The following is a 55,926-nucleotide window of genomic DNA, read 5'->3' as shown; positions in this document are numbered from 1 at the left end:
TGTACGACGAGTACAGGTCCTTGACCAGGAGCGTGAACATTTCCTCATGCGTGGGAGCCAGGAGGTAGTCCCCGCCCTTGCGGTCCTTCAGCCGGAAGATGCCCTCGCCGTACTCCGTCCAGCGGTTGGTGGCCTCGTAAGGCTCCTTGGGCAGGAGGGCCGGGAAGTGGACTTCCTGGGCGCCGATGGCGGCCATTTCCTCGCGAATGACCTGCTCCACCTTGCGCAGGACGCTCAGGCCCAGCGGCAGCCAGGTGTAGATGCCCGGCGCGGCCCTGCGGATGTATCCGGCACGCACCAGGAGCCGGTGGCTCGCCACCTCGGCGTCGGCGGGATCTTCGCGCAGGGTGCGCAGGAACAGCTTGGAAAGTCGAAGGACCACGGGTAGGAATCCGTTTCTTGGGAGGTGCCTGTTCAGATGACGGGCTGGGGCAGATCTGTCTGGTTACTAATCTACCGTGACGCGGCGAGTGCCCGGTCACCCGTTGCCTGCCGCCCCGCTTAACGGGGAAGAGCCACGCCAGAACTAAGAGGAAGCCCCTGGCCGTTGCCGGCTGGTCATCCTGTTTTGGCGTGGCTCTTACGGTCCGTCAGACCGTCAAGTCCGGAGGAAGCGCTGGGCGTGCCTGGCTGGGAAGGTCAACGCTCAGTGCCAATTACTGATTCCCCTCTGAGACCGCACGCACCCCATCGGCGCGGCTAGCTAGAACCTATGTGATCCAGGGCACCATTACAAGAGTCGTCACGCAGTTTTCTGCAGTTGACTTGGGGTTACGCCAGGTGTCCGCGGAAGACGGCCCGCTAGTCAATGAGGGCGGCAGCCTGGTCCAGCAGTTGCTCGGCCTGGACCAGGTCGGCCGAGGTCACGCCGGTGCCTGACGCCTGTGCCGCAATCAGGACTCCGCCCTTGACCGCGAAGGTCATCACCGTGCTTTGCGTGGTACCAGCGGGCAACGTGACGTCCGTTCGCATGGCGATGGCGCCGGGGGTGTCAGCCCCGCTGTCAAGCCCGGTGGTGGTTGCTGTCACGGACATTTCGCCGATTTTCATGCTGAGGTTTCCGCAGTCTGCAATCTCCTTGCTGCGAGCGGAAAGCGTCTCGTCCAGCTTTTCCTTGTCCACGCCGGAGAGAAGAGAGAGCGTCTGGGTCAGCTCGGCGTTGGAGGACGTGGACGCGCCGATGGCCATGGTGGTGCTGCTGTCCGGCTTCAGGGCCGTGCCTGTGGCGATGGAATTGCATTTGGCAGGTTCCACCTGGACCTCGGTCATGAGGGACATCATCTGATCCAGTGCCTGGGAGACCTTGTCCGCGGGCATCACGGCCAACGCGACGCTGTCCCCGTCCTTCACTCCTCCGGCGATCTCCGCGAGCTCATCGGAAGTCAGCATTTTGAAGGCGACTTCCGTCGGCGTGGGGCTTGGAGTTGTTGTGGCGGAGGTTTCCGGGGCCGCACCGCCCCCTGTGTCCGGCGATTTGGCGGGTCCGCCACAGGCTGTCAGTGCCAGCACCAGGAGGGCAGATCCCCCGAAATAGCGCACAACAGACGTATTCATTTATCCCCCAATAAGTTCGAATGCTGGCCGGTACCGGCCAGCTAGAACAGAACTGTAGCGAACGTGCCCACCTGGCGGAAGCCCACGCGCTCGTACGTTGCCCTTGCACGGGCGTTGTAATCGTTGACGTACAGGCTGGTGACGGGGGCGAGCCGCTGCGCCAGTTCCACGACGGCGGCCATGTAGCCGGCGCTCAGTCCGAGTCCGCGGAAGGAAGGGTTCATCCAGACACCCTGGACCTGTGTCACGTCGGGGGTGACGGCTCCCAGTTCGGCCTTGAACATGACCTGGCCGTCCGCATTGAGGTGGACCAGGGAATGGCCCTGCCTGATGAGTCCTTCGACGCGCCTGCTGTAGAACTCGCGGCCGCCGAGGAACGGTGAATAGCCGACTTCCTCTTCGAACATTGCCGCGCAGGCAGGCAGGATCCGGTCAAAGTCGGCGAGCTGGCCGAAACCCAGGTCCGTATTTGCCAGTACGGCGGGTGGCCCGGTGATGGTCATCAGCGGCTGGTCCGCCCGGACCTCGTGGGCAGCCTGTCCCAGCTGCTCCAGCTGTTCATACATGGCCAGGACGGTATCCGCAGGGCCGAAGATGGAGGCGAAGCGGCGGCCGGAGCGGTGCGCGTGCCCGGCCACGAGTCCGGCAAGTTCCGGGTCCAGCTGCACGGGAACAAGGTTGGCCCCCGCCCAGCACGCGCCCACGAGGTCGTCGCCGTCGAACACGCCAAAGATACTGGCCCCGCCCGCAGTGGGTGCGGCACTTCCCGTCGCAGCCAGGTGCGACAGAATGAAGACGTTGGCCACAACGTCGGTCCGGGCCAGTTCCCGCAGCATGGCGGTGTCCGGCCCGGACAGGACCCGGATTGATACGCCGGATCCTGCATTCTCCTTACGAGACGCTAACCACGGGGCTACCCTTGACAGCATCTTCGCCATCGGCCTCCCCCATCTCTTCAGCGATACGCATGGCCTCTTCGATCAGTGTCTCAACAATTTCGCTCTCGGGGACAGTCTTGATGACCTCGCCCTTCACAAAGATTTGTCCCTTGCCGTTGCCGGACGCCACGCCCAGGTCGGCTTCACGGGCCTCACCGGGGCCGTTGACGACGCAGCCCATGACGGCAACGCGCAGCGGGATCTCCATGCCTTCGAGGCCCGCCGTGACCTGCTCGGCCAGGGTGTAGACGTCCACCTGGGCGCGGCCACACGACGGGCAGGAGACAATTTCAAGCTTGCGGGGACGCAGGTTCAGCGACTGCAGGATCTGGTTGCCAACCTTGATTTCCTCGACGGGAGGGGCCGAGAGGGAAACGCGGATGGTGTCGCCGATCCCCCTGGACAGGAGCGCACCGAAGGCCGTGGCGGACTTGATGGTGCCCTGGAAGGCCGGTCCGGCCTCGGTGACGCCAAGGTGCAGGGGCCAGTCGCCCTGTTCGGCAAGCATTTCGTAGGCGGCGACCATGATCACAGGGTCGTTGTGCTTGACGGAGATTTTGAAGTCGTGGAAGCCGTGCTCCTCGAACAGCGATGCTTCCCAGACCGCTGACTCAACCAACGCTTCCGGGGTGGCCTTGCCGTACTTCTTCATGATGCCCGGTTCCAGGGATCCTGCATTGACGCCGATCCGGATGGACGTGCCGTGATCCTTGGCGGCGCGGGCGATTTCCTTGACCTGGTCATCGAACTTGCGGATGTTGCCAGGGTTGACGCGCACCGCAGCGCAGCCCGCTTCAATGGCGGCGAAGACATATTTGGGCTGGAAGTGGATGTCAGCGATGACCGGGATCTGCGATTTGCGCGCGATGATCGGGAGGGCCTCGGCGTCGTCCGCGGAAGGGCAGGCAACCCGCACGATGTCGCAGCCTGACGCCGTCAGCTCAGCAATTTGCTGCAGGGTGGCGTTGATATCCGTGGTGGGGGTGGTGGTCATCGACTGCACGCTGATGGGCGAATCCGAGCCGACACCCACCGAGCCCACCTTGATTTGACGGGTTTTCCTGCGCGGGGCGAGGACGGGGGGCGGTGCTGACGGCATTCCCAGGCTGACCGAGGTCACGTGGACTCCTATTTAGATCGAAGTGTCGATGGTGTGGTTCCGGCTGGCTAGGCGGCGTGCTCGGCCAGGAGGCCGGTCACGGGGGCCCACTCCGTGGTGCGCGTGCCGGCAATCACGCTGGCCGCGGCGAAGGGGTCCTGCTTGAGGATCCCGTTCAGTGCGTTTTCATCGTCAGCCTTGAAGATGAGCAGGGCACCCGCTCCGTCCCCGTAGGGTCCGCTGGCGAGGAGTGCGCCTTCACTGGCCAGCCGAGCGGTCCATTCCCGGTGCGCCGGACGGGCGGCGTTCCGTGCTTCGGTGGACTCGGGGGCGTATACGTACTCAACAGCAAAAACAGTCATACGGATACCCTATCGCCCTGTCCGCCTGAGTTTGTATCCGGTTCAGCTGAGGAAGAGGACCCTGACAACGGCGGCAACCCCGGCGGCCCACAGCATGGAGGCCAGCGTGCCGATGATGAACCTCTCCGCGGCAACGGGGGTCTCCTTCAGTTCGGCGAAGCGCCCCAGGCCCTTGATGGCCACCACGTAGGCGATGGCCACGGGCTGGCCGGTGAGGATGGCCAGGCACACTGCCAGCCTTTCCAGGACGCCGATGATGGCGCCGCCGCGCAGGATCCGCGTGGTGTGCGCCTGCGGACCGGCTGCCGCTTTGGCTGACTTTCCCGTTTCGTCACGGGTTTCGTCCGCAGCAACGGTGATCTCCCCGTCGACGGTCCCCCGGTCCGCCGTTACTTTGTCCGCCGCGTCTTTGCCGGATGTGACGTTGTCCACTGTCTTTTGGTCCACGGTGACGTCGGCGGAGGGGTCGTCAGCCGACTCTTCGGCGGCCCGGTCGGCGGCGGCCTTGTCTTCGGCGGCCTTGGCCGCGTCCGCCTTGTCGTCGATGGTCCGTGCCAGCCGGAATACCAGGGCGGTGACCGGCCAGCCGACGAAGCCTGCCGTCAGGAGGGCGAGCGTAATCCAGAGAGCGTTCACGTTTGTCCTTCCAGGACTGCATCGTGGGCCAGGGCCAGAAGCATCCCGGCGGCCGGCCTCGCCGCCCATTCTTCCTGCCAGCCGGACCTCAGCACGGCGCGGCTCACCGACTGCTCCGTGATTCCCAGTTTTGCGGCCGCAAGCTTCTGGGTGCCGTGCCTGGCGGCCGTGTCCTGTTGCAGCATCCGAAGGGTGTCCACGACTTTCCACTGGGCGTCCGTACGGTCCTGCACCAGGCGCCCGATGAGACGGAGGACCGCTTCGGCGTTCGCGCAGGCCCGGATGCCGGGCTCGGCCGCGGGCAGCGGTGCGCCACCGCGGCGGAGACCGCCGGAAACCACGGACAACGGCACATGGGATGCAGCAGACTTGGCTTTCTCCACGGCCAGCCTGGCAGCCACGAACGCCGGTCCGGATCCTTCCCTCGGGCTCGCAGGCAGGGGCATGTCAACGGCGCCCACTCCGATTCCGACGTACCACTGGCCGCTGCGCAGGGAGTGAAGTGCAATTTCGACCACTTCCGCCGGCTGTTCCACCACACCCTGGACTTCGTCGCCCACGGAGCGTTCGAAGCGTCCGCCGGTTGAGATGCGGTGCAGCTCAGCCAGCAGGCCGGGCACCCGGTCCCTATCTCCCGTGCTGCCCCGCTGGTCGATCGTGAGTACGTACATACTGCAAACATAATCGACTGATTAGCTGATACCAATCAGATTCGGCTGATTTATATAAATCAGTCAGAAAAGGCTGATTATTGATTCCAAGACGCTGGAAGCTGATTATCCAAAGAGATTGACCGGCTTGACGATGTCCGCATAGATCAGCAGCGCACTCATGCCCATCAGCAGCGCGGCCACCACATAGGTCACCGGCAGGAGCTTGGCAATGTCGAACGCACCCGGATCGGGCCGGCCGAACAACTTGGCCACCCGCCGTCGGGCGCCTTCATAGAGCGCCCCGGCCACATGGCCGCCGTCCAGCGGCAGAAGCGGGACCAGGTTGAACACGGCCAGCGCGAAGTTCAGGCCGGCCAGCAGCCCCACCAGCGCAGCGAGCCTGGACTGCAGCGGGACCTCTTCCATGGCGGCCACTTCACCCGCCACGCGGCCCACACCCACCACGCTGATGGGTCCGTTGGGATCGCGGGGCTCTTCGCTGAAGGCCGCCTTGGCCACGCCCACCACCCGCGCGGGGAGGTTCAGGACGACGCCGGCCACCTGCTGGATGTTTTCCCCCGCCATGGGGAGAACGGACGACGCCGGCTGGGAGACAAGGGCGGTCTGGGCGCCGATCCCCAGGAAGCCGACTTCCTGGTACTGCAGGGTTCCGTTGGAATCGGTGGCCTGCCGGCCGTCCGCGCCGATGACCGGCCGGGCCGAGAGGACGGGGGTCACGGTAGTGGTGACGGGCGAGCCGTCCCGTTCCACCGTGATGCTGACTTCCCGGCCGGCGGAGGACCGGATCCAACCGGTGAGTTCGTCCCACTTAGTCACGGGCTTGCCGTCGAAGGACGTGATGGTGTCATTGGGCTTGAGCTGTGCCGCAGCCGCGGGAGTGAGCTTGCAGTCGGCGGAATCCGGATCCACGGTCTCCCCGGCCTTGACCTGGCATTTGGAGACGTCCGCAATGGTGGTGGTGGGTGTGCTGATCCCGAATCCCATCAACAGCACGGCCGTCAGTGCCACGCCGATCAGCAGGTTCATGGCGGGACCGCCGAGCATCACGATGACCTTCTTCCAGACCGGAAGCCGGTAGAAGACCCGCTTCCCGTCACCGGGTCCCACTTCCTCGTGGGCCATGGAACGTGCCTCGGTGGCGAGGGTCTGGAACATCCCGGTGCTGGACGGACGCACGGTGCCGTCGTCCTTGTTTGGCGGGTACATGCCGATCATGGACACGTAACCGCCCAGCGGGATGGCCTTGACTCCGTACTCGGTCTCCCCCTTGCGCTTGGACCACAGCGTGGGGCCGAAACCGATCATGTACTTGGTGACCCGCACCTTGAACAGCTTGGCCGGAACCAGGTGGCCCACCTCATGCAGCGCGATGGAAATTGCGATGCCGATCGCCACAAAGACGACACCGAGGATGAAGAGAATGACGGGACTCATGCTTAGATCTGCTGCTTCCTAGAGACTGCTCACTGCTAAACGTTCGTGGGTGCGCGCTCGTGCCCACGTCTCAGCATCCAGCACGGACTCAACTGTCAGCCCGGAAGATCCTGGGTGTTCGCTGAGCACCGCTTCGATAGTATCCACAATGTCCGTGAACCGGATCCGGCCGGAGTGGAAGGCCATCACGGCCTCTTCGTTGGCGGCATTGAAAACGGCGGGATAGGTGCTTCCCTGCTTGGCAGCGTCCTTGGCAAGAGCGACGGCGGGGAACGCCTCGGCGTCGAGCGGTTCGAAGGTCCAGCTGGTTGCCTGGGTCCAATCGCACGGCGTGGCCGCCTTCGGGACACGGTCCGGCCATCCCAGCCCGAGGGCGATGGGCAGGCGCATGTCCGGCGGCGAGGCCTGGGCAATGATGGAGCCGTCCACGAACTGAACCATGGAATGGACCACGGACTGCGGATGGACAACGACGTCGATGCGGTCCAGCGGGATGTCGAACAGCAGGTGTGCCTCGATCACTTCAAGGCCTTTGTTCACCAGGCTGGCGGAGTTGGTGGTGACCATCAGGCCCATGTCCCAGGTGGGGTGCGCCAGGGCATCCTGCGGTGAGACATTGTGCAGTTCCTCGCGTGTCCTGCCGCGGAACGGTCCGCCGGATGCCGTCAGGATGAGCCGGTCCACCTCGGCGGCCGTTCCGGAGCGCAGGCATTGCGCGATGGCGGAGTGCTCGGAATCCACCGGGACGATCTGGCCTTCCCGCGCGGCAGCCTTTACCAGGGCACCGCCGACGATCAGGGATTCCTTGTTGGCCAGTGCCAGGGTGGCGCCTGACTTCAGGGCCGCCAGCGTGGGTGCCAGCCCGATGGAGCCGGTGATGCCGTTGAGCACCACGTCCGCGTCGATCTCCGCAATCCTGGTGGAAGCATCCGGGCCGGTGATGATCTCGGGGCGGTAGCCTGAGACGCCGGCCGCGCGGGCGGCGTCGTCGATCAGTTCCTGCAGGGCGGACGCATCGCCGCTGGCGGTGCCCACGGCCTTCGCCTTCGTGTGCACGGCCTGCCGGGCAAGGAGGTCAAGGTTGCCGCCGCCGGCGCTCAGCGCCACCACCTCGAAAAGGTGCGGGGCGCCGTCGACGACGTCTATCGCCTGGGTGCCGATGGAACCGGTGGATCCGAGAAGAACGATTCTGCGTGGCTGCATCCGTTAAGTATCCCGCACGTGACTGGCCTGCCGGCGCCTGCGCTGCCTACCCGAAGGCCAGCTCCACCACGCCCTTGGCAATCGTGGATACGGCTCCCGTGTAGGCGATCACCACCACAATCCGGCGGACGGCTGCCGGCCGCACCCGGCCCGACAGCAGGTCCCCTGCGACGATTCCGAGCACCATGGCGGCCAGGACCCCCAGCCATTGCCAGCCTTCGAGGGCGGGAACATGCCCGCCGGAAAAGAAGTACTTGGTCATCAGCGAGGACAGGCCCGTGGTGACGAAGTAAGGCTGCAGGGTGGCGCCGAAGCTCTTCTGGTCCCAGCGTGTGGCGATGGCATAGGCAGTGATCGCCGGTCCGCCCACGCCTGCCGCGGCGTTCATCAGGCCGCTGGAAAACCCCAGGGACATCATGGGCACCGGCCCGCTGGCGCGCCAGGAACTCCGGGTCAGCCGCTGGGAAGCGAGCAGGGCGATGATGAGCAGCACACCGATGCAGATTTCCAGCGGCGCCTCGGGGACATTGCTGGCGAGCCAGGCACCCGGTGCCACGCCCACCACCGCGGAGGCGGCCAGGCCGGCGTAGCGCCGCCAGTTGACGTGCCGCCACACCCGGGACAGGATCAGCAGCGACGACGCCGCGCCGCAGAGGTTGATGATCATCACCCCGTCAAAGGGGCCAAGCAGCACCACCAGGACCGGCGATACGAGGAGGCCGAAGCCGAGGCCTGCAATACGCTGGGCCATCGCCCCGGCGACAACAGCGATGAGCACCAGCGCAAACATGGTTCGATCCTAGTGCCGCAGTGCGTTGACGCCGTGGACGGCAGGCGTAACGTGAACAACGTGGAGTGGACCGCATGGTTCGACGCGCCGGAGTATGAGTTCGCCCGGCAGGTGCTGCAGCGCGGCATTGCCACGATCTTCTTCGTGGCGTTCCTCTCCTGCCTCAACCAGTTCCCCGCGCTGCTCGGCGAGCGCGGCCTGCTCCCGGTCCCCGACTACGTGGACAGCTTCAGGCGGCGCCGGCGGCCCAGCCTGTTCCTCTGGCGCTACTCGGACCGCCTGCTGCGGTGGGTCTGCTGGAGCGGCATGGCCATCGCGGCCACGATCGTAGCGGGGCTCCCCCAGCTCGGGCCGCCATGGCTGCCCATGCTCGCGTTCCTGTCCCTGTGGCTGCTGTACATGTCGATCGTGAACGTGGGCCAGACGTTCTACGGGTTCGGCTGGGAAATGCTGTTGCTTGAAGCGGGCTTCATCGTGGCGTTCCTGGGTTCGGACCAGACTCCCCCGCCCCGGACCATCCTGATCCTGCTGGCGTGGCTGCTGTTCAGGCTGGAGTTCGGTGCCGGGATGATCAAGATCCGCGGAGGCAGCGAGTGGCGCGACCTGACCGCCCTGTACTACCACCACGAGACCCAGCCGATGCCCGGACCGTTGAGCCGCCAGGCGCACCTGCTCCCCAAGCCCCTGCACCGGATGGAGGTCCTGGGCAACCATTTCGCGCAGCTGGTGGTCCCGTTCTTCCTCTTCGCCCCGCAGCCGCTGGCCAGCATCGCCGCGGGCATCGTCATCTTTACCCAGCTGTGGCTCGTGGCGAGCGGGAACTTTGCCTGGCTTAACTGGATGGCCATCCTGCTGGCCTTCGCGGCCGTCAGTGATCCGGTGGCCCACGCTGTGCTTCCCGTTATCCCGTTGGGCTGGCACGCATCCGCGTCAGGCGCGGGCGCCGGCGCGGGCGGAACGCAGACCCCGGTGTGGTGGCTCGCCGTCGTGCTCGCCGTGACGGTGCTCCTGCTGGTCCTCAGCTACTGGCCTGTCCGGAACCTCCTCCAGCACCGGCAGCTCATGAACGCCAGCTTCAACCGCTGGCAGCTGGGCAACACCTACGGGGCCTTCGGCACCGTGACCAAAATGCGGATCGAGATCGTGGTGGAAGGGACCCTCGACGCCGAGCCCGACGACGATTCCGACTGGCGGGAGTACGGTTTCCGGGGAAAGCCCGGCGACGTCCGCCGGCTGCCGCGCCAGTGGGCCCCGTATCACCTCCGGCTGGACTGGCTCATGTGGTTCCTGCCCCTTCGCACCGTGCACGAGGAGTGGTTCTACGCCTTCCTGGCCAAGCTGCTGGAAGCTGACGAGCCGGTGCTCCGGCTCCTGCGCCAGGACCCGTTCGACGGCGCCCGCCCCCGGTGGGTGCGCGTGCACAGCTACCTTTACCGCTTCGCGAGCCGTGCGGAGTACCGCGAAACAGGCCAGCGCTGGATCCGGACCCTGCTGTACGAAGCCATCCCGCCGCTGTCCCTCCCGCCGGGACGCTGACGTCACGGCATTGACGCGGCGCTGACGTTACACAGGCTTCAGGGCGTAGCGGCGCTCGGGACGGCCCGCACCGTACTTGAGCCGTACGTCCACCCTGGACTCATCGTGGAGGTATTCGAGGTACCTGCGGGCACTGACCCGGGACGTGCCCAGCAGGTCGGCCACTTCGGCGGCCGACAGGTCCGCCTCGGCGGAGTTGAGCACGTCCACCACGCGTTTGAGGGTTTCCGGGCTGCAGCCTTTGGGAAGGTGGTGCTCGGTGCGTTCGGGCCGGTCGGTGCTTTCCAGCCCGAAAACCCGGTTGACGTCCGACTGCTCAGCAACGTCCTTGGCCAGGTCCAGGCCCTGGTAGGCGCTGCGGTAGTGCTCAAGGCGTTCCTGCAGGTCCGTCTGCGAGAACGGCTTGATCAGGTAGTGCACAATCCCGCCCCGCAGCGCACGGCGGACTGTCTCCACCTCGCGCGCGGCACTGATCACCAGCACGTCCAGTTCCGGTGCCGCCTCCCGCAGCCTGGTCATGAGGTCCAGCCCGTTGATATCGGGCAGGTGGATGTCCAGCAGGACCAGGTCGGGCTGCAGGCGGGCGGTTTCCGCCATGGCCTGGGCTCCGGTGTGCGCAACCCCCACGACGGCGAATCCCGGCGTGCGCTGGATAAAGCCGGCGTGCACTTTGGCCACCATGAAGTCGTCGTCGACGATCAGGACATTGATCATGGCTTGGCCACCCTTCCTTTGGCCGGCACCCGCTTCAGCGGGGCCCTTTTCAATCGCGCGGTGAAGACCGCACCGCCGTCGTTGACCACGGCAAGCTCTCCGCCGCTGCGCCGGCACACAACACGCGAAAGCGCCAGGCCAAAGCCCCTGCCGCCCGCGGGTCCCGGCTTTTTGGTGGTGAAGCCCTGCCGGAAGATTTCTTCGGTGGCCGCAGCATCGATGCCCGGGCCGGTGTCCCGGACGGTAACCACCACTTCCTCGGGACTGTCCTCGACGAGGACCCGGACAGAAGCCTCCGCGGCCCCCGTGACAGCGTCGAGGGCGTTGTCCACGAGGTTGCCCACCACGGTGGTCAGGTCCCGGGCGAGCTCGTCGTCCACCCGCTCCAGCGCAGACTCCGGGTCAAGCTGGAGGGTGACTCCCCGCTCCGTGGCGAGGCTGGACTTGGCGATCAGCAGGGCAGCCAGCGCCGGGTCCTGGATGCGGCTGGTCACCTCGTCGTTGAGCCTGGTCCGGTCCAGGGTGGCGCCATTAACGAACTGCACCACGGAATCGTACTCGCCGATCTGGATCAGGCCGGAAATGACGTGCAGCTGGTTTGCGAATTCATGGGCCTGCGCGCGCAGGGTATCGGTGGCGGTCCGGGTGGCGCCCAGTTCTCGCTCCAAGGACGAGAGTTCGGTCCGGTCGCGCAGGGTGGTGACGGAGCCGATGTCGCGGCCGCGTGAACGGATGGGCACGCGGTTCAGCACCACCAGGCGCTCGCCCACCAGCACCAGCTGGTCCGCACCTGGCTGCTCCCGGGTCAGGACGTCCTTCAGCGCAGGGTCCACCGGCAGGACCGCCAGGACCTTGCCCACGCAGTCGGCCGGCAGGCCCAGCAGTTCGCGGGCACTGTCATTGGCCACGGTGATGCGTTCGTGCGGGTCGAGGGCCACCACCCCCTCCTTCAGCCCATGCAGCATCGCCTCGCGGTTCTCCACCAGCCCGGTGATTTCGCTGGGTTCCATGCCCAGGGTCTGCCGCTTGACGCGGCGGGACAGCAGCAGCGAGCCTGCCACGCCCAGCACGCTGGCCACTCCCAGATACGTGAGCAGGTTGGGCACGGCGTCGCCCAGCCGCTCCCAGGTGGACGGGTAGCTCCGGCTGATGGAGGCGATGCCGATCATTTTTCCGGCGTCATCCAGCACCGGGACGTGGGCGGACAGTACCGGGGCGGCGTTGCCGTCCACCACGCCGGTCCAGGCCCGTCCGTCCATCACGCGGCTCTCGCCCAGCTCCAGTGGACGGCCCAGCAGGCCGGGGTCTGAGGAGGCCACTACGGTGCGGTCCAATCTGGCAAGGGCCACTTGCGCGGATCCGGAGACGGTGCGCACGGACTCCGCGACCGCGGGGAGTGCGGAGCCGCCGCGCGGCTCGGCCGTAGGCAGCAGTGCACGGACTGTGGGGTTGTTGCCCAGCGCTTCCGCGGCCGACAGGGCGCGGCGGCCTTCGATCCGTTCAAAGGCCGCCGCGGACTGTGCCAGGGAGATGGCGACAACGGCCACAAGGACGGCCAGGACAATCAGCAGCTGCAGGACCAGGTATTGCCCGGCGAGGGACATTCCTCTTCGTCGAGTCACGTGCCGTCTTTCCTATTTTCTCAGTGATACTTCAGCCGGCTTCGTGAAACCAGAGGCCGGAATGCGTCCGCGGGGCTCCCGATCCGCCGCGATGCGCTGAACTATACCCCACCCCGGAATGCCCGTACCCGGCCGGTTTCCACAGCAGGCTCCGCGACGGTTGAGAACCGGAAACGTGAACGAAATGAACTTAACTTTCTCTGCGTACACAAGAGTGATGCCCGTCACTTTCGGGCCTAGCATCAAATCACGAGTCAGTTTTGCTGACCTGCTTTACCGAGAACTTTACTGAGAAGAGGAACACCATGCGCCAGATCCGCGCATTGCGAATTGCCGCCGTCGCCGCCGGTATCGCCCTGATGGCCACCGGCTGCGGTGCCACGGGAAAGAGCTCCACCGGCGGTGCCACCTCCGGCGCCCCTGCCGGCCCGCTGACCGGCCTCCAGATCATGGTCCCCAACACCCCCGGCGGCGGCTACGACACAACTGCCCGCGTCGCGGCCAAGGTTCTCGACGACGAGAAGGTCGCCACCAACACCGAAGTGTTCAACCTCGCCGGCGCAGGCGGAACCGTGGGCCTGGCGCGCATCGTCAACGAAAAGGGCAACGGCGACCTCGCCATGCTCATGGGGCTGGGCGTGGTGGGCGCGAGCTACACCAACAAGTCCGAATCCAAGCTGACGGACACCACTCCGCTGGCCAAGCTCATTGAAGAGCCCGGCGCCATCATGGTCAACAAGGATTCGCCCTATAAGACCATCAATGACCTGGTCACCGCCTGGAAGGCCAACCCCGGCGCCATCAGCGTGGGCGGCGGCTCCTCCCCGGGCGGCCCCGACCACCTGCTGCCCATGCAGCTCGCCGGAGCCGTGGGAATCGACGCCACCAAGGTGAACTTCGTCTCCTACGACGGCGGCGGAGACCTCCTCCCGGCCATCCTGGGCAACAAGGTGGGCTTCGCAGCCTCCGGCGCCGGCGAATACCTGCAGCAGATTCAATCCGGCGAGGTCCGCGTGCTGGCGACCAGCGGCGAGGAACGGCTGGACGGCGTGGATGCCCCCACGCTGAAGGAGTCCGGCATCGACCTGGTGTTCACCAACTGGCGCGGCATGGTGGCCCCTCCGGGAATCAGCGACGCCGACAAGGCCAAGCTCATTGCCGCCCTCGAAAAGATGCACGGCACCGAGGCCTGGAAGGAAGCCCTCAAAACGCACAGCTGGTCCGATGCGTTCCTCACGGGCGATGAGTTCAAGGCGTTCCTGACCGAGCAGGACAAGCGGGTGGCGGACGTCCTGACCAAGCTCGGGTTGGCATGAGCTCCATACTCTCAGGCTTGAAAGGCCGCGCCGAGCTGGGGGTAGCCCTCCTGCTCGGCGTGGCCGGCGTCGTCGTCTTCCTGGACACCAACCGCCTGGCCATCACGTACTCCCAAACTGACCCGGTAGGGCCCAAGACGCTGCCGTACCTGGTGTCCGGCCTGCTGGTTGTCTGCGCAGTTCTGTTGGCAATCAACGTGCTGCGGGGCGGACAAGGGGAAGCCGAAGGCGGGGAGGACGTGGACCTCACGCACCCCGCCGACTGGAAGACCGTCCTGCCCCTCGCGGGGGCCTTCATTGCCAACATCCTGCTGATCGACTGGGCCGGATGGGTGATCTCGGGAACCATCCTCTTCTGGGGAAGCGCCTGGGCCCTGGGGAGCCGGCATTACGTCCGTGACGGGATCATCTCCGTGGCCCTTTCGGTTCTCACCTTTTACGGCTTCTACCTGGGCCTTGGCATTCACTTGCCGGCCGGTGTCCTGAAAGGAATTCTGTAATGGACGTCTGGTCCTCCCTCATGGACGGTTTCGCCACCGCCCTGACTCCCATGAACCTCCTCTATGCCGTGATCGGCGTCATCCTGGGTACGGCCGTCGGCGTCCTCCCGGGACTGGGCCCGGCTATGACAGTGGCTCTGTTGCTGCCCGTCACCCAGGTCCTGGAACCCACCAGCGCATTTATTATGTTCGCCGGCATCTATTACGGCGGCATGTACGGCGGGTCCACTACGTCCATCCTCCTTAACACCCCCGGCGAATCCTCCTCCGTGATCACCGCCATCGAAGGAAATAAGATGGCCAAGGCCGGCAGGGCCGCCCAGGCTCTGGCGACGGCGGCGATCGGCTCCTTCGTGGCCGGCACCATTGGTACTGCCCTGCTGGCAATGTTCGCGCCGATCGTTGTGCAGTTCGCCGTCAGCCTGGGTTCCCCCAGCTACTTCGCGATAATGGTCCTTGCCCTGCTGGCGGTCACCGCCGTGCTGGGCTCCTCCCGGCTGCGCGGCTTCGCTGCTTTGGGCCTTGGCCTGGCCATTGGCCTGGTAGGCATGGGCTCCGGCCAGGCCCGCCTCACGTTCGGTATCCCACTGCTGGCTGACGGCATAGACATTGTGGTGGTTGCCGTGGCCATCTTTGCCGTGGGCGAGGCCCTCTGGGTTGCGGCGCACCTGCGCCGCACCCCGCTCCATGCCATTCCGGTGGGCCAGCCCTGGATGGGCAAGTCCGACTGGAAGCGCTCCTGGAAACCGTGGCTGCGCGGTACCGCCTTCGGCTTCCCCTTTGGCGCCCTGCCGGCCGGCGGTGCCGAAATCCCTACCTTCCTGTCCTATGTGACGGAGAAGCGGCTCAGCAAACACCCCGAGGAGTTCGGGCACGGTGCTATTGAAGGCGTGGCCGGGCCGGAAGCCGCTAACAACGCCTCCGCTGCCGGCACACTAACACCCATGCTGGCCTTGGGCCTGCCAACCAACGCCACTGCCGCCGTGATGCTGGCCGCGTTCACCGGATACGGCATCCAGCCTGGCCCTCAGCTGTTCGCCAGCCAGGGTCCCCTGGTGTGGGCGTTGATCGCCAGCCTCTTCATTGGCAACTTCCTGCTGCTGCTCATCAACCTGCCCTTGGCTCCACTGTGGGCGAAGCTCCTGCAGCTTCCCCGCCCCTACCTGTATGCCGGCATTCTGTTCTTCGCCACGCTGGGCGCCTATTCGGTCAACCTGCAGGCCTTCGACCTGGTGCTGCTATTGGTTTTCGGCGTCTTGGGTTTCATGATGCGGCGCTTCGGCCTCCCTGTCCTGCCGCTGATCCTCGGCGTGATCCTCGGCCCGCGGCTGGAGGACCAGCTCCGCAAGGCACTGAAGCTGTCCGGTGGCGACCCGTTGGGCCCCAACGGCCTGCTCGGTGAACCGATCGCCGTCGTGGTCTACATCATTGTGGCCATCATCCTGGTCTGGCCGTTGCTGTTCAAGCTGTACCGGCGCAACCGTCCGGCAGCGGTACGGGCTCCGGCACCGGCTGCGGCTCCCACCAGGAGTGAGGACGATGCCGGCGACGCATCCAGCTCCAGCGTGACGGCTCCAGCACCGCTCAACACCAACACCGAAGCACATCGCACAGACCACCAGGAGACACCATGACCATCGTTGTGGGCTACGTTCCAACACCAGAGGGCGAAGCCGCCTTCGACCAGGCCATCAAGGAGGCGCGGAAGGCGCAGTCCAAGCTTGTGGTCATCAATTCCTCCCGCGGCGATGCCCTGGTGGACAAGCGCTATGCCGGGGAAACCGAAATCGAGGGGATCGACGAGCGTCTCGGCAAGGAAGGCATCGAGCACATCATCCTCCAGCCCGTGCGCGGCCACGACGCCGCCATTGAGGTCCTGGAGGCGGCGGAGGCACACCAGGCCGACCTGATTGTGATCGGGCTGCGGCGGCGCACCCCCGTCGGCAAGCTGATCATGGGCAGCACCTCGCAGCGGATACTCCTGGAAGCGGACTGCCCGGTCCTGGCGGTGAAGGCGGGCTAGGCGATACCGCTGAACATGCCAGGGGCCGGGAGTCTTACGACTCCCGGCCTCTGCCTTGGTTCAGCACTGGTATTACCTCGAATACCTGTTCCCGCGGCGCTCCCTGGTGGGCTGCCTTAGTGGACTGCCCGCCGCAGAGTGGATTCCGCGTGCTTCAGGATGGGCCCGTCGATCATTTTTCCGTTGAACTGGAACACGCCGCTCCCGGCCGCAGCGGCAGCCTCCAGGAGCTCCTTGGCCGCGGCGACGTCCGATTCCGCGGGAGCATAGGCGCCCCGGACGACGGCAACCTGGCCGGGGTGGATGCAGGCCTTGGCACCGAATCCCGAGGCGACGGCGTCGCGTGACTCGGCGGCCAGCCCTTCGAGGTCGGGAATGTTGACGTACACCGAGTCGATGGCCTCTTTGCCGAAGGCCCCGGCCGCCAGCAGCACGGTTGATCTGGCGTGCAGCGCCACTGCCCGGTAGCCGCCGTCGTCGTTCCTGCTGGAGGTCCCGCCGAGGGAAGCGAGCAGGTCCTCGGCACCCCACATCAGGCCCACCACGTTGGGTTCGGCGGCGATGGCGCCGGCGTTGAGTATTCCGGCGGCCGTCTCGCACAGCGCAATCACGCTGTAGCCCTCGAGCGCCCTGAGCTGGCCCGGGTTTTCGGCCTTGGCCAGCATCACGTGGCGGTACGGGGTGTGTTTGAGGCAGTGCAGGTCCTTCTCGAACTCGTCCGTTCCGGCCGGGTTGATCCTGATGATGGTGCGGCTGGGATCCAGCTCCGGGACGTCGCCGGTGGCACCAAGTTGGGCGAGGATGGCGCCGCGGGCACGCTGCTTGTCAGCCGGCGCGACGGCGTCCTCCAGGTCCACGATCACGGCGTCGGCACGCTCAGCGGCCTTCTGGTAACGCTCGGGACGGTCGGCGGGACAGAACAGCAGGGCGGGGCCCATCAGGAAAGTCATGCTTAAATTGTCCTCTTTTCGGTGCTTTCTTTCTGCCCGGTTTCTTCCCCGGCAGCTGCGTGCGCCTCCCGCGTCCACATCAGGCAACTGCGGGTGGCCAGTGCCACTACCGCGCCGTCCTGGTTCCGGCCTGTGTGCTGCATGGTCACGATCCCCTGCCCGGGCCGCGAGGACGACAGCCGTTTACCCGTGATGACGGTCTCCGTGTACAGGGTGTCGCCGTGGTACAGCGGGTGCGGAAAGGACACATCGGTCAGTCCCAGCTGCGCGATGATGGTCCCCTGCGTCAGCTGCGGCACGGACTGCCCCACCACCGTGGCCAGCGTGAACATCGAGTTCATCAGCCGCTGGCCGAACGGCTGCCCGGCGCTCCAGGCCGCGTCGAGGTGCAGGGCCTGGGTGTTCATGGTCATGGTGGTGAAGAGGACATTGTCCGTTTCGGTGACCGTCCGGCCCGGCCGGTGGGCGTAAACAACCCCTTCGTCCAATTCGTCGAAGTAGAGGCCGCGCTGTTCAATCACGCGGGGCGTACCTTCCGGGGCCGCCGTCATACGGTCAGTTCCTGGTCTTCCTCGAAAAGCTCGGCGCCGGTGGCCGCGGCGACGTCTTCGGCCGTGACGTTGGGAGCCAGCTCGCGCAGCACCAGCCGGGAGGAGCCGCCCTCGGTGACCACGTCGATGACGGCGAGGTCGGTGATGATCCGGTCCACGCACCCTTTGCCGGTCAGTGGCAGCGTGCACTCCTCCACGATCTTCGGCTTGCCGTTGCGGTCCACGTGCTCCATCATCACGATCACCTTCTTGGCCCCGAACACCAGGTCCATGGCACCGCCCATACCCTTGACCATCTTGCCGGGAATCATCCAGTTAGCCAGGTCACCGTTCTGCGCCACCTCCATGGCGCCCAGCACGGCCACGTCCACGTGCCCGCCCCGGATCATGCCGAACGAGGCTGCGGAGTCGAAGAACGCGGCGCCGTTGTTTACGGTGACGGTTTCCTTGCCGGCGTTGATCAGGTCCGGATCCACCTGGTCCTCGCCGGGGTACGGCCCGACGCCGAGGATGCCGTTTTCCGAGTGCAGGACCACTTCGACGCCGGCCGGAATGTAGTTCGGGATCAGCGTCGGCATCCCGATACCGAGGTTGACGTACTGCCCGTTGTGAAGTTCCAAAGCCACGCGTGCGGCCAGTTCATTGCGGGTCCAGCCTTTGGTCTCCGGGCCGGTGTCCTCGGGATGTCCGACGGCGGACCGCCGGTATTCGTGGCGGACGGCCTCGGGGCGGGGCGGGGCTCCCGGTGTGGTGTTCGATTCCACGGCTAGGCTCCTGCCTGCTCAGTTGGTTGCCGGCCAGTCCCCCGGGAGGGGTTGCCGGCGGCGGCCACTGCGACCGTCCGCTTTTCAATGCGTTTCTCGCCTTGGGGCGCGACGACCACCCGTTGGACAAAGATCCCGGGAACGTGGACGTGCTCCGGATCCAGCTCGCCCGGTTCCACCAGCTCCTCGACCTCCGCGATGGTAATCCGTCCGGCCATGGCGCACAGCGGGTTGAAGTTCATGGCCGTGGCGTGGAAGACAAGGTTTCCGTGCCGGTCGCCCTTCCAGGCGTGAACGAGGCCGAAATCCGGGGTCAGCGATTCCTCCAGCAAATAGTCGGCGCCGTTGAAGGTGCGGACTTCCTTGGGTGCGGAAGCGATCGCGATGCCGCCGTCGGCGTCGTACTTCTGCGGCAGGCCGCCGTCGGACACCTGGGTGCCGACGCCGGCCGGCGTGTAGAACGCCGGGATGCCGGCGCCGCCGGCGCGCAGTTTCTCCGCGAGCGTGCCCTGCGGGGTCAGCACCACCTCGAGTTCGCCGGAGAGGTACTGCCGGGCGAATTCCTTGTTCTCCCCGACGTAGGAGCTGATGGTGCGGCGGATCCGGCCGTCCTTCAGCAGGATTCCCAGGCCCCAGTCGTCGACGCCGCAGTTGTTGCTGACGGTTTCCAGGTCCCGGGTTCCGTGCCGGTGGAGTGCATCGATCAGGGCCACGGGAATGCCGCACAGTCCGAAACCTCCGACGGCGAGTGACGCGCCGTCGGGGATGTCGGCCACCGCGGCCTCGGCGCTGGCAACAACCTTGTCAATCATCGTCGATCCTTCCTGGTTACGCTCCGTGCTTTTGCTCCCTGCGCTGCTCCCCGGTGGGGTGCTATAGGCCGAGTTCGCGGGCAATCAGCATCAGCTGCACCTCGGTGGTGCCCTCCCCCACTTCAAGGATCTTGGAGTCGCGGTAGTGGCGTGCCACAGTGAATTCGTTGATGAAGCCATAGCCGCCGAACACCTGGGTGGCGTCCCGCGCGTTGTCCATGGCTGCCTCACCTGCGACCATCTTAGCGATGGCCGCCTGGGTCTTGAACGGCTTCCCGGCAAGCATGCGCGCGGCGGCATCGTAGTACGCCAGGCGTGCGGTGTGGGCGCGGGCCTGCATGCGGGCAATCTTGAAGGCGATCGCCTGGTACTTGCCGATGTTGTGGCCGAAGGCGCTGCGTTCCTTGGCGTATTTCACGGAGAGGTCCACGCAGCCCTGCGCCGCGCCCGTGGCCAAGGCTGCGATGGCGATGCGGCCCTCGTCCAGGATGGAGAGGAAGTTCGCGTAGCCGCGGCCCTGCTGGCCGAGGAGGTTGGCCTCAGGGACGTGGACGTCCTTGAGCGTGAGCGGGTGCGTGTCCGAGGCGTTCCAGCCCACCTTGTTGTACGCCTTCTCCGCCTTGAACCCGGGCGTGTCGGTGGGCACCAGGATGGTGGAGATTTCCTTCTTGATGCTGCCGTCCTTGCGCTCGTGCTTGGCGGTTACGGCCGTCACGGTGACCAGGCTGGTGATATCCGTGCCGGAGTTGGTGATGAACTCCTTGTTGCCGTTGATGATCCAGGTCTTTTCGCCTCCGACGACCTCGAGCCGGGCAGTGGTCTTGGTCCCGCCCGCGTCCGAACCGGCTTCCGGTTCCGTCAGGCCGAAGCCGGCGAGCGCCTTGCCGGAAGCCAGGGACGGCAGCCATTCCGCCTTCTGGGCGTCGGTGCCGAACCGGTACACGGGCATGGCGCCAAGGGACACGCCGGCTTCCAGGGTGATGGCCACGGACTGGTCCACCCGGCCCAGCTGCTCCAGCGCCAGGGCCAGCGCGAAGTAGTCCCCGCCCATGCCGCCGAATTCTTCCGGGAAGGGGAGGCCGAAGAGGCCCATGTCGGCCATCTTGGAGACGACCTCGTACGGGAAGCTGTGTTCCTCGTCGTGCCTTGCGGAAACCGGGGCCACCACTTCGTCGGCGAATTCGCGGACGGTGTTGCTGAGGTCCTGGTATTCCTCGCTGAGCTCAAAATCAGCCATGTTGGGATTTCCTTGTCTTAACTGTGTGACGGGTCTGTGGGGTGTAGCGAATGGTTTTTGTTGCGGGGCGGGCGGGCTAGTCTCCCGCGCCCATGGCGATGACGGATTCCTCTACCGCGTCCTCCGCTGCGTCCTCCGCCACGGGCGGGCCGGATACGTGGACAGTGGCCAGCACCTGGTCTGCCTTGACCAGGTCGCCTGCCTTCGCGCTGATGTGTACCGTCCCGTCCTGGGGAGCCACCAGCTGGTGTTCCATTTTCATGGCCTCCACGGAAAGGAGCACCTGTCCTTCATCCACGTGGTCGCCGTCGCTGACGGAGACGGACACCACTGTCCCCGGCATGGGTGAGCGGACCTGGGGGTCGGCCGCGCCTTCCTCACGCTGGACCGCGGCAAGGACGCGGGCCAGCCGTGTCTCGCGGGTGAGAACCTCGAGCCGGCAGGACCAGCCGTCGTTGCCGAGGAAGAGTTCCGTGGGGAGGCCCGGCTCCGGGTTGTTCCGGTCCGGCGTGGCGGGGCCGGCGTAGACCGTGGCAAACGAGTAGGTTCTCGCCTGCCCCTCCAGTGTGACCTCGGCACGGCGGCAGCTTGAGAAGTCCGCGGAGGCGGTCCGCCACGGGCCGCCGTTCACCGACACGGCCTGCTCACCCGCTTCCCCCTCGCCGGCAGCCGTCTGCCCCAGCGCCACCGTGGCAACACCGCCGTCGGACGTTCCCAGGCGGATCCTGCGCGGCGCGTGCCCACCGGGCCGCCACCCGTCTTTCCGTTGCCACACCCCCGCAGGAGGTTCGTGCCTCTCTTGCTCCGCTTCGCGCGCTGCAACGGACAGGGCGGCGGCAACAACCTCGACGTCGCCTACGCGGCGGAAGGCGAAGTCCGGCATCTTGCGCTCAATCAGCCCGGTGTCCAGGCGGCCGGCGCGGACGTCTGCGTCGTTGATGAGAAGGCGCAGGTATTCGACGTTGGTGTCGATGCCCAGCGCGGTGTACCCGGCGAGCGCCGCGTCCAGCGTGTCGAGGGCAGCCGTGCGGTCCTCTCCCCATGTGATGACCTTGGAGATCATCGGGTCGTAGCTGGAGGAGATCTCCAGGCCCTCGAGAAGCGCCGAGTCCACGCGCACTTTTCCATCTGCGTGAGGGGGGAGTTCGTCCAGCAGTCGCACGGTTCCGGTGGACGGCAGGAAGTTCCGCTCCGGGATTTCGGCGTAGACGCGTGCTTCCACGGAGTGCCCGGTTAGCACGACGTCGTCCTGGCGGACGGTGAGTTCCTCACCGGCGGCGATCCGCACCTGCCATTCGACCAGGTCGACCCCTGTGACCATCTCGGTGACCGGATGCTCCACCTGCAGGCGGGTGTTCATCTCCATAAAGAAGAACTCGTCCGGGGCGTTGTCCGAGACCAGGAACTCCACGGTTCCGGCGCCGCTGTAGTGGACGCTGCGCGCGGCATTGCAGGCGGCCTCGCCGATCCGCGCCCGGGTGGCCCCGCCGTCGTTCAGCGAATCCAGCAGCGGCGACGGTGCTTCCTCAATCACTTTCTGGTGGCGGCGCTGCAGCGAGCACTCGCGCTCCCCCAAGTGGATGACGTTGCCGTGGTTGTCAGCGAGGATCTGCACTTCGATGTGCCGCGGGGTGAGCACGAGCCGTTCCAGGAAGAGGGTGTCGTCGCCGAAGGCGCTGGCTGCGACCCGGCGGGCGGTGGCCAGCGTGGCTTCCAGCTCCTCGGGGCGCTCCACAATGTGCATGCCCTTGCCGCCGCCGCCCGCGGACGGTTTGATCAGCAGCGGGAAGCCGACACCGGCGGCCGCCTCGATCAGCCGGGCATCCGACATCCCGGGCTCGGCAATGCCGGGGACCACCGGGACGCCGTAGCCGGTGACGTGGTTCTTGGAGCGGATCTTGTCGCCCATCACGTTGAGGGATTCGACGCCGGGGCCGATGAAGGTGATGCCTGCAGCGTCGAGGGCGCGGGCAAAATCGACGTTTTCACTCAGGAAACCGTAGCCCGGGTGCACTGCCTCGGCGCCGGTTTCGCGGCAGGCCTGGATGATGGCCTCGATCTTGAGGTAGCTCTCGGCGGCCGCCGCCGGGCCGATCCGCACGGCACGGTCAGCCTCGCGCACGTGGCGGGCGCCGGCGTCGGCGTCGCTGTACACTGCCACCGAACGGATGCCCAAGGCACGCAGGGTGCGGATCACGCGGCAGGCGATTTCGCCGCGGTTGGCGACGAGGACGGTGTTGAACAGCGGCTTCTGCCGGGGTGTGGAAAGAACGGTCGGCGAAGAATCAGTCATGGCTGGCTCACATCCGGAACAGGCCGAAGGAGGTCTCCGGCAGAGGGGTGCGGGAGACGACGTCGAGCGCCAGTCCCAGGACGGTGCGGGTGTCCGCGGGGTCGATCACGCCGTCGTCCCAGAGGCGGGCGGTGGAGTAATAGGGGCTGCCCTGGTCCTCGTACTGCTGTTTGATGGGGGCCTTGAAGGCTTCCTCGTCCTCGGCGGACCATTCCTCGCCGCGGGCCTCGTACTGGTCGCGTTTGACGGTGGCGAGCACGCTGGAGGCCTGGTTGCCGCCCATCACCGAGATCCGGGAGGCCGGCCACATCCAGAGGAAACGCGGCGAGTAGGCACGGCCGCACATGGAGTAATTGCCGGCGCCGAAGGATCCGCCGATCACCACGGTCAGTTTCGGCACCCGGGCGGTGGCCACGGCGGTGACCATCTTGGCGCCGTTCTTGGCGATGCCGCCCTGCTCGTAGTCCTTGCCGACCATAAAGCCGGAGAGGTTCTGCAGGAAGACCAGCGGGATGCCGCGCTGGTCGCAGAGCTCGATGAAGTGGGCCCCTTTAAGCGAGGACTCGCTGAAGAGCACCCCGTTGTTGGCCACGATGCCCACGGGGTGGCCGTGCAGCTTCGCGAAGCCCGTGACCAGGGTGGTGCCGTAGTTCTTTTTGAACTCGTGGAAGCGGCTGCCGTCCACCAGCCGCGCGATGACTTCGCGCACGTCGTACTGCGCGTTGACGTCCGTGGGGACGGCGCCGTAGAGCTCGGCGGGGTCCGCGAGCGGTTCGACGACGGTGTCGATATCCCAGGCCGGGGCGGCTGGCTTCGGCAGGGTGGAGACGATGTCCCGGACAATCTGGAGGGCATGCTCATCGTTCTCGGCAAGGTGGTCGGTGACGCCCGAGATTTTCGAGTGGACGTCCCCGCCGCCGAGCTCCTCCGCCGTGACGATCTCGCCGATCGCGGCCTTCACCAGCGGCGGACCGCCCAGGAAGATGGTGCCCTGGTTGCGGACGATGACGGTTTCGTCGCTCATCGCGGGCACGTAGGCGCCGCCGGCCGTGCAGGACCCCATCACGGAGGCGATCTGCGGGATCTTGGCCGCGGACATCTTCGCCTGGTTGAAGAAGATCCGGCCGAAGTGCTCCTTGTCCGGAAAGACCTCGTCCTGCTTGGGCAGGAAGGCCCCGCCGGAATCCACGAGGTAGATGCACGGCAGCCGGTTCTCCAGCGCGATCTCCTGCGCACGCAGGTGCTTCTTGACCGTCATCGGGTAATAGGTACCGCCCTTGACGGTGGCGTCATTGGAGATCACCAGCACCTGGCGGCCGTGGACCAGGCCGATTCCGGCAATCACTCCGGCGCCCGGGGAATCGTCGTTGTACATCCCGGTGGCCGCGAGCGGCGCGATTTCCAGGAAGGGGCTGCCGTCGTCGAGCAGCTGGTCGATGCGCTCGCGTGGCAGCAGTTTTCCGCGGGCCACATGGCGTTCCCGGGACTTCTCCGGACCGCCGAGCGCGGCCGTGGCGAGCCTGTCCTTCAGCTCGTTTGCAAGTGCCAGCTGGGCTTGCCGGTTGGTGGCGTAGGCTGCGCTGCCGGTGTCCACCAGGCTGGCGATTGTCTCCATTGACTGCTTCCGTTCCCGGACGCCCTGGCAAGGCCGTCCTGAGCGATTCGGTTAGTACCGCATAACTGAGATTTAGGTTAGTCTCTATTAACTGTGATGTCCAACACGCGCTTGCATTGCTAGGATTTGCAGTTCCAAGGAGGAAATGTGCCGATCATCGAGCGCGACCAGGCGAGCGAACGCGGCCTGGCGGACCAGCGGGTTCAGACAACCCAACGCAGCCAGGCCAAAGAGAGCCGGCGCCAGGCGCTGCTGTCCTCAGCCGCCACCCTTTTTGCCCTTAACGGTTTCAACCGCGTTTCGCTTGAGGACCTGGGCGCCGCAGCGGGCGTCAGCGGCCCCGCCGTCTACCGTCATTTCGCCGGCAAGCAGGCCGTCCTTGGGGCGCTGCTGCTCAGCGTGAGCCAGGAACTGCTGGAAGGCGGTCGCCGGGTGGCGGCAGATGCCGGCGACCCCGCTGCGGCTCTGGCCCGCCTGGTTCAGTTCCACGTTGACTTCGCCCTGAGCAACCCGGACGTCATCCGGGTCCAGGACCGCGACTTCAGCAATCTCTCCGACAACGACCAGGCCGAGGTCCGCACCCTGCAGCGCAACTACGTGGAGCTCTGGGTTGAAGTGCTGCAGGAGTTGCACGGGGATACGGACACCGCGGAACTCCGGATGCGCGCCCACGCGGCTTTCGGACTCATCAACTCCACGCCGCACTCGGTCCGCAGCCACGGCCGGCGCGTCGCCGTGAAATCCGCCCGGCCGCTGCTGGAGAGCATGGCCCTCGCCGCCCTCCTGGTGACGGCCAGCCCCGTACCCGGCGAGTAGACGCACAGCTGCCGGCTGACCGCTCCCCTCGGAACGGACAGCCGGCAGCTGTGGTGTATCCGCTAGACCATTGCCAGGACCATGCCGGGATCAGCAAGGATGGCCCCGATGTCCGCCAGGAAGCGGGACCCCTGCTCACCATCGACCAGCCGGTGGTCGAAGGACAGGCTGAGCGTCATGACCTGACGGAGGGCGACCTCCTCCTTGTATTCCCATGGCATTTTCCGCACGGCTCCCATGGCCAGGATGGCCGCTTCGCCGGGGTTGAGGATTGGCGTGCCGGCGTCGATGCCGAACACTCCGATATTGGTAATGGAAATGGTGCCGCCGGAGAGTTCGGCCGGGCTGGTCTTGCCGGCGCGGGCAGTTTCCGTCAGTTCCGTAAGCGCCGTGGACAGCTCGGTCAGGGACATCCGGTCGGCGTCCTTGATGTTCGGCACGGTCAGCCCCCGGGGAGTCGCCGCGGCAATGCCCAGGTTCACATAGTTGAACTGCACGATCTCCTGGCTGGCTTCGTCCCACCGCGAATTCAGCGAGGGCTGGCGGCGCAGGGCAATCAGCAGGGCCTTGGCCACGAGGGTCAACGGAGTCAGCTTGAAACCCTCAAACGCCCGGCTGGCCTTGAGCCGGGCCAGCAGCTCCATCGTGGGGGTGACATCGACGGTCAGGAATTCCGTGGCGTGCGGTGCCGTGAAGGCACTGGACACCATGGCCGCGGCGGTCAGTTTCCGGACGCCCTTGATAGGAGTCCGCGTTTCGCGCTCACCTGAGATGACGACGCCGGCTGCCGGAACCGGCCCGGCCGGGGTACCAGCCACAGTACGGCCTCCCCCGCCGGCAAAGTTCTGGACGTCCTCGCGCGTGATCAGCCCGCCTGCGCCCGTTCCGGTCACTGCCGTGAGCTCAACGCCCAGGTCCTTGGCCAGCTTCCGCACTGGCGGTGTGGAGCGCGGACGCTCGTCCGCGTTCGTTGGGGCAGTTTCGGCCGGGGCCGCGGGTTCGACGCGTCCAACCACCGCGGGGGCGACTGGCTCGGCAACCGGAGCAGCGGCCTGGGCAGCGGCCGGAGCAGCGAAAGTGCGGGCACGCCTGGTTGGCCGGCCGGAGGCCTCAACAATGGCGCCGTACCCCACGAGGTTGGGCTCGCGTTTGGCGGTCTCCGCCTGAGCCGGACCGACGGCGGAGGGCCCTCCGTCGTCGCCCTCCACCTCGAAGGAAACTATCGGCTTGCCCACCTCCACCACGGTTCCTGGCTGTTCGTGGAGGGCGGTGATCACCCCGGCGAACGGCGACGGCAGTTCGACGACGGCTTTCGCCGTCTCCACTTCCGCGATGACCTGGTTCAGGGCAACGGTATCGCCCACGGCAACTTTCCAGCTGAGGATTTCCGATTCCGTCAGCCCTTCGCCGAGGTCCGGGAGCCTGAATTCCTTGATCATGGCGGCGCTCATCCTTCCAGCCCGCTGAGGGAGTTGGGGCGGCCAAGGGCACGGTCCACGCCGTCAAGGATCCTGTCCAGACTTGGCAGATGGTGCGATTCGAGCTTCGAGTACGGGTACGGGACATCGAAACCGGTGACCCGGACGGGGGCAGCTTCCAGGTGATAGAAGCAGCGTTCCGTAATGCTGGCAGCCACCTCGGCACCGAGCCCGCCGGATTGACCGGCCTCGTGCGTGATCACCAGGCGGCCCGTTTTCCGCACCGAGGCCTCCAGCGTTGCGAAGTCCAACGGTGCCAGCGAGCGCAGGTCGATGACCTCGATCGAAACGCCGTCGTCCGCAGCGGCAAGGGCGGCATCTTTGGCCGTCTTGACCAGCGGACCATAGGCGACGAGCGTGACGTCCTTGCCTTCGGTCACCACACGCGCCTTTTCCATCGACAGCGCGGTGGCAGGATCGATCGACTCATCAACCTCGCCCTTGTCGTGGTAGCGGCGCTTCGGCTCGAAATACAGCACCGGATCGTCGGAGGCGATGGCCTGCTGGATCATGGTGTGGGCATCCTGCGGGTTGGAGACGCTGACCACCCGGAGTCCGGACGTGTGCGTGAAGTACGCCTCGGGAGACTCCGAGTGGTGTTCCGGGGATCCGATGCCACCGCCGAACGGGACGCGCACGGTGATGGGCATCTTCACCGCGCCCTGGGTCCGGTAGTGGATCTTGGCCACCTGGGACACGATCTGGTCGAACGCCGGGTAGATGAACCCGTCGAACTGGATTTCCACCACCGGCCGGTAGCCCCGGTAGGCAAGGCCGACGGCGGTGCCCATGATGGCGGACTCGGCGAGCGGGGTGTCCACAACGCGGTGTTTGCCGAAGTCCTTCTGCAAACCGTCGGTCACCCGGAAGACGCCGCCGAGGGTGCCGATGTCCTCGCCCATCAGGATGACTTTGGGGTCGTTTTCGAGGGACTTGCGGAGGCCGGAGTTAATCGCCCGGGCAAAGGTCATTTGCGTCATCAGCGAGCACCTTCTTCTGAGTGGGTCCCTGCGGGATCGCCGAAGGAAGCCAGGTAGCGGGAGTAGTGGTCTTCCTGGCGGTCCAGCCAGGAGTTGGGCGTGCTGTACACATGCTTGAAGATGTCCAGCGGCTCCGGGTCCGGCATGCTGATGCAGCCGGCCCGCATCTCGCGGGCCACGGCGTCGGCTTTGGCAGCCACCCGTGCTTCGAGCTGCTCCGTGAGCAGGCCCTTGCGTTCCAACAGGCCCTTGACGCGGGCAATCGGATCCTTGGCTGCCCAGTCCTCCAATTCGTTGGCATCCCGGTACCGGGTGGGATCGTCGGCGGTGGTGTGCGGGCCCATCCGGTAGGTGACTGCTTCGATGAACGTGGGGCCGCCGCCGTGGCGGGCCCGTTCGAGCGCCTCGCGCGTGGCTGCCATGACGGCGAGCACGTCATTGCCGTCCACGCGGATGCTGGGAATCCCGAATCCTGCCGCACGGTCGGCGATCCTTATGTGGGACTGCAGGCGCACCGGCTCGGAAATGGCCCAGTGGTTGTTTGAGCAGAAGAAGATTACCGGGGACTGGAAGCTGGCGGCGAAGACCATGGCCTCGTTGACGTCTCCCTCGCTGGTGGCGCCGTCGCCGAAATACGTGATGGCTACTGAGTCGGCGCCGTCGTTCTGGATGCCCATGGCATAGCCGGTCGCGTGAAGTGTTTGGGCGCCGATGATGATCTGCGGCGTGGCCATGTTGACGGTGTATGGATCCCAGCCCGCCGAGGCGTTACCCCGCCAGACCTTGACGATGTCGGTCAGATCCACGCCGCGGCAGTAGGCGACGCCGTTCTCGCGGTAGCTGGAGAACACGAAGTCATCGTCGCGGAGTGACCTCGCAGAGCCTATCTGGGCGGCCTCCTGGCCCAGGAGCGGCGGCCACAGGCCGAGTTCCCCCTGGCGCTGGAGGGCGGTCGCTTCTGTGTCGATCCGCCGGATGACCACCAGGTCCTCGTAAAGGAATCCCAGTTGCTCCTCGCTGACATCCTGGACCCAGGCGTCGTACTGAGGATGACTGACGCGCTCACCCCCGGGAGTGATCAGTTGGACCAGACTCTCGCCTGTCCCGCCGTGATGTCCTGCACTGTTGTCCGGGCCGCCGGCGGCGATGCCGCCCTGACCCAACTCGTCTGTAAACACAGTTGCACGCAACCTTCATACGTCGTGTCACCAGCGCTCAAGGGACTCGTGATCCCCGTACACGCCAGCCGCCCGGGCGCCGTTGCCCCGGATATTTGTGACGATACTCACAATGCTCAATGGGTACAACCACCGCCAAAATAACTGAGCAGAATGCACTGTCTGCAGACCCGCAGCCGTGCTAGCCTTGCGCATTATGCAAGCTTTGGATGGCACTGACACCCGGCTCCTTTCCGCCCTCGCGAGGGACCCGAAGCGGACGGTGGTGGCCCTGGCGCAGAAACTGGGGCTGTCCCGCAACACGGTGCAGGCCAGGATGGCCCAGCTCGAGAAGAAGCACGTCTTCCTGTCCTTCGAGCGGCGGATCAGTCCGGCGGCCCTGGGATACCCGCTCATGGCATTTATCTCTGTCCACGTGCAGCAGCAGAAGCTTGGCCAGCTGGCAGTGGACCTGGCCGGCATTCCGGAAATCCTGGAGGGCTACGGACTGACCGGTTCGGCAGACCTGCTGCTGCGGGTGGTGGCGCTGGATGCGGAGGACCTCTTTCGCATCAACGGCAAGATCCTGGCCTGTGAAGGGGTGGACCGGACGGACACAGCGCTTGCCATGGGAGAGCTCATCCCCTTTCGCATCCAGCCGCTGCTTGAGCGCGGCTCCGCCGAAGGATGAACAGTGGGCCGGGGTTATAGGCTGGGGTCCAGTTGAACGAATCGCGGCCGTGAACGGCCCGTGCAATCAGGCAGTGGCCAAGCGGCCTGCCGGAAAGGCTTGATCTTGAGCAATCCTCAGGAACCGTACCGACCGGCCCAACCGGATGCCGGAGTCCCAGGACAACCGCCTGTCCCGCCCCATGCACCCTCGGGTCAGCAGCCGCCACCACCGCCGTACGGTGCACCCGGTGCTCCGGGGCAGCCGCCTGTCCCCCCGTACGGGGAACCGCAGTACAGCCAGCCACAGTACGGGCAGCCGGAGTATGTGAACCCGCAGTACGGAGCTCCGCAGTATGGTGCCCCGCAGTATGCTGCGCCCGGGCCATACGGCACACCGGACCAGCAGCCGCCGGCCCGGAGCCGCAAAAAATGGATATTGCTGGGCATTGCGGGCGGCGTGCTGCTCCTTCTCATCGCGGGAGGGGTGTTCGTGTTCAACCTCGTGGGCGGCGCCACGAACAAGGCCAGGAACCTCGCCGACGATTTCACCCAGCTGGTCATCGCCGGAGACACCGACAAAGCCTATGACGACTTCCTCGACCCGGCCCTTCAGGAAAAACTCTCCAAGGAGGAATTCGCGGCCGGAGTCCAAAGCCTCGATTTGAATGACACGTGCAAGCCGGCGTACAACGACTTCAAGGTGAGCAGCGAAAACGGCACCAACACGGCCGACGTCGCGGGGGTCATCGGCTGCGACGGCAAGGAAGTGGACCTGGCCTACCGCTTCGACAGCGATCGGGATATGAAGATGATCAACATCAAGCTCAGGCCCAAGACGGCCTGAGCCCACAGCGCCACCCAATTCAGGAGCCCCCGTCTTGACGGGGGCTCCTGAATTCTGTCAGCCGTGTCTTTCTTTGTCAGCTGTGTTGCAGAGGGGGTGTCAGTGGTCCACCGCCTTCTCGGCACCAACGCCGGTGAGGGAACGGACTTCCATCTCGGCCTGCTTGGTGGTGTCTTCCAGCTTCTTGTCCAGCACGGTGCCCAGCCAGCCCAGGAAGAACGCGAGCGGAATGGAAACGATTCCCGGGTTGCTCAGCGGGAAGACCGCGAAGTTCGCCGTCTGGATCATGGAGGTCTTCGTTCCGGACACCACCGGGGAGAGGGCAATCAGGATGATCGCCGACGCCAGGCCGCCGTACATGCTCCACACCGCGCCTTGGGTGGTGAACCTGCGCCAGAACAGCGAGTAGATGATCGTGGGCAGGTTCGCCGACGCCGCGACGGCGAAGGCGAGCGCCACCAGGAAGGCGACGTTCTGGCCGTTGGCGAAGATGCCGCCGACTATGGCCAGGAGTCCGATGACCACGACGGTGCGCCGTGCCACCTTGACCTCCGTGTCGGCGTCGGCCTTCCCCTTGGCAATCACGTTGGCGTAGATGTCGTGGGCGAATGATGCCGCGGCGGTGATGGTGAGGCCGGCCACCACGGCGAGGATGGTGGCGAACGCCACCGCCGAGATGAAGCCCAGCAGCAGCGGTCCACCGAGGTGGAAGGCGAGCAGCGGTGCGGCCGAGTTGACACCGCCCGGAGCGGACTTGATCGTGTCAGCACCCACCAGGGCAGCAGCGCCGTAGCCGAGGACCAACGTGAAGATGTAGAAGATGCCGATCAGCCAGATGGACCAGACGACCGATTTACGGGCCTCCTTGGCCGTGGGGACCGTGTAGAAGCGCATCAGCACGTGTGGGAGTGCCGCGGTGCCCAGCACCAGGGCGAGGCCCAGGGACATGAAGTCCAGCTTGGACGTTTCCGACTTGCCGTACTGGAGGCCGGGGTTCAGGACTGCCGGGTTCTTGGACGTCTCCACCGCGCCGCCCAGGAGATCGGAAAGGTTGAAGCCGTAGATGGCCAGGACCCAGAAGGTCATGACCGCCGCACCCGCGATCAGGAGCATGGCCTTGATGATCTGCACCCAGGTGGTGCCCTTCATGCCGCCGATCAGGACGTACATGATCATCAGGGCGCCGACGACGATGATCACCAGCGCCTGTCCGCCCCAGTCGCTGATGCCCAGCAGCAGCGAGATCAGGCTGCCTGCGCCGGCCATCTGGGCCAGGAGGTAGAAGAAGCAGACGGCCAGGGTGGAAATGGCAGCCGCGATCCGGACCGGGCGCTGCTTGAGGCGGAAGGAGAGCACATCCGCCATCGTGAACTTGCCCGTGTTGCGGAGCAGTTCGGCAACGAGCAGCAGGGCGACGAGCCAGGCGACCAGGAAGCCGATGGAGTACATAAAGCCGTCATAGCCGTTGATGGCAATGGCGCCGGTGATGCCGAGGAAGGAGGCCGCGGAGAGGTAGTCCCCCGCGATGGCGGTACCGTTCTGCGGGCCGGTGAAGGAACGTCCGGCCGCGTAGTAGTCGGCCGCTGTCTTGTTGTTGCGGCTGGCACGGATCACGATAAACATGGTGACGGCCACGAACAGGCCGAAGATGCCCATGTTCAGGAGGGTGGTGTCTTTGAGGGCGGCGACGTTGACCGCAGGAACCATTCCGATCATTGTGTTGTCCCGCCTACCCGGTTGCCGGCTTTGTCGAACTCGTGGCCTTCAATTTCGTGGCGGATCTCGGCGGCTATGGGATCGAGCCGCCTGTTGGAATAGCTCACGTACCAGCCCGTGATGGCGAAGGTGGATACGAACTGCAACAGGCCCAGGATGAGCCCGATGTTGATGTTGCCCCAGACCTTGGTGGACATGAAGCCAACCGCATAGTCGGCCAACAGAACGTAGGCGAAGTACCAGAGCAGGAATGCAATGGCCATCGGAAAGACAAAACTGCGGTGACGTTTGCGTAGTTCCTGGAACCGCTCCGTCGACTGAACTTCCTTGAAATCCACGGCCGCCGCGGCGTCCGTTTCGTGGGCATCGTGACCCATCGTTCCTCCTCATTGAGACTTTCCGTACACACCGGCTGCCCTGCTCTCCCACAACAGTCCCAGCCAATGTGACTGCACTCACTCTGACGCGTGACGGTGGTTACATTCCAGAGATGCCGCCAGACGGTCGCTCAGCGGTCCCGATGCTGCGCCAAACGGCACCCAAAGCTACGCTGGGCCCATGCCGGACTCTCCGTTGTTCACCGCCGCCGCCATCGCCGTGATCGCGATGGCGATCGCCGTCGTCGTCGCTGTGGGCCTCAAAGTGCTGCGGTCCTTCCGGGAGCTGGGCACCGACGCGGAGCGGGCCACCTACAAGACCCTCCATGCGGCTTCACGGGCCGGACAACACCTGCGCACCGGGCTGAACCCTGCTGGCGCGGCCAAAGCCAGCAGGCAGCTGCGCACCATCCTGGGCTGCGATGCCCTGGCCATCACCGACACCTCGGGCGTGCTCGCCTGGGACGGCGCCGGCGAGGAACTCCGGCCCGCGCTGATGGGTCTCGCCGCTAACGTGCTCGATGGCGGCCACACGGCCGTGATTCCGGCGGGCGAGCTGTACCTGCTCGCCGGCGACGCTGCCTCGGGACCGATCCCGCAGGACGTGGAACGCGCCGTCGTTATTGCCCCCATCAAGGCCGGCGCCCGGGTTGTGGGAGTGGTGGCGGCTTTCGCCCCGTCAGCGGGAGCCGGGCTGGTCCGTGCCACCGGCGAAGTGGCCGACTGGGTGGCGGCCCAGGTTGAACTCGCCGAGCTCGACGCTTCCCGGAACCTCCTGATGGAGGCCGAGGTCCGGGCCCTCCGCGCCCAGATCAGCCCGCACTTCATCTACAACTCGCTCAACGCCATCGCGTCGTTCATCAACACCGATCCCGTGCGGGCCAGGGAACTGGTGGTGGAGTTCGCAGACTTCACCCGCTACTCCTTCCGCCGCCACGGGGACTTCACCACCCTTGCCGAAGAGCTCCGCTGCATCGACCGCTACCTGCTGCTGGAGCGGGCAAGGTTCGGCGACCGGGTGCAGGTGAGCCTGCAGATCGCCCCGGAAGTACTGAGCACGGTCATCCCGTTCCTCAGCCTGCAGCCGCTCGTCGAGAATGCCGTCCGCCACGGCCTGGAGGCCAAGGAAGGTCCGGGCCACATCACCATTGCGGCGAATGATTCCGGCACGTTCGCGGAGGTCACCATAGAGGACGACGGCGTGGGGATGGATCCGGAACAGCTGCGGTCCATGTTGGCCGGACACAGCGACGGCGACCATGTGGGGCTGCGCAACGTGGACGCCCGGCTCCGCCAGGTCTACGGCGAGGACCACGGCCTCGTCATCGAAACGGCTCCCGGCGAGGGCACCCTGATCACCATGCGTGTCCCCAAATCACAACCCGGCCACGACGCCTGAGCGTCCGGGCCGTCGCAGGGCGGGCCGCCGGGCTAATCTAGAACCATGATCAACGTCCTCGTCGCCGACGACGAACTCCCCGCCGTCGAGGAGCTGGCGTTCCTGCTCGGCCGGGACGACCGGATCGGGGCCATCCACCGGGCGTCGTCCGGTGCCGAGGCCCTTCGCGTGCTCGACGCCGAAGCCGTGGACGCGGTGTTCCTCGACATCCACATGCCCGCCCTGTCCGGCCTGGACATCGCCCGGGCCATCTCGCGCAGCAGCAATCCCCCGGCAGTCGTCTTCGTCACCGCGGACGAAGAGTGCGCACTGGAAGCGTTTGAACTTGCCGCCATCGACTATCTGTTGAAGCCCGTGCGCGCTGAACGGCTGGCCCGGTCGGTGGGCCGCATCAGCGAACTCATGAAGGACGGCGCGGCACCGCCGGAAATGATCACGGTGGATCTCGGCGGCACCACCCGGATGATCCGGCGCGACGACGTCACGTATGTCCAGGCCCAGGGCGACTACGCGCGGCTGCACACAACGGACGCCAGCTACCTCATCCGCGTCCCCCTGGCCGATCTGGAACAGCAGTGGGCCGAGGCCGGCTTCCTCCGCACGCACCGGTCCTACCTCATCGCCCTCAACCACGTCAGCCATATGAAGCTCGCCGCTGCCCGGCCGACTGTGACCGTGGCGGGCGCCGAACTGCCTATCAGCCGCCGCCACCTGCCATCTGTCCGGGAGAAGCTCGAAACCACGCGGATCCGGCCGCAGGCATGACGCGCGTCAGGGTGACTGCCCCGCAGTCCGCTGCAAGGCCAGTTCTGGAATCCCGCGAGGCAGCCGAGGAATCCGATGTGGGCCAGGTCTTCGTGCGCTCCCTGATCCGCACGCAGCTTCGCCTGGCAGTGGTGGTGGCCGGCGGGTTCCTGCTGATCCTGCTGGCCTTCCCCCTCATGCTGGGACTGGTTCCCGGGCTGGCGGAATCGAAGATCGCGGGCATCCCGTTCGGCTGGCTGCTCCTCGGCGCCGGAATCTACCCGGTGATCGGCCTCAGTGCGTGGCTGTATATCCGGACGGCCACCCGCAATGAAGCCCGGTACCGGGACCTGGCGGAGGGCAGGTGAGGCGGCGTTGAACCCGGTGGTTGGCATCGCCGCGTTCGCTGCCGTGTCCGTGGCCACGGCGGTTATCGGGTTCTACGGGTTGCGGATTTCACGCACCACCGGCGACTTCTACGTGGCATCCCGGACAGTAAAGCCATGGTGGAACGCCTCCGCGATCGGCGGCGAGTACCTCTCGGCCGCCAGTTTCCTGGGCGTGGCCGGACTGATCCTGCTCTCCGGCACGGATGGGCTCTGGTTTCCCATCGGCTACACCGCGGGGTATCTGATGCTGCTGCTCTTCGTAGCCGCTCCGCTGCGGCGTTCCGGCGCCTACACCATCCCGGATTTCACCGAGGTGCGGCTGGATTCACGGGCGGTCCGCCGGGTCACCAGCCTGGCGGTTGTGGTGGTGGGCTGGCTTTATATTGTGCCGCAGCTTCATGGTGCGGCCCTGACGATCCGCATCACCACGGGGCTTCCGTCCTGGGTGGGATCCGTCGCGGTGGTCATCGTGGTGTGCCTGACGGTTGTGGCCGGCGGGATGCGCTCCATCACGTTCGTGCAGGCGTTTCAATATTGGCTTAAGCTTACGGCGCTGGCGGTGCCTATCGTGTTCATCGCCCTGGTGCTGGCGGGCAACGGCACCCCGGCAATGGCCGAAGCCAACACCAACCCCACCGGGCTGGCAGCGACCGGTCCGTACCAGAACATCTCGCTGCTGGTTGCCCTGCTCTTCGGGACACTGGGCCTGCCGCATGTGCTGGTGCGGTTCTACACCAACCCCGACGGACAGTCGGCGCGCCGCACCACCCTCATCGTGCTGGGCTTGCTGTCCGTTTTCTATCTCTTTCCCACCGCTTACGGAGTGGCCGGCCGGATGTTCGCTCCGGACCTCGCCCAGAGCGGCCGGTCAGATGCCCTGGTCCTGCTGCTGCCGGGCCGGCTGATCGGAGGGCCGGCCGGGGACATGCTCTCCGCGCTTGTCGTGGCAGGGGCGTTCGCCGCGTTTTTGTCCACCACGTCAGGGCTGGTGGTATCGCTCGCCGGCGTGATCAGCCAGGACGTGCTGGGCGGCAGCGTCCGCGGCTTCCGGCTGGCTGCGCTGATTTCAGCCACCGTGCCGCTGGGCTTCGCCTTCATGACGGACTCGCTGGCTTTGGCCGGCAGCGTGGGCCTCGTTTTCGCCTTCACCGCGTCCACGATCTGTCCGGCCCTGCTGCTGGGGATCTGGTGGCGCGGCCTTACCGACGCCGGAGCCATCGCCGGAATGGTGACAGGGGGTGTCCTGTGCGGCGGCGCCCTGGTTGCCGGCGCGCTGTCCGGTCCGGCTGCGTCCGGAGCAATGCCGCAATGGCTGGCCCAGCCCGCCGCCTGGACGGTGCCGGCCGCCTTCGCCGTGATGATCCTCGTGTCCCGCGCTACCAAGGACCGCGTGCCGCGGACGCTCACGAAGGTGATGACCAGGCTGCACACACCGGAACGTCCGCTGGCCACCGAACGCTAGGAGAGCCGGCAGGCCCGAGAGCCTCGGAGGCCCGTCAGTCGATGCAGGCCCGTCAGTCGATGGCGGCCATCAGCTCGACCACGCGGTCAAGGAAGGCGTCCACCTGGGTTTCTTCGTAGCCGTCCTTGCCCTTGGCCGGACGGAAGACAGCGCGGCGGACATTGTCGACGCTGAGCGGCTGGTCCTCTTCGAGGTACCCAATGAGGTCGCGGCACAGGTTGTCCACGTCCACGGTGTTGTAGCTTCGGCCGCGGCCGCCGGACGGCCGGCGGAAGCGGTCGCCGTCGGGACGGTGGAGCCGGCCCCGCAGCAGGCCGGACAGCTTGCCGATTTCGCGCAGCCAGGCGTCCTCGCCGCGTGCCTCAATGAGCTCATCACGCTCGCGCCGGGCAAAGGCGTCTTCCAGGCGGTCCAGGGCGGCGTCGACCCCGGCCGCGGCGTAACCGCCCTTGACGGGATCGAAGCAGACAGCCCGGACGTCGGCACTCTTGATGATCTGGGCGGTTGCGGCAGGATTCTCAAACGAAACCCGCGCGCGCTGGAGGAACTGGTCCACCTGCTTGGCGTTGTAGCCGTATTCGTTCCGCTGCACACGGTCGAATGACGCAGGTATCTGCCGTTGAATGTCCACTGTCACTATGCTTCCTTCAGTGCTGTTCAGCTGTTTTTGCTCCGCACCAGTCTAAGGCGCCGAACTGTTGCCAGGCGGGACGCCTCAGGCTCCGGAAACAGCTGTGAACAGGATAAACGCCGCCGGAGAGGCGAAAACGATTGAGTCCAGGCGGTCCATGACGCCGCCGTGTCCGGGCAGGATGCTGCTCATGTCCTTGATGCCGAGTTCCCGCTTGACCATGGATTCGGCGAGATCGCCGATGGTTGCCGCGGCCACCATGCCCACGGCCAGCACCACACCGACCCACCAGGGTTTGTCCAGCAGGAAGAGGCACGCCAGGACACCCACGGCAATGGCTCCGCCGATCGATCCGGCGAAGCCTTCCCATGATTTCTTCGGGCTGATCTTGGGCGCCATGGGGTGCTTCCCGAAGGAGGCCCCGACGAGGTAGCCGAACGTGTCATTGGCAACAACCAGCAGGAGCATCGTGGCGATCTGCCACGCACCGGGCGGAATCACTCCGCCGGGCCACAGGCCCACCGGCGTGACGCTTCCCACCGCATGCAGCGGCAGGATCGCGAAGCTGATAAAGAACGGCACCCAGGCCAGCGTGAACACCCCCGCGAAAATGCTGCGCGCCGATCCGGCTGCACTCTCGATGGTCCGCCACAGCAGGACCGCCACGCTGCTGGCCAACAGCGCGAACAGCAGGCTCTCCACTCCGCCGAAATACGCGGCCAGCGGCATCCCCACGGTGCCCACCATCACGGGGACGATGGGCAGCCGGGTGCCGCTTACCTCGAGCGCGCGGAAGATCTCCCAGACTCCGAACACCGCGAAGGTGGTGGTGACCAGGACGAATCCCAGCGGCAGGAACAGGAGACCCCCCAATACGGCGAAAAGCATTGCCAGACCCACCGCGATAGCGGCCGGCAGGTTCCGTCCGGCCTTGGGCGTTGGGTTGGAGCGCTGCTTCCCCCGGACCCGGACCCTGTGTCCGGGCGCCTGCTGTGCCTGATCCATCAGACCTCGAGCAGCTCGGCTTCCTTGCGCTTGAGCAGGTCGTCGATGCCGTCAACGTGCGATTTGGTCATGGCGTCGAGTTCCTTCTCGCCGCGCGCGCCCTCGTCCTCGCCGGCTTCGCCGTCCTTGACCAGTTTGTCCAGCGTTTCCTTGGCCTTGCGGCGGATGTTCCGGATGGATACCTTGGCGTCCTCGCCCTTGGACTTGACGATCTTGACGTATTCCTTGCGGCGTTCCTTGGTCAGCTCCGGGATGGTGATCCGGATGACGTTGCCGTCGTTGGACGGGTTGGCGCCCACCTCGGAGTCGCTCAGGGCGCGCTCAATATCCCGCAGTGCCGTCTTGTCGAACGGGGTGATGAGGATGGTGCGCGCGTCCGGGATCGCGAAGGACGCTAGCTGCTGCAGCGGGGTGGGCGAGCCGTAGTAGTCCACCAGGACCTTGTTGTAGAGGCCCGGGTTTGCCCGTCCGGTGCGGATCGAGGCGAAGTCTTCCTTGGCTACCTCGACTGCCTTGTCCATCTTGTCCCCGGCTTCGAGCAAGGTCTCTTCGATCACGGTCTCTCCTCAGAAATTGGTGCATTCCGGCTAGCCGGAACAATGCACGGTACGTTCCGTCTTTGCGGCCTGCCCACCGGGCAGGCCTTCCTCAAATCATCCTAGCTGTTGCTAAGGGGTGACTACGGTGCCCAGCTGCTCGCCGCGGATGGCCCGGGTCACGTTGCCTTCGCCTTCCATGCCGAACACCACCATGGTGAGGTTGTTGTCCTTGCACATGGTCATGGCCGTCTGGTCCATCACGCGGATGTCGCGGCGCAGGGCATCGTCATAGCTGAGGTGGTCCAGCTTTTCGGCGCTGGGGTCCTTCTTGGGGTCGGCGGTGTAGACGCCGTCCACTCCGCTCTTTGCCATCAGCACGACGTCGGCATGGACTTCCAGCGCACGCTGGGCAGCAACGGTGTCGGTGGAGAAATACGGCAGTCCGGCGCCAGCGCCGAAGATCACGACGCGGTTCTTTTCCATGTGGCGGATGGCGCGGCGGGGAATGTACGCCTCGGCCACCTGGCCCATGGTGATGGCGCTCTGCACGCGGGTCTCGACGCCGGCCTGTTCCAGGAAGTCCTGGAGCGCGAGGCAGTTCATCACGGTACCCAGCATGCCCATGTAGTCGGCACGGGAGCGGTCCATGCCGCTCTGCGACAGTTCGGCACCGCGGAAGAAGTTGCCGCCGCCTACGACGATCGCAACCTCGACCTCGGGAACGGCTGCGGCGATCTGCTTGGCGACCCCGCGGACGGTATCAGGGTCCACGCCCAGCTTTCCGCCGCCGAAGACCTCGCCGGACAGTTTCAGGAGGACGCGACGCCGGCTCTTCTCTGACTGGACAGAATTGTTGACGGTTTCCATGGTGCCTTCCCGTAAATGAGCTCTGAGCTAGGTTATCGTGCCGGATGGCCAAAGGTGTCATTTCCCCGGCCCGTACGTGCAGCCCTGAGGCTGCGATTGCATGCAAAAGGGGCGGCCACCGAAGTGACCACCCCTTTGCGTGTCTAACTAGGAACCGACGCGGAAACGCGCGAAGGCCGTAGCCTTGACGCCGGCCTCGTCGAGGATCTGCGCCACAGACTTCTTGGCGTCCTTGGCGAATGCCTGGTCAACCAGCACCTCGCCCTTGTAGAAGCCCGTAACACGGCCTTCCACAATCTTGGTCATGGCTGCTTCGGGCTTGCCCTCAGCCTTGGCCGTTTCCTCGGCGATGCGGCGCTCGGACTCAACGAGCTCAGCCGGAACGTCTTCGCGGGTCAGGTAGTTCGGAGCCATTGCGGCAACGTGGACAGCAACGTCGTGTGCTGCGGTTGCGGCTGCGTCGCCATCGCCCTCAACGGCGAACAGGACGCCGACCTGGGCCGGGAGGTCCTTGGAGGTCTTGTGCAGGTAGGCGTCGACAGTGCCGCCCTCGATGCGGGCAATACGGCGGACAACAACCTTTTCGCCGAGGATTGCGCCCTCTTCGACAACAACCTCGGACAGCGGCTTGCCGTCAACCTCGGTGGCCAGCAGGGTTTCGATGTCGGCAGCGCCGGACTCAACCGCGATGGCCAGGACCTTGTCGGCGAGCTGGATGAACTTGTCAGCCTTTGCCACGAAGTCGGTCTCGCAGTTGACTTCGATCATCACGCCAACGCCGCCGTCAACCTTGGCAGCAACCAGGCCTTCCGCGGTGGAGCGGCCTTCACGCTTGGTAGCGCCCTTCAGGCCCTTGATGCGGATGATCTCGATGGCCTTTTCGGCGTCACCGTTGGCTTCGTCAAGAGCCTTCTTGACATCCATCATGCCGGCGCCAGTGCGCTCACGCAGAGCCTTGATATCAGCGGCAGTGTAGTTCGCCATGTGAACCCCTCTGTCTAGAAATTTTGTGTGGTGTACGGACTGACAGGACGGCAGCTCACCGAGTGAGCGGCCATCCTGTCAGAAAACCCCCGGCACTGCGGACAGTGCCGGGGATGGTCCAGATTTACTTGTCTGCCTACTTGGCAGCGTCGGCTTCGCCGGTGGCGGCTTCGGTTGCCTCGGCAGCTGCCGGGGCTTCCTCTGCAGCTGCGGGAGCTTCTTCAGCGGCAGGCGCTTCTTCAGCAGCCGGAGCTTCTGCGGCGGCGGGAGCTTCTTCAGACTTGCTGCCTTCGAGGAGCTCGCGCTCCCACTCGGCCAGCGGCTCTTCCGGAGCTTCCGTGGTGCCGGTTGCGCGCTGGTTACGGGCGATCAGGCCCTCGGCAACAGCGTCAGCAACAACGCGGGTCAGCAGGTTGACGGAGCGGATGGCGTCGTCGTTGCCCGGGATCGGGAAGTCGACTTCGTCCGGATCGCAGTTGGTGTCCAGGATGGCAACAACCGGGATGTTCAGCTTCTTGGCCTCGTCAACGGCGAGGTGTTCCTTCTTGGTGTCCACGATCCAGAGCACGGAAGGTGCCTTGGTCAGGTTGCGGATACCGCCGAGGTTGGTCTCGAGCTTGGTGAGTTCACGGCGAAGGAGCAGCAGTTCCTTCTTGGTGTACGCCGAGCCGGCGACGTCGTCGAAGTCGATCTCTTCGAGTTCCTTCATGCGCTGGATACGCTTGGAGACCGTCTGGAAGTTGGTCAGCATACCGCCGAGCCAACGCTGGTTGACGTACGGCTGGCCAACGCGGGTGGCCTGCTCGGCGATGGATTCCTGCGCCTGCTTCTTGGTACCGACGAAGAGAACGGTGCCGCCGTGTGCAACGGTGGCCTTCACGAACTCGTACGCACGGTCGATGTAGGACAGCGACTGCTGCAGGTCAATGATGTAGATGCCGTTGCGCTCCGTAAAGATGAATCGCTTCATCTTCGGGTTCCAACGACGGGTCTGGTGTCCAAAGTGGACGCCGCTGTCAAGCAGCTGGCGCATAGTTACGACGGGCATGCCGACGCTCCTTCCGGCAGGTCATTCATGAGAGAACCCAAGGCTCTCTTACCCTGCCAATAGTTGACGGTTGATTTAGCTTCGCCCAGGCAGGCGTTGCTCCTGGCATCCACTGCGCTTCCCATCCGGGCCATAGGGCACGGACCGCAGGAGGCACAGTCCTTCGCAGCGGAAGTTTTGGCTTCGTATGAGGAGGGCTGGATACGCGTAGTCAGCCGCTGCTCCCCCACACCTCTGAATGAGACGTGCTGACTAGAACGGCCTGGAGGACCAAGCGACCCGAAAGTACTTGAACCGCCGGCCGGGCATCGTTGAGGGCACAGCAAACTGCTCCGTCAAGTGTACTACAGCGGCCCCGCCGGATCGGACCATTTCCGGACCCGCCGCCCTGCCATTTTCCGGACTCTTTTCCGGCTTGTCCACATAACGCTGCGCGCCCCTGTCAGCGAATGCGCGGCGCAGGCAGGCTGAGGGGATGAAAGCCCGGATCCTGTTGGCAACCCTTGTACTGGCCGCGTCCGCGACGGCCCCGGTTTCCGAAGCCGGCTCCAGCGCGGCGGCCGGACCCTCCGCCGCTCCTACGGCGGGCTGGAGCTGGCCCGTGACGCCCAGGCCGGCAGTGCTCCGCGCGTTCGACCCGCCGGACAAGCCGTGGATGAGCGGGCACCGCGGCGTGGATCTCCGGGCGTCGGCCGACGGCGCCCCGGTCACCGCACCCGAGTCGGGAACCGTCAGCTTCGTGGGGATGGTGGTGGACCGTCCGGTGATCACCATCGATCACGGCAACGGGCTCCGCAGCAGTTTCGAGCCGGTGAAAAGCGGCCTGGCGGCCGGCGCCACCGTGTCGAAGGGGGACATCCTCGGGACGGTGCTGCCGGGCCACTGCGCCGCGACGCCGTGCGTGCACTGGGGCGTGCGGCGGGGCGAGGAATACATCAATCCGCTGTCCCTGGTGACAGACCTGCGGCCCTCCATCCTGCTTCCCCTGCTGGTGCCGGGATGAGGATGAAGAGCTAGACGATTGCCGAAATACCGGTGATCGCGCGGCCCGTCACCAGGGTGTTGATCTCGTGCGTGCCTTCGTAGGAGTAGATGGCTTCGGCATCCGAGAAGATCTTGGCCATCTCGAAGTCCGTGACGATGCCGTTGCCGCCCAGGAGGCTGCGGCCGATAGCCACGCTTTCGCGCATTCTGGCCGTCGTGAAGGCCTTGGCGAGGGCGGACTGCTCGTCCTTGGCTTCGCCCGCGTCTTCAAGCTGCGACAGGCGGACCATCATGCCCATCGAGCTGACGGCGTTGCCGAGGATCTGCACGAGCTGGTTCTGGACCAGCTGGAAGGAGGCGATGGGCCGGCCGAACTGGCTGCGCTCCACCGTGTAGCGCCGGGCGACGTCGAAGGCTGCGAGCTGCTGGCCGACGGCCTGCCAGGCCACGGCGAGCCGGGTGACCTTCAGGACCTTGTTGGTGTCCCGGAAGCTGTTGGCGTTGGCGAGCTTGAAGAAGTCCGGCACCACGACGTTCTCGAGCGTGATGTCGGCGTTCTGGACGGTGCGCAGAGAGATCTTGTTTTCGATCTTCGTGGCGCTGTAGCCCTCGGTCGCCGTATCCACGAGGAAGCCCTTGACCTGGTTGTCGGCGAGGTCGCGGGCGTAGATGACCACCCAGTCGGAGAACGTCGCGTTGCCGATCCAGCGCTTGGCGCCATTGAGGATCCAGCTGTCACCCTCGCGGCGGGCCGTGGTGCGGGTGCCGCCGGCGACATCGGAGCCGCCGAGCGGCTCGGTGAGGCCGAAGGCGCCGATCTTCCGAAGCGAGTAGATATCCGGCAGCCATGCCTCCTGCTGCTCCTGCGAGGCGAGGGCCTCGATGGACCCGGTGAACAGACCGTCATGGACGCCCATGAACGTGGCGATGGACGTGTCCGAGCGGGTGACCTCGGCGTGCAGGATGCCGGCGAAAAGGTTGGAGTAGCCCTGGCGCCGAACGGGGCTGACGAGGTCGATCTCCGCCAGCTTCGGAATCAGGTCCATCGGGAACTCGCCGCGGTTCCAGCAGTCGACCGCGATCGGCTTGACCTCGCGCGCCAGGAACTCCCGGACCTCGGCCAGCCGGTCCCCCTCTTTGCCGCTGAGTAGCTGCTCGAAGGCAAAGAAGTCGCCGTCGGCGTACGGCAGGTTGTTGATGTCGATTGCAGCTTTGGACATGTTGTTCCTTCACGTGTGATCAGCAGCGACCAAAGGGTCCCAGGCTTCGAGCCAGCATAAGTTACTCACGAGTAACATACCGCAGCGGAAGAGGCCGGGCAAGCGGCACGGGGCTTTTTGCGGCAAAAGAAAAAGGAGCCGCAGCCGATGTCTGAACATCGGCCGCGGCTCCTTGGCACAGGCTCCTTGGCACAGGCCGTCTTGGCCCTGGCGCTCCTGGTACAGGTTTCCTCCCCCGCCGGGAGGGCGGAGGCGGGAAGTTTCGTAGGGCTACTCGGACTTGAACCGAGGACCTTAGGATTATGAGTCCCGCGCTCTAACCAGCTGAGCTATAGCCCCGTGCGCCCCACGGACTGCCGGCTCCGCAGGGAGCCTCCGCAGTTCCGGGGCAAAAACACTCTAGCAATAGTAATCGCCTGTTACGCGCACCAGCACCCCGGCGCTGCGGCACGCTCGGATTAGACGCCTGCGATTGCATCCCTTTGCGGTTGCACAGCTTGGGAAAATTACACCACTTTGTCGTCGTAGCTGGCGCCGTAGTAGAGGTCCTCGAACGTCTGCAGCGTCCCCTGGATGCTGTGCGGCTCCACCATGCAGCGGCTGGCCTTGCCCATCGTCGCAAGCTCCTCGGCCGGAAGCTGAAGCACGCGGGTGATCTTGGCGGCAAGGTCGTCGCTGTCGTTGGGGGTGAAGAGGTAGCCGTTCTCTCCGTCACGCACCAGGTGCGGCAGCGCCATCGCATCCGCCAGAAGCACCGGGGTGGAGGCGGACATGGCCTCCAGCGTGACCAGGGACTGGAGCTCGGCCGTTCCTGGCATGCAGAACAGGTCCGCCTTGATATAGGCCTCACGCAGTTCGGCATCGCTGGCCAGGCCCAGGAACTTCACCCGGGACTCAAGCCCCAGCCGCACCACCTGGGACTCGAGGGCGGCCCGTACTTCGCCACCGCCCACGATCTCCAGGTGCACGTTTAATTCGGCCGGGGTTTTCGCGACGGCATCGATGAGGATGTTGACGTGCTTTTCCTCGGCGAGACGGCCTGCGAAAAGCACGGTGGGGTGCGGGTGCCGACTAATCACTTCGCCGTCCCGGAGCTCATAGGCAGCGGAGTCGATGCCGTTGGAGAGCGGCAGGACCTTGCGCAGGAACGCATGCTGGTGCATCGCCTTGGCGGCAAGCGGCGTGGGGGTGGTGACGACGTCGGCTTTGCCCATCACCTTTCCCATGTCCTTCCAGGAGATGCGTCCCACGATGTCCTTGAACCACTGCGGGAACGGCAGGAACGGGTTGAGGTTCTCCGGCATGAAGTGGTTGGTGGCCACAATCCTGACGCCGCGCCGCTCGGCTTCGTAGAGCACGTGCTCGCCGATCATGTAGTGGCTCTGGATGTGCACCACGTCCGGCTTGACGCGGTCAAACAGAAGGCTGATCTCCTTCTTGATTTCCCAGGGGAAGGTGATCCGGAAGTACTCGTGCGTGGGCACGGAGTGCGAGCGGATCCGGTGCACGGTGCCTTCCGCGCGGAACTCGGTGAAGCTCTTGCCCTTGTCCGGCCGGCACGCGAGCACATGGACGTCGTGTCCGCGCGCAGTCATGCCTTTGGCCAGCCGGTATCCGAATTGTGCGGCTCCGTTGACGTGTGGCGGGTAGGTGTCCGCAGCAATCAGGATGGTGAGTGATTGCTGGCTGTCGGGCATGGTCACGTGGAGAGCTCCTGGTGGTCACGGTGCGGTCAGCACTGGCTGTAGCGGCCAGTTGTCCTTCGGCGCGGTGGCGCCGGGACTTCTGGTGAAGTCTGGATACAACTCGCCCTATGACACCCTTCCGGTGGCCTTGCGCGCGTCCTTCTTGCGCTTGGTCACTTCGGGATGGTGCCGCGAGAGGGCGATTACCCCCACGATAGCAAGGGAAGCGGCCGCCCCCATGGCAATCGCCAATACGGCGTGGACATCCGGCCGGAGTTCGCCAAGGATGGCGATACCGATGGCGATGCCCACAATGGGGTCGATGACGGTCAATCCGGCGATGACAAGGTCCGGCGGTCCGCCGGAGTAGGCCGACTGGACGAACCACGAGCCCAGGCCGCCGGCAGCCGCGATGGCCACCACGGAATACCACTGCACATTGAGCAGGGCCAGCCCGTTCGGATCGAGCAGGTGTTTGCCGATGATGCGGGTCAGCACCGCAACGAAGCCGAACAGCACGCCGGCACCGAGGATGTAGATGAAGGCACTCATGCGGTGCCTGAACACCACCGCCAGGGTGCCGAAGAGGCCCACGGCGAGGGTGAGCAGCAGCACGATGGTGAGTTCGTCGTCGAAACTCACGTGGTGGTTTTCCACCGTCGCGGTCACCGCCAGCAGGACAAACATCGCCGAGCCGGTGACGCAGGCTGAAATGGCCACCACGGTGGCCCGGTTGATGCTCAGGCCCTGGTCCTTGGCGTTGACCACCGTGGTGATGACCAAGGCGATCGCCCCAATGGGCTGCACCACCGTCAGCGGCGCCGATACGAGGGCCACGGCATTCATCGCCATTCCGACACAAAGCAGCAACAGCCCGAATACCCAGCGCGGATTCCGAAGCAGCCGAAGGAAGCCATGCGAGCTCAGCGCAAGGCCGCCGGTGTCCGCTTTGACCGCACTCCCCTGGCGCTGTGCGCCGATGGCCAGGCAAAAGGCGCCCAGCACCGCCAGGGAGACGGCAAGCCACACCATCAGCCCGGTCCGCCGTCGCCGGCGGCCCTGAGCCTGCCTTTGCGGATGATGGCCAGGAAGTAGTTGTAGCCGGCCACCCAGTGGCCCAGCAGCCCGAGGCCAAGGAAAATCCACGCCGCGGTGAAGTAGACCCCGGTCAGCGGAATAGGCAGTTTCGCGAGTACCAGCAGCGGGGTGCCCACGAGGAGGAGGGCGGTGCGGATTTTGCCGATGCGGCTGACGGGGAGGTCGGGGTGGCTGCGGAAGTAGTAAAGCGAAGCGGCCAACAGGATGGCATCCGGAACCACCAGGGCCGTCAGGTACCACCACTCCACGACGCCGGCAATCACCAGGGTGACCGCGACGGCAATGAGCGCCAGCCGGTCCGCTATCGGATCCATGATCCGGCCCAGCCGGGACGTTTGGTTGAAGCGGCGGGCAATGTATCCGTCCACCCAGTCCGTGCTGCCCATGATGACCAGCACCAGGGCGGCCAGGGCATACTCCTTCTGCGCCAAAACCAGCCAGATGAACACGGGAACACCCATGAACCGGAGGACCGTCAGGACGTTGGGGATGGTGAAGACGGCGTCACTGTCCACATGCCGCTGGCCCGGACGCTCGCCGGCGTTGATGAACTTCATCCCTAACCTCCTTCCGTTCCCGCTATGGCTGCGGGTAGTGCCCTGTCCTGGTAGTGGCCTGACCTGGTGGTGGCCGGGGCCCTACCCCTTCAGGAGCCTGCGGAGCAGGACAATGAAGACCGCGGCCGAGGCTGCCAGGGCCGCCAGCGGCTTCCAGCGCACTCCGGTCTGTCCCTCGTTGGCCCGGTTCAGGAAGCCGGACGCAGAGCGGCCGAGGGATTCGAACTGCTGGCCGGCGCGTTCCCTGCCGGTCTTCAGCTGGGCCTGGGTGGCGCCCAGGAGGATCCGGGCCTGGGTCTTGACGTCCAGTTCCTCGCCGAGCTCATCGCGGACGCCGGTCAGGTGGCGACGGCGTTTGTCCAGGCGGCTCCGCAGCTCGGCTTCCGTGGGGGCAGGTCCCAGGTCCGGCTTTGCCGCTTCCTTTGCTTCCTTCTCCGCTTTGTCCTTTGCCTTCTGCGCTTCCTTGGCCGCCTTGGCAGCCTTGGCCTGCTCGGAGGACGGATCCAGAATGGCCGGGTTGAAGTCCGAGCCTTCCTTCACGATGCCGAGATCGTGCTTGAGTCCGCGGATCGTGTCTTCGGGAACAAGGGGCATGGCCTTCTTGAATTTCCGCAGGCCGACCAGCGCGCCAATGAGGGCGATAACGAGGAAGACGGCGCACACCAGGAGGGCAGCCAGCCAGGCAGGCATGATGGTGGCGAGCCCCATGATCGCGGCAACGATGAGTCCCACGACGAGGAAGGCTACGAACACCAGTGCAACGGCGAAGAACGCGGCCGCCACCCCGACCTGGATTCCCTTGCGCTTGATCTCGATCTTCGCGAGGGCAATTTCGTCGTTGAGCTGCCTTGGCGCCAGCTTGGCAACCAGCCTCAGCGTTTTGGGCAGCGCCCCAATACTCAATCCGCCCTTGGTCCGCCCGCTGTGTCGTCCGCTCATAGATCCCGCCTAACTGGTTCCATCTTTGATTCGGATTCCGCTGGATTCCGGGGGCCTGCGCGGCTTCACACACTCCCCGCTGACAAAACTATCATTCAGGTTCGGGCCCTCCGTCGGGTAATAACACGTGGCGCGCCCTGCAACGCTGTAAAAGTATGATCTGAGGGCCATAGGATGGTTTTCTGTGAGCATCCCCGCCAATCCGGGCGACTCCCTGAGCCGCAACCGGAAACTCCTGTACATCCTCCTCCTCGGCGCCCTGACGGCCCTTGGCCCCTTTACGATCGACCTCTACCTCCCGGCCTTCCCCGCCCTCGAGGCCAGCCTCGGGGTGTCCGAAGCGGAGGTCCAGCTCACACTGACCGGCACCACCGTGGGCTTCGCCCTGGGCCAGCTGGTGGTGGGTCCGCTGAGCGACAAGTTCGGCAGGCGGCTTCCGCTGATCCTTGCCACCGCGCTGCACATCACCGCCTCAGTAGGCGCGGCGCTCTCCACGGACCTGGCAACGCTCGGACTCTTCCGGGTGCTGATGGGCATCGGCGCGGCCGGCGGCGGCGTGGTGGCCATGGCCATGGTCCGGGATCTTTTCAGCGGGTACGCCATGGTGCGGATGTTCTCCCGGATGGCACTGGTCAACGGCCTGGCCCCGATCCTGGCACCGGTCATTGGCTCCCAGCTGCTGCTGATCATGCCCTGGCCGGGCATCTTCTACTTCCTGGCCGGCTACGGCACGCTGGTGATCATCGCCGCCATCCTCCTGGTCCGCGAAACCCTCCCCCGCGAGCTCCGGGGCAAATCGGGCCTCACTGCAGGGCAGCGCTACAAGCTCCTCTTTTCGGACCGGATCTTCGTGGGCCTGCTGCTGCTTGGCGGCATGAACTTCGCCGGGCTCTTCGCGTACCTCTCCGCCTCCCCCTTCCTCTTCCAGGACGTCTACGGGTTCACGCCCCAGCAGTACGGCCTGCTCTTCGGCATCAACTCGCTGGGCATCGTGGCCGGCGTGCAGACCAGCTCCCGGGTGATCAGGCGGGTCCCGCCGCAGTGGATCCTGGCCTGCTCCACCGCGTGGATGTTCCTGATGGCCGTGCTGATCGTCGTTTTCGACCAGCTTGGCTTCGGACTCTGGGGCGTGATGGTGCCGCTCTGGTTCTACATCCTCGGCACTGGCTTCACATTCCCCTGTGTCCAGGTCCTTGCGCTGTCCAAGCACGGGGCACAGGCAGGAACGGCCGCGTCCCTGCTGGGCGCCGCCACCTTCATGATGGCCGGCATCGTGTCCCCCGTGGTGGGCTGGTTTGGCGACATCTCGGCAACCGTCATGGGCGGCGTCCAGGCCTCGAGCATCCTGCTGGCAGCGGCCGCCCTGTGGCTGGTGGTCCGGCCGCGCACCGTCCCGTCGATCCACTAGGATCCATCGATCCATTGGGGTTCCGCCATCCCTGGCCCCTGAAGGGTCCGGGTACGCTGAAGCCATGGCCAGGAAACCGCACCGCAACAGCAGGGGGCTGTTCCTCGGCGCCGTGATTGGCGCCGTCGCCGGGTATTTTGCCGGACGCGCCCTGGGGAACCCGGCCATGGGCATCCTTCTGGGTGCGATCGCCGGCTCGGCCCTGCTGTACCGGATCAATCCCGGGCCATGGAACCGGCACTAACGGCCCTGTTCCCGGAATTGAGCGCGCGATAAAGTTATTCTGTGCCCGACTGGCAGCACCATCAGCCTTTACCGGCCACGTGGCAGCGATGCGACGGCGGCATCCTACCCCTGTGGTGGGAACGCCTGTGCTCGCAGACCAGCGCCCAGTCGGCAGCCCTGTATGCGGCCGGTCTGTTCACTGAGGACCGGCGCCGTCCGATCGCCCAGTGGTTCAATCCCGCGTTCAACGCCGCGCTCCTGGTGGCCCCGGAAACGTCCCCTGAATGGCCTGTCCAGCGGTTCGGCATCTTCTACGCCCCACCGAACGGCGGCTTCACCAGGGTGCACTCCGCGCCGCATGAGTGGCACCCGCGGGAGCCGCGGAAGTCCCCCACCGAGGAGGAAGCGTTCCAGGCCGCCATTGCCGAGGCTGAGCGCTTCCTGCAGGTGGAGATGGACTTCGTCTAGCGCCCAAACAAAAAAGGCCCCGTGGCCAGCTGTTCGCCGGCCGCGGGGCCTGTCCGCTCCTCCTGCTGGACTTGAACCAGCAACCCTTCGATTAACAGTCGAATGCTCTGCCAATTGAGCTAAGGAGGAATGAAGCAGGTATGACCTTAGCAAAGGTTTTGCCCCAAAGGGAAATCGGCTGCCGCAGCGGCCCGAAATACCCCGCCCGGGTATAAAAAAGTCCCCGTCCCGGTGACCCGGAACGGGGACTGCGCGCTCCTCCTGCTGGACTTGAACCAGCAACCCTTCGATTAACAGTCGAATGCTCTGCCAATTGAGCTAAGGAGGAATGAAGCGGGTACTAGCCTAGCAAACACCCGCCCGGTAAGCGAAATTGAGTGGAAGCTAGGCGTCGGAACGCAGCGAACGGCGCTCCATTTCGAGCACCATCAGCTCCCGGTTCAGCCGCTGGAACTCTTCCGGATGGGCCGAGGCATCGAGGCGCTGCAACTGCCCCATCTTGTCCGCTTTGACCCTGGTGATCTGGAGTTCGAACAGCCGGGCCAGGATGTCACGGCAATACTTGAGCACACCTTCAGCATTGCTCGCCGGCAGCGGCACCACGGCAAGCTCCGAGACCAGCGGGCGGAGCGGTTCCGGTACCTCGTGCATCACCTGTTCAACCCACCGCACGGGATCAATGGTCAGGCCCGGCCCGGAGGCGCGCATGGCGTCGTGGACGGCCTGGTAGGCAGGGGTCCTGAACCCGGCCGCACTGAACCGGTCCCAGGTCTCTCCGGCGAGCATGGCGGGCTCCTGAAGCGCCACTTCCAGCGCCTGCCGCTCCATGGACGCCACCGGGTCCCGCGGATCCGGCCTGTTGAAGGACGGCACAACGCCCGACGCCGGCAACTCGGCGATGCCGGGAGTCGCGCCTGTGCGCTGCTGCCCCCCGCCCTGGCCTGCGGGCGATTCGCCCTGGGCGGCCCGCTTGGCAGCGACGGCTACGGCACGGCTGACCTCTTCGACGGGCATGCCGAGCCAGCCTGCAAGCTCGCGTGCGTAGGCGGGCCGGATTCCGGCGTCGCGGATCTGGGCCACCACCGGCGCCGACTCACGCAGCGCGGCGATGCGGCCCTCCACGGTGTCCAGGTTGTGGCGCTTGAGGGAGGCCCTGATGGCGAACTCAAACAGCGGCCGCCTGGTGCCTATCAGGTCCCGGACAGCGGCGTCCCCCTTGGCCTGGCGCAGCTCGCAGGGGTCGGCCCCGGTGGGCTCCACCGCGACGTAGGTCTGCGCCGTGAAGCGCTGGTCTTCCTCGAAGGCCCGCAGGGCGGCCTTCTGGCCTGCCGCGTCGCCGTCGAAGGTGAAGATGACCTCTCCCCCGGTGCCGTCGTCGGACAGCAGCCGCCGGGCGATCTTGATGTGGTCGGCGCCGAACGCGGTGCCGCAGGTGGCCACCGCCGTCGGAACTCCTGCCAGATGGCAGGCCATCACGTCGGTGTAGCCCTCCACCACCACCAGCTGGCGGTCCTTGGCGATGTTCCGTTTGGCGAGGTCGATGCCGTAGAGCACCTGGGACTTCTTGTAGAGCGTGGTTTCCGGGGTATTGAGGTACTTGGGGCCCTGGTCGTCCTCGTAGAGTTTACGGGCGCCAAAGCCGATGGTGTCGCCGGCGATGTCCCGGATAGGCCAGATCAGGCGCCCGCGGAACCGGTCGTAGATCCCGCGGTTGCCTTCGGAGAACATTCCCGTGAGCTTGAGCTCTGCGTCCGTGTAGCCGCGGCCGCGGAGGTGCTTGAGCAGTGCATCCCAGCCCTGCGGGGCGTAGCCGACGCCGAACTGCTCGGCGGCGGCGCGGTCAAAGCCGCGGCCGTGGAGGAAGTTGCGGCCTTCCGCGGCGCCGGGAGTCAGCAGTTGGGCACGGAAAAACTCGTCAGCCACTTTGTGGGCGTCCAGGAGTCGCTGGCGCTTGCCCACCTCTTCCCGGTTGGGACCGGTACCGCCGTCCTCGTACCGCAGTTCGAAGCCGATCCTGGCGGCCAGCTTTTCCACGGCTTCATGGAATGAGGAGTGGTCCAGCTTCTGGACGAAGGAGATGGCGTCGCCGTCCTCGCCACAGCCGAAGCAGTGGTACCGGCCCACCTGGGGGCGGACCGTGAACGACGGCGAGCGCTCGTCGTGGAAGGGGCACAGGCCCTTGAACGAGCCCAGGCCGGCGCCTTTGAGCGTCACGTAGCCATCGATGACTTCCTTGATGTCCGTGCGCTGGCGTACTTCGTCAATATCTTCGCGTTTGATCAGCCCAGCCACAGAGCCATCCTAGTCCCCGGGTGCGACACCGACGGCTGGCCCGGCGCCGGCGGGACGGCGGGTGCGTCCAATGTCACCACAGCGACGGCAGGCTGCCGACCAACCGCTCGTACATGGCCAGCGCCGAACCGTCGGTGAGCGACGCGACCTGGTCGATGACCACGCGAAGGCGGGCGCCGTCGTCGGCCGCGTCACGCCAGTCAGCGGCGAACATCGGCTCCAGGTGGCGGTCCCCGGTGGCGTTCAGCGCCGTCACCAGGGCGTGCAGGACCTCCCGCTGGCGCTCGTAGATCGGCTGGCGGTGCTCGGTGGTCATCACGAAAGTGGTGGCCAGGCCCTTCATGACTGCGATTTCCATCACGGTCTCGTCCGGCACCATCAGCTCGGCGTTGTACCGGGTCAGGTTTTCGGGGCCGTAGACGGTGCGGGTGGTTTCCAGTGCGCTCTGGCAGAACCTGCCGATCAGCTGGCTGGTCATGTCTTTCAGCGCCGCCATGGCCTTGCGGCTGCCGTCCGCTTCGCGCACCCAGACGTCGGTGGCCTCGAGCCGCGCCAGGGCGGCGTCGATGGCGGCGGGGTCGTTGTGGGGCAGGTACCACTGCTTGGCATACCCCACCACGCGGGCACGGTGGTCCGGGTTGTCCATCCAGCGCAGCTGGAAGTGCCCGGCCACGATGGCGTCCTCGACGTCGTGGACCGAGTAGGAGATGTCGTCGGCGAGGTCCATCACCTGGGCTTCCAGGCAGGACCGGCGCTCGGGGGCACCCTGGCGGAGCCAGTCGAAGATGGGCAGGTCATCCTCGTAGGCGCCGAACTTGCTGGTGCGCTGGCCGTGGATCACCGGGGCGTTCAGCGCGGACCACGGGTATTTGGCGGCCGCGTCCAGGCTGGCGCGGGTGAGGTTCAGCCCGGCCGGCGTTCCGTCCGCGGCCAGTACCTTCGGCTCGAGCCGGGACAGCAGCCGGAGTGTCTGGGCGTTGCCCTCGAAACCGCCGATGCCGTGCGCCATTTCGTTCAGCGCGGATTCGCCGTTGTGCCCGAACGGCGGGTGGCCGAGGTCGTGGCTGAGGCAGGCGGTGTCCACGACGTCGGGATCGCAGCCGAGCGTCCGCCCCAGTTCGCGGCCAACCTGGGCCACTTCCAGGCTGTGCGTGAGCCGGGTGCGGACGAAGTCGTCGGTGTCCGGGGCAACAACCTGGGTTTTGGCGCCGAGCCTGCGCAGCGCGGACGAGTGCAGGACCCGTGCCCGGTCCCGTTCAAAGTCGGAGCGGTACGTGGTCTTGGGCGGTTCCTCCACCCAGCGGGCGGAGTCGTGGGCGTCGTAGCCCGGCAGAACGGGTGCTGCAGTGCGTGTTTCAGCCACCTGACACGTCCAGTTCCGCGGCGGCGATGTCGCGGGTCTGGTCAGCGTCCATCTGCCGGCTGAGCAGCCAGTCCTTGGGCAGCGCGGGCTTCTTGGGGGAACCGGCACGGCCGCGGGGGCCCTCGGAATCGACGCCCGGGTACGGCAGGTCCATGTCCAGCTGGTCCAGGAGTTCGCGCAGGACCTCCAGGGTGGGAACGGTGGCGAGTTTGGCGCGGAGCTCGCCGCCCACCACGTAGCCCTTGAAGTACCAGGCCATGTGCTTGCGGATTTCCCGCAGGGCCTTGTACTCGTCATTGCCAAAGGTTTCGATCATGAGCTGGGCGTGGCGGTAGACGCCGTCGGCCACCTCGCGCAGGCCCGGGCGGTGGCGGTGGTCGCTGCCTTCGAACGCGGCCTGCAGGTCACCGAAGAGCCAGGGACGGCCCTGGCAGCCGCGGCCGATCACCACGCCGTCCACTCCGGTCTCGCGGACCATGCGCACGGCGTCCTCGGCGGACCAGATGTCGCCGTTGCCCAGCACCGGCACATCCGGCAGTGCTTCACGCAGCCGGGCGATCGCGGACCAGTCGGCCTGGCCGGAATAGAACTGCGAGGCCGTACGGCCGTGAAGCGCGACGGCGGCGACTCCGGAATCGCGGGCGATCCGGCCCGCGTCGAGGTACGTCAGGTGGTCCTCGTCGATGCCCTTGCGCATTTTGATGGTCAGCGGGATGCCGCCCTTGGAGGCCTCCCGGACCGCCGTCTGGACGATGGAGGTGAACAGGTCGATCTTCCACGGCAGGGCCGACCCGCCGCCCCGGCGGGTCACCTTGGGCACCGGGCAGCCGAAGTTGAGGTCGATGTGGTCCGCCCGGTCCTCGTCGACGAGCATCCGGACGGCCTGGCCGACGGTCACGGGGTCCACGCCGTACAGCTGGACGGACCGCACCTTCTCGTCGGGGTCGTGGGAGATGATCCGCAGGGATTCGGGGGTGCGCTCCACCAGCGCACGGGAAGTGACCATCTCCGCAACGTACAGGCCGCCGCCGTATTCGCGGCATAGCCTGCGGAATGCGGTATTGGTGATTCCGGCCATGGGCGCCAGCACCACGGGTGTGTCCACCGTGATGGGGCCGAGCTTCAGGGGCGGGAGTTCCAGCTTGGGGGCGGGAGGCGTTGCTACAACAGTCACCCGTTCATTGTCTCAAAGCCGGGCAAATCGGCGAGCCGTGCGCTTCGGTGCGCCGGAACACCGGTCCGACGGCGGCGCGTCCCCCGCTACTCCCGTTCTGCGGCCCGCCGTGCGCGCCGGCCGCCGGGCACGGCTTCGGTCCCTGCTTCGCTCCTGTCGTCACGGGACACACGGGACCCGGCCGCGCGCGTCCGCCCCCCGCGCGAAACCGCCGCTGCCGCTGCGAGCGCGCCGGTGTCGGCGACGTCGTCGGGCGTCAAGGGCGGACGCCCGGAAGCGGTGCTGCCCGAAGCATTGCCGCCGGCCTGCAGGCCGCTGGCCGGTTTAATCCCGGTGGCCTTGACCACCAGCACCGCGATCAGCGTGGTGACGGGGATGGCCAGCACCAGCCCCACGGAACCGACGAGCGTCCTGATGACTTCCTCGGACAGTTCCGCGCTGGTCAGTGCCTCACCGAGGGGGCGGTCGTACAGCATCACGATGATGAGGATGGGCAGTGCGGCGCCGGCGTAGGCGAAGGCGATGGTGTAGACAGTTGACGCGATGTGGTCCCGGCCGATCCGCATGGCGGAGGAGAAGAGCTGGCGGGAGCTTGTCTCCGGTGCGAGCTCGTACAGTTCCCACACGGCGGAGGACTGGGTGATGGTGACGTCGTTCAGCACGCCGAGTCCGGAAATGATCAGGCCGCACAGGATGATGCCGGAAATGGAGATGTTGTCCGAAATATTGGCCAGCGTAGCGGCGTCATGGCTGCCCACCCCGGCCAGGTTTGCCGCGTCGGT

55 protein-coding genes and 3 tRNA genes (2 of these 58 cut by a window edge) are annotated in these 55,926 nt (G+C 65.9%); 16 read left to right on the top strand and 42 right to left on the bottom strand.

All coding sequences use genetic code 11. From position 1 onward, the window contains the following. The 10 genes from AB0N24_RS03695 to AB0N24_RS03650 form a co-directional block, all read right to left on the bottom strand. On the bottom strand, positions 1–382 hold the start of the coding sequence (locus AB0N24_RS03695; protein ID WP_364120548.1) for a proline--tRNA ligase. 1,430 nt of this gene lie to the left of the window's left edge; the window shows 382 of its 1,812 coding nt (coding positions 1–382); the start codon lies at positions 380–382; the stop codon falls past the left edge of the window. Between the two features lie 419 nt (positions 383–801). After that, entirely contained in the window at positions 802–1,554 is a 753-nt protein-coding gene (locus AB0N24_RS03690) for a hypothetical protein (protein WP_364120545.1), read from the bottom strand. Positions 1,555–1,595: 41 nt separating this feature from the next. Continuing rightward, entirely contained in the window at positions 1,596–2,483 is an 888-nt protein-coding gene (locus AB0N24_RS03685; RefSeq protein WP_364120542.1) for a GNAT family N-acetyltransferase, read from the bottom strand. Next, positions 2,446–3,612 (bottom strand): flavodoxin-dependent (E)-4-hydroxy-3-methylbut-2-enyl-diphosphate synthase, encoded by a 1,167-nt coding sequence (ispG, locus tag AB0N24_RS03680; RefSeq protein WP_364120539.1) that lies wholly within the window; start codon positions 3,610–3,612, stop codon positions 2,446–2,448. The genes AB0N24_RS03685 and ispG overlap by 38 nt, the downstream gene beginning before the upstream one ends. Before the next feature lie 47 nt (positions 3,613–3,659). Further along, a complete protein-coding gene (locus AB0N24_RS03675) occupies positions 3,660–3,953 on the bottom strand; it encodes a YciI family protein (RefSeq protein WP_104172518.1) in 294 nt (97 codons plus the stop codon). A gap of 42 nt (positions 3,954–3,995) precedes the next feature. Continuing rightward, positions 3,996–4,589, bottom strand: a complete 594-nt coding sequence (locus tag AB0N24_RS03670) for a hypothetical protein (RefSeq protein ID WP_364120536.1) — start codon at positions 4,587–4,589, stop codon at positions 3,996–3,998. Beyond that, entirely contained in the window at positions 4,586–5,260 is a 675-nt protein-coding gene (locus AB0N24_RS03665; RefSeq protein ID WP_364120533.1) for a MarR family transcriptional regulator, read from the bottom strand. Before AB0N24_RS03665 ends, AB0N24_RS03670 begins: the two co-directional genes overlap by 4 nt. A 105-nt stretch (positions 5,261–5,365) precedes the next feature. Further along, positions 5,366–6,697 carry a site-2 protease family protein gene (locus AB0N24_RS03660; protein ID WP_364120530.1) on the bottom strand — a complete coding sequence of 444 codons (1,332 nt, stop codon included), beginning with the start codon at positions 6,695–6,697 and terminating at the stop codon, positions 5,366–5,368. 18 nt (positions 6,698–6,715) lie between these two features. Then, positions 6,716–7,900 (bottom strand): 1-deoxy-D-xylulose-5-phosphate reductoisomerase, encoded by a 1,185-nt coding sequence (gene dxr, locus AB0N24_RS03655; RefSeq protein WP_364120527.1) that lies wholly within the window; start codon positions 7,898–7,900, stop codon positions 6,716–6,718. A gap of 46 nt (positions 7,901–7,946) precedes the next feature. After that, a complete protein-coding gene (locus tag AB0N24_RS03650) occupies positions 7,947–8,690 on the bottom strand; it encodes a sulfite exporter TauE/SafE family protein (protein ID WP_364120524.1) in 744 nt (247 codons plus the stop codon). 60 nt (positions 8,691–8,750) lie between these two features. Here AB0N24_RS03650 and AB0N24_RS03645 point away from each other — a divergent pair, with 60 nt between their 5' ends. Beyond that, positions 8,751–10,226, top strand: coding sequence for a lipase maturation factor family protein (locus tag AB0N24_RS03645; protein ID WP_364120521.1), 1,476 nt, complete (start codon positions 8,751–8,753; stop codon positions 10,224–10,226). 27 nt (positions 10,227–10,253) lie between these two features. Here the strand turns inward: AB0N24_RS03645 and AB0N24_RS03640 are convergent, their stop codons facing one another. Both AB0N24_RS03640 and AB0N24_RS03635 read right to left on the bottom strand, forming a co-directional pair. Beyond that, positions 10,254–10,940, bottom strand: a complete 687-nt coding sequence (locus AB0N24_RS03640) for a response regulator (protein WP_364120518.1) — start codon at positions 10,938–10,940, stop codon at positions 10,254–10,256. Next, entirely contained in the window at positions 10,937–12,544 is a 1,608-nt protein-coding gene (locus AB0N24_RS03635; protein ID WP_364120657.1) for a sensor histidine kinase, read from the bottom strand. The genes AB0N24_RS03640 and AB0N24_RS03635 overlap by 4 nt, the downstream gene beginning before the upstream one ends. Positions 12,545–12,867: 323 nt before the next feature. Here AB0N24_RS03635 and AB0N24_RS03630 point away from each other — a divergent pair, with 323 nt between their 5' ends. The 4 genes from AB0N24_RS03630 to AB0N24_RS03615 are packed head-to-tail and all read left to right on the top strand — an operon-like array spanning position 12,868 to position 16,401. Further along, positions 12,868–13,878 carry a tripartite tricarboxylate transporter substrate-binding protein gene (locus tag AB0N24_RS03630; RefSeq protein WP_364120515.1) on the top strand — a complete coding sequence of 337 codons (1,011 nt, stop codon included), beginning with the start codon at positions 12,868–12,870 and terminating at the stop codon, positions 13,876–13,878. Further along, positions 13,875–14,378, top strand: coding sequence for a tripartite tricarboxylate transporter TctB family protein (locus AB0N24_RS03625; protein WP_364120512.1), 504 nt, complete (start codon positions 13,875–13,877; stop codon positions 14,376–14,378). Before AB0N24_RS03630 ends, AB0N24_RS03625 begins: the two co-directional genes overlap by 4 nt. Further along, entirely contained in the window at positions 14,378–16,012 is a 1,635-nt protein-coding gene (locus AB0N24_RS03620) for a tripartite tricarboxylate transporter permease (RefSeq protein WP_364120509.1), read from the top strand. Before AB0N24_RS03625 ends, AB0N24_RS03620 begins: the two co-directional genes overlap by 1 nt. After that, a complete protein-coding gene (locus AB0N24_RS03615; RefSeq protein ID WP_364120506.1) occupies positions 16,009–16,401 on the top strand; it encodes a universal stress protein in 393 nt (130 codons plus the stop codon). The genes AB0N24_RS03620 and AB0N24_RS03615 overlap by 4 nt, the downstream gene beginning before the upstream one ends. Before the next feature lie 116 nt (positions 16,402–16,517). Here the strand turns inward: AB0N24_RS03615 and AB0N24_RS03610 are convergent, their stop codons facing one another. The 7 genes from AB0N24_RS03610 to AB0N24_RS03580 form a co-directional block, all read right to left on the bottom strand. Continuing rightward, positions 16,518–17,351, bottom strand: coding sequence for a CoA ester lyase (locus tag AB0N24_RS03610; protein WP_364120503.1), 834 nt, complete (start codon positions 17,349–17,351; stop codon positions 16,518–16,520). A 2-nt stretch (positions 17,352–17,353) separates the two neighbouring features. After that, entirely contained in the window at positions 17,354–17,902 is a 549-nt protein-coding gene (locus AB0N24_RS03605; RefSeq protein WP_364120500.1) for a MaoC family dehydratase, read from the bottom strand. Next, positions 17,899–18,666, bottom strand: a complete 768-nt coding sequence (locus tag AB0N24_RS03600) for a CoA transferase subunit B (protein ID WP_364120497.1) — start codon at positions 18,664–18,666, stop codon at positions 17,899–17,901. Before AB0N24_RS03600 ends, AB0N24_RS03605 begins: the two co-directional genes overlap by 4 nt. A 2-nt stretch (positions 18,667–18,668) precedes the next feature. After that, positions 18,669–19,478 (bottom strand): CoA transferase subunit A, encoded by an 810-nt coding sequence (locus AB0N24_RS03595; protein ID WP_364120494.1) that lies wholly within the window; start codon positions 19,476–19,478, stop codon positions 18,669–18,671. A 61-nt stretch (positions 19,479–19,539) separates the two neighbouring features. Further along, a complete protein-coding gene (locus AB0N24_RS03590; protein ID WP_364120491.1) occupies positions 19,540–20,715 on the bottom strand; it encodes an acyl-CoA dehydrogenase family protein in 1,176 nt (391 codons plus the stop codon). A 76-nt stretch (positions 20,716–20,791) separates the two neighbouring features. Then, on the bottom strand, positions 20,792–23,008 hold the full coding sequence (locus tag AB0N24_RS03585) for a biotin carboxylase N-terminal domain-containing protein (protein WP_364120488.1): 2,217 nt from the start codon (positions 23,006–23,008) through the stop codon (positions 20,792–20,794). A gap of 7 nt (positions 23,009–23,015) precedes the next feature. Beyond that, positions 23,016–24,623 (bottom strand): carboxyl transferase domain-containing protein, encoded by a 1,608-nt coding sequence (locus AB0N24_RS03580; RefSeq protein WP_364120485.1) that lies wholly within the window; start codon positions 24,621–24,623, stop codon positions 23,016–23,018. Positions 24,624–24,776: 153 nt separating this feature from the next. Here AB0N24_RS03580 and AB0N24_RS03575 point away from each other — a divergent pair, with 153 nt between their 5' ends. Beyond that, positions 24,777–25,439, top strand: coding sequence for a TetR/AcrR family transcriptional regulator (locus AB0N24_RS03575; RefSeq protein ID WP_364120654.1), 663 nt, complete (start codon positions 24,777–24,779; stop codon positions 25,437–25,439). A gap of 62 nt (positions 25,440–25,501) precedes the next feature. Here AB0N24_RS03575 and AB0N24_RS03570 read toward each other — a convergent pair whose 3' ends face one another. Genes AB0N24_RS03570 through pdhA form a run of 3 tightly spaced genes read right to left on the bottom strand, consistent with a single transcriptional unit; the run spans position 25,502 to position 29,075 of the window. Beyond that, a complete protein-coding gene (locus tag AB0N24_RS03570; protein ID WP_364120482.1) occupies positions 25,502–26,890 on the bottom strand; it encodes a dihydrolipoamide acetyltransferase family protein in 1,389 nt (462 codons plus the stop codon). Then, a complete protein-coding gene (locus AB0N24_RS03565) occupies positions 26,887–27,897 on the bottom strand; it encodes an alpha-ketoacid dehydrogenase subunit beta (protein ID WP_364120479.1) in 1,011 nt (336 codons plus the stop codon). Before AB0N24_RS03565 ends, AB0N24_RS03570 begins: the two co-directional genes overlap by 4 nt. Continuing rightward, a complete protein-coding gene (gene pdhA, locus AB0N24_RS03560) occupies positions 27,897–29,075 on the bottom strand; it encodes a pyruvate dehydrogenase (acetyl-transferring) E1 component subunit alpha (RefSeq protein WP_364120476.1) in 1,179 nt (392 codons plus the stop codon). Before pdhA ends, AB0N24_RS03565 begins: the two co-directional genes overlap by 1 nt. Positions 29,076–29,271: 196 nt before the next feature. Between pdhA and AB0N24_RS03555 the strand changes: the two genes are divergently transcribed. Next, on the top strand, positions 29,272–29,745 hold the full coding sequence (locus AB0N24_RS03555; protein WP_364120473.1) for an Lrp/AsnC family transcriptional regulator: 474 nt from the start codon (positions 29,272–29,274) through the stop codon (positions 29,743–29,745). Positions 29,746–30,051: 306 nt separating this feature from the next. Then, positions 30,052–30,570, top strand: coding sequence for a hypothetical protein (locus AB0N24_RS03550; protein WP_364120470.1), 519 nt, complete (start codon positions 30,052–30,054; stop codon positions 30,568–30,570). A gap of 99 nt (positions 30,571–30,669) precedes the next feature. Here the strand turns inward: AB0N24_RS03550 and AB0N24_RS03545 are convergent, their stop codons facing one another. Both AB0N24_RS03545 and AB0N24_RS03540 read right to left on the bottom strand, forming a co-directional pair. Further along, the gene (locus AB0N24_RS03545) at positions 30,670–32,286 is read right to left on the bottom strand and encodes a sodium/solute symporter (protein WP_364120467.1); all 1,617 of its coding nucleotides are present in this window, start codon (positions 32,284–32,286) and stop codon (positions 30,670–30,672) included. Next, a complete protein-coding gene (locus AB0N24_RS03540) occupies positions 32,283–32,663 on the bottom strand; it encodes a DUF485 domain-containing protein (protein ID WP_364120463.1) in 381 nt (126 codons plus the stop codon). The genes AB0N24_RS03545 and AB0N24_RS03540 overlap by 4 nt, the downstream gene beginning before the upstream one ends. A 181-nt stretch (positions 32,664–32,844) precedes the next feature. Between AB0N24_RS03540 and AB0N24_RS03535 the strand changes: the two genes are divergently transcribed. The 4 genes from AB0N24_RS03535 to AB0N24_RS03520 are packed head-to-tail and all read left to right on the top strand — an operon-like array spanning position 32,845 to position 36,657. Further along, on the top strand, positions 32,845–34,062 hold the full coding sequence (locus AB0N24_RS03535) for a histidine kinase (RefSeq protein WP_364120460.1): 1,218 nt from the start codon (positions 32,845–32,847) through the stop codon (positions 34,060–34,062). Positions 34,063–34,107: 45 nt separating this feature from the next. Further along, a complete protein-coding gene (locus AB0N24_RS03530; RefSeq protein ID WP_364120458.1) occupies positions 34,108–34,827 on the top strand; it encodes a LytTR family DNA-binding domain-containing protein in 720 nt (239 codons plus the stop codon). Further along, positions 34,824–35,174, top strand: a complete 351-nt coding sequence (locus AB0N24_RS03525) for a hypothetical protein (RefSeq protein WP_364120455.1) — start codon at positions 34,824–34,826, stop codon at positions 35,172–35,174. The genes AB0N24_RS03530 and AB0N24_RS03525 overlap by 4 nt, the downstream gene beginning before the upstream one ends. A gap of 7 nt (positions 35,175–35,181) precedes the next feature. Beyond that, positions 35,182–36,657: a cation acetate symporter gene (locus tag AB0N24_RS03520; RefSeq protein ID WP_364120651.1), complete on the top strand. Its 1,476-nt coding sequence runs from the start codon at positions 35,182–35,184 to the stop codon at positions 36,655–36,657. A 52-nt stretch (positions 36,658–36,709) separates the two neighbouring features. On the opposite strand, the gene AB0N24_RS03515 is transcribed toward AB0N24_RS03520, so the two are convergent. From AB0N24_RS03515 to rpsB, 6 genes are all read right to left on the bottom strand, one after another. Next, positions 36,710–37,294: a DivIVA domain-containing protein gene (locus tag AB0N24_RS03515; RefSeq protein ID WP_104172547.1), complete on the bottom strand. Its 585-nt coding sequence runs from the start codon at positions 37,292–37,294 to the stop codon at positions 36,710–36,712. A gap of 78 nt (positions 37,295–37,372) precedes the next feature. Then, complete coding sequence (locus AB0N24_RS03510) at positions 37,373–38,293, bottom strand: phosphatidate cytidylyltransferase (protein WP_364120452.1); 921 nt, start codon at positions 38,291–38,293, stop codon at positions 37,373–37,375. Continuing rightward, complete coding sequence (frr, locus tag AB0N24_RS03505) at positions 38,293–38,850, bottom strand: ribosome recycling factor (protein WP_104172549.1); 558 nt, start codon at positions 38,848–38,850, stop codon at positions 38,293–38,295. The genes AB0N24_RS03510 and frr overlap by 1 nt, the downstream gene beginning before the upstream one ends. A gap of 111 nt (positions 38,851–38,961) precedes the next feature. After that, positions 38,962–39,699, bottom strand: a complete 738-nt coding sequence (pyrH, locus tag AB0N24_RS03500; protein WP_364120449.1) for a UMP kinase — start codon at positions 39,697–39,699, stop codon at positions 38,962–38,964. 147 nt (positions 39,700–39,846) lie between these two features. Continuing rightward, positions 39,847–40,683: a translation elongation factor Ts gene (gene tsf / locus AB0N24_RS03495; RefSeq protein WP_364120446.1), complete on the bottom strand. Its 837-nt coding sequence runs from the start codon at positions 40,681–40,683 to the stop codon at positions 39,847–39,849. A 136-nt stretch (positions 40,684–40,819) separates the two neighbouring features. Then, a complete protein-coding gene (gene rpsB / locus AB0N24_RS03490; protein ID WP_364120445.1) occupies positions 40,820–41,731 on the bottom strand; it encodes a 30S ribosomal protein S2 in 912 nt (303 codons plus the stop codon). 475 nt (positions 41,732–42,206) lie between these two features. On the opposite strand from rpsB, the gene AB0N24_RS03485 reads away from it, so the two are divergent. After that, entirely contained in the window at positions 42,207–42,734 is a 528-nt protein-coding gene (locus AB0N24_RS03485; RefSeq protein WP_364120444.1) for a M23 family metallopeptidase, read from the top strand. Between the two features lie 10 nt (positions 42,735–42,744). Here AB0N24_RS03485 and AB0N24_RS03480 read toward each other — a convergent pair whose 3' ends face one another. The 6 genes from AB0N24_RS03480 to AB0N24_RS03455 all read right to left on the bottom strand — a co-directional run bounded on the left by AB0N24_RS03480 (position 42,745) and on the right by AB0N24_RS03455 (position 48,214). After that, the gene (locus tag AB0N24_RS03480) at positions 42,745–43,935 is read right to left on the bottom strand and encodes an acyl-CoA dehydrogenase family protein (protein ID WP_364120441.1); all 1,191 of its coding nucleotides are present in this window, start codon (positions 43,933–43,935) and stop codon (positions 42,745–42,747) included. Between the two features lie 265 nt (positions 43,936–44,200). Next, a tRNA-Ile gene (locus AB0N24_RS03475) sits at positions 44,201–44,274 on the bottom strand. Between the two features lie 167 nt (positions 44,275–44,441). Beyond that, on the bottom strand, positions 44,442–45,638 hold the full coding sequence (locus tag AB0N24_RS03470; RefSeq protein WP_364120438.1) for a glycosyltransferase: 1,197 nt from the start codon (positions 45,636–45,638) through the stop codon (positions 44,442–44,444). A 108-nt stretch (positions 45,639–45,746) separates the two neighbouring features. Beyond that, positions 45,747–46,652 carry a DMT family transporter gene (locus AB0N24_RS03465; protein WP_364120436.1) on the bottom strand — a complete coding sequence of 302 codons (906 nt, stop codon included), beginning with the start codon at positions 46,650–46,652 and terminating at the stop codon, positions 45,747–45,749. Continuing rightward, positions 46,652–47,275, bottom strand: coding sequence for a CDP-alcohol phosphatidyltransferase family protein (locus tag AB0N24_RS03460; RefSeq protein WP_364120433.1), 624 nt, complete (start codon positions 47,273–47,275; stop codon positions 46,652–46,654). The genes AB0N24_RS03465 and AB0N24_RS03460 overlap by 1 nt, the downstream gene beginning before the upstream one ends. Before the next feature lie 81 nt (positions 47,276–47,356). Further along, complete coding sequence (locus AB0N24_RS03455; protein WP_364120431.1) at positions 47,357–48,214, bottom strand: phage holin family protein; 858 nt, start codon at positions 48,212–48,214, stop codon at positions 47,357–47,359. A 184-nt stretch (positions 48,215–48,398) separates the two neighbouring features. Between AB0N24_RS03455 and AB0N24_RS03450 the strand changes: the two genes are divergently transcribed. From AB0N24_RS03450 to AB0N24_RS03440, 3 genes are all read left to right on the top strand, one after another. After that, a complete protein-coding gene (locus tag AB0N24_RS03450) occupies positions 48,399–49,622 on the top strand; it encodes a multidrug effflux MFS transporter (protein WP_309977777.1) in 1,224 nt (407 codons plus the stop codon). A gap of 64 nt (positions 49,623–49,686) precedes the next feature. Beyond that, entirely contained in the window at positions 49,687–49,866 is a 180-nt protein-coding gene (locus AB0N24_RS03445; RefSeq protein WP_364120428.1) for a hypothetical protein, read from the top strand. Between the two features lie 41 nt (positions 49,867–49,907). After that, on the top strand, positions 49,908–50,315 hold the full coding sequence (locus AB0N24_RS03440) for a hypothetical protein (RefSeq protein WP_364120426.1): 408 nt from the start codon (positions 49,908–49,910) through the stop codon (positions 50,313–50,315). A 56-nt stretch (positions 50,316–50,371) separates the two neighbouring features. Here the strand turns inward: AB0N24_RS03440 and AB0N24_RS03435 are convergent. The 6 genes from AB0N24_RS03435 to AB0N24_RS03410 all read right to left on the bottom strand — a co-directional run. Further along, positions 50,372–50,444 (bottom strand) — tRNA-Asn (locus AB0N24_RS03435). A gap of 126 nt (positions 50,445–50,570) precedes the next feature. Next, positions 50,571–50,643, bottom strand: a tRNA-Asn gene (locus AB0N24_RS03430). A 56-nt stretch (positions 50,644–50,699) separates the two neighbouring features. Beyond that, positions 50,700–52,607, bottom strand: coding sequence for a DNA primase (gene dnaG, locus AB0N24_RS03425; RefSeq protein WP_364120423.1), 1,908 nt, complete (start codon positions 52,605–52,607; stop codon positions 50,700–50,702). Between the two features lie 73 nt (positions 52,608–52,680). Beyond that, entirely contained in the window at positions 52,681–53,970 is a 1,290-nt protein-coding gene (locus AB0N24_RS03420) for a deoxyguanosinetriphosphate triphosphohydrolase (RefSeq protein ID WP_104172583.1), read from the bottom strand. Continuing rightward, positions 53,963–55,144 carry a tRNA dihydrouridine synthase DusB gene (gene dusB, locus AB0N24_RS03415; protein ID WP_364120420.1) on the bottom strand — a complete coding sequence of 394 codons (1,182 nt, stop codon included), beginning with the start codon at positions 55,142–55,144 and terminating at the stop codon, positions 53,963–53,965. Before dusB ends, AB0N24_RS03420 begins: the two co-directional genes overlap by 8 nt. An 86-nt stretch (positions 55,145–55,230) precedes the next feature. Then, positions 55,231–55,926, bottom strand: the end of a protein-coding gene (locus AB0N24_RS03410) for a YibE/F family protein (RefSeq protein WP_364120417.1). 882 nt of this gene lie beyond the right edge of the window; 696 of the gene's 1,578 nt are visible here — the last part of the coding sequence; its start codon lies beyond the right edge, outside the window — the gene reads right to left on this strand; it ends in the stop codon at positions 55,231–55,233.

Origin of the sequence: Arthrobacter sp. NPDC093128, assembly GCF_040683875.1 — a bacterium.
GTDB lineage: Bacteria > Actinomycetota > Actinomycetes > Actinomycetales > Micrococcaceae > Arthrobacter.
Note: the sequence above shows the minus strand (reverse complement) of the source record. Positions and strands in the feature narration are given on the sequence as shown.

Excerpts from the sequence above, each read along its gene's own strand:
- dxr (WP_364120527.1), bottom strand. The coding sequence starts at position 7,900 with ATGCAGCCACGCAGAATCGTTCTTCTCGGATCCACCGGTTCCATCGGC.
- AB0N24_RS03635 (WP_364120657.1), bottom strand. The coding sequence starts at position 12,544 with ATGTCCCTCGCCGGGCAATACCTGGTCCTGCAGCTGCTGATTGTCCTG.
- AB0N24_RS03595 (WP_364120494.1), bottom strand. The coding sequence starts at position 19,478 with ATGATTGACAAGGTTGTTGCCAGCGCCGAGGCCGCGGTGGCCGACATC.
- AB0N24_RS03580 (WP_364120485.1), bottom strand. The coding sequence starts at position 24,623 with ATGGAGACAATCGCCAGCCTGGTGGACACCGGCAGCGCAGCCTACGCC.
- AB0N24_RS03665 (WP_364120533.1), bottom strand. The coding sequence starts at position 5,260 with ATGTACGTACTCACGATCGACCAGCGGGGCAGCACGGGAGATAGGGAC.
- AB0N24_RS03465 (WP_364120436.1), bottom strand. The coding sequence starts at position 46,652 with ATGGTGTGGCTTGCCGTCTCCCTGGCGGTGCTGGGCGCCTTTTGCCTG.
- AB0N24_RS03620 (WP_364120509.1), top strand. The coding sequence starts at position 14,378 with ATGGACGTCTGGTCCTCCCTCATGGACGGTTTCGCCACCGCCCTGACT.
- AB0N24_RS03650 (WP_364120524.1), bottom strand. The coding sequence starts at position 8,690 with ATGTTTGCGCTGGTGCTCATCGCTGTTGTCGCCGGGGCGATGGCCCAG.
- AB0N24_RS03555 (WP_364120473.1), top strand. The coding sequence starts at position 29,272 with ATGCAAGCTTTGGATGGCACTGACACCCGGCTCCTTTCCGCCCTCGCG.
- AB0N24_RS03455 (WP_364120431.1), bottom strand. The coding sequence starts at position 48,214 with ATGAGCGGACGACACAGCGGGCGGACCAAGGGCGGATTGAGTATTGGG.
- AB0N24_RS03685 (WP_364120542.1), bottom strand. The coding sequence starts at position 2,483 with ATGCTGTCAAGGGTAGCCCCGTGGTTAGCGTCTCGTAAGGAGAATGCA.
- AB0N24_RS03530 (WP_364120458.1), top strand. The coding sequence starts at position 34,108 with ATGATCAACGTCCTCGTCGCCGACGACGAACTCCCCGCCGTCGAGGAG.
- AB0N24_RS03590 (WP_364120491.1), bottom strand. The coding sequence starts at position 20,715 with ATGGCTGATTTTGAGCTCAGCGAGGAATACCAGGACCTCAGCAACACC.
- AB0N24_RS03605 (WP_364120500.1), bottom strand. The coding sequence starts at position 17,902 with ATGACGGCGGCCCCGGAAGGTACGCCCCGCGTGATTGAACAGCGCGGC.
- AB0N24_RS03570 (WP_364120482.1), bottom strand. The coding sequence starts at position 26,890 with ATGAGCGCCGCCATGATCAAGGAATTCAGGCTCCCGGACCTCGGCGAA.
- AB0N24_RS03615 (WP_364120506.1), top strand. The coding sequence starts at position 16,009 with ATGACCATCGTTGTGGGCTACGTTCCAACACCAGAGGGCGAAGCCGCC.
- AB0N24_RS03540 (WP_364120463.1), bottom strand. The coding sequence starts at position 32,663 with ATGGGTCACGATGCCCACGAAACGGACGCCGCGGCGGCCGTGGATTTC.
- AB0N24_RS03630 (WP_364120515.1), top strand. The coding sequence starts at position 12,868 with ATGCGCCAGATCCGCGCATTGCGAATTGCCGCCGTCGCCGCCGGTATC.
- AB0N24_RS03690 (WP_364120545.1), bottom strand. The coding sequence starts at position 1,554 with ATGAATACGTCTGTTGTGCGCTATTTCGGGGGATCTGCCCTCCTGGTG.
- AB0N24_RS03610 (WP_364120503.1), bottom strand. The coding sequence starts at position 17,351 with ATGACTTTCCTGATGGGCCCCGCCCTGCTGTTCTGTCCCGCCGACCGT.
- AB0N24_RS03445 (WP_364120428.1), top strand. The coding sequence starts at position 49,687 with ATGGCCAGGAAACCGCACCGCAACAGCAGGGGGCTGTTCCTCGGCGCC.
- AB0N24_RS03675 (WP_104172518.1), bottom strand. The coding sequence starts at position 3,953 with ATGACTGTTTTTGCTGTTGAGTACGTATACGCCCCCGAGTCCACCGAA.
- AB0N24_RS03525 (WP_364120455.1), top strand. The coding sequence starts at position 34,824 with ATGACGCGCGTCAGGGTGACTGCCCCGCAGTCCGCTGCAAGGCCAGTT.
- AB0N24_RS03485 (WP_364120444.1), top strand. The coding sequence starts at position 42,207 with ATGAAAGCCCGGATCCTGTTGGCAACCCTTGTACTGGCCGCGTCCGCG.
- rpsB (WP_364120445.1), bottom strand. The coding sequence starts at position 41,731 with ATGCCCGTCGTAACTATGCGCCAGCTGCTTGACAGCGGCGTCCACTTT.
- AB0N24_RS03480 (WP_364120441.1), bottom strand. The coding sequence starts at position 43,935 with ATGTCCAAAGCTGCAATCGACATCAACAACCTGCCGTACGCCGACGGC.
- AB0N24_RS03545 (WP_364120467.1), bottom strand. The coding sequence starts at position 32,286 with ATGATCGGAATGGTTCCTGCGGTCAACGTCGCCGCCCTCAAAGACACC.
- AB0N24_RS03625 (WP_364120512.1), top strand. The coding sequence starts at position 13,875 with ATGAGCTCCATACTCTCAGGCTTGAAAGGCCGCGCCGAGCTGGGGGTA.
- AB0N24_RS03660 (WP_364120530.1), bottom strand. The coding sequence starts at position 6,697 with ATGAGTCCCGTCATTCTCTTCATCCTCGGTGTCGTCTTTGTGGCGATC.
- tsf (WP_364120446.1), bottom strand. The coding sequence starts at position 40,683 with ATGGCGAACTACACTGCCGCTGATATCAAGGCTCTGCGTGAGCGCACT.
- AB0N24_RS03510 (WP_364120452.1), bottom strand. The coding sequence starts at position 38,293 with ATGGATCAGGCACAGCAGGCGCCCGGACACAGGGTCCGGGTCCGGGGG.
- AB0N24_RS03640 (WP_364120518.1), bottom strand. The coding sequence starts at position 10,940 with ATGATCAATGTCCTGATCGTCGACGACGACTTCATGGTGGCCAAAGTG.
- pyrH (WP_364120449.1), bottom strand. The coding sequence starts at position 39,699 with ATGGAAACCGTCAACAATTCTGTCCAGTCAGAGAAGAGCCGGCGTCGC.
- AB0N24_RS03535 (WP_364120460.1), top strand. The coding sequence starts at position 32,845 with ATGCCGGACTCTCCGTTGTTCACCGCCGCCGCCATCGCCGTGATCGCG.
- AB0N24_RS03565 (WP_364120479.1), bottom strand. The coding sequence starts at position 27,897 with ATGACGCAAATGACCTTTGCCCGGGCGATTAACTCCGGCCTCCGCAAG.
- AB0N24_RS03460 (WP_364120433.1), bottom strand. The coding sequence starts at position 47,275 with ATGAAGTTCATCAACGCCGGCGAGCGTCCGGGCCAGCGGCATGTGGAC.
- AB0N24_RS03585 (WP_364120488.1), bottom strand. The coding sequence starts at position 23,008 with ATGACTGATTCTTCGCCGACCGTTCTTTCCACACCCCGGCAGAAGCCG.